Origin of the sequence: Microbacterium sp. NPDC089698, assembly GCF_044749045.1 — a bacterium.
Taxonomy (GTDB): domain Bacteria; phylum Actinomycetota; class Actinomycetes; order Actinomycetales; family Microbacteriaceae; genus Microbacterium.
On record NZ_JBIVHE010000005.1, the window covers coordinates 167,721 to 223,599 of the forward strand.

A 55,879-nucleotide genomic window follows, 5' to 3' on the forward strand; every position below is an offset into this window, starting at 1 on the left:
GCGGACCGCCGCGAGCGAGGCCGGAGGCAGATCGAGCGGGGTCGTGGCGTCGTAGGGCTCTTCCGAGAACACGGACATCGGTTCCTCCTCACGGCCGGCGTCATCTCTCGCCGCATCCATCCCCAGCCTAGGTCGGGCGCCTCCTCGCCGACAGGGGGAGGAGGCGCCCGCTCTGCGGCAGGCGGTCAGCGATCGAGGCCGCGTCGCTGGAGCAGCGGGGCGATCTCCGCGTCGCGTCCGCGGAAGTCTCGGTAGGCCTCGAGCGGATCCTTGGATCCGCCCACGCCGAGAAGACGCCGGCGGAATCGCTCGCCGTTGGAACGCTGGGCGCCACCGTTCTCACGGAACCACTCGACGGTGTCGGCGTCGAGGACCTCGCTCCAGATGTACGAGTAGTAGCCGGCGCTGTAGCCGCCGGAGAACACGTGCGCGAAGTAGGCCGAGGAGTATCGCGGGGGCACGGCGGGGTCATCCAGTCCGATGTCCGCGAGGGCCGCCGCCTCGAACGCGGCGACGTCGTCGATCGACTCTCCCGCCGGCAGCGCGTGCAGGGCCTGGTCGAGCCATGCCGCCGCGAGGTACTCGCTGGTCTCGAAGCCCTGGTTGAAGGTCTCCGTCGCCTGCAGGCGTTCGACGAGCCCCGCGGGAAGCGGCTCGCCGGACTCGTGATGGCGGGCGTATGCGCCGACGATCTCAGGCCAGAGCATCCACATCTCGTTGACCTGGCTCGGGAACTCGACGAAGTCGCGGAACACTTTGGTGCCGGAGAAGTGCGGATACGTGACGTCGGAGAACAGCCCGTGCAGCGCATGCCCGAACTCGTGGAACAGCGTGTTCACCTCATCCATCGTGAGCAGCGTCGCCTCCCCGTCGGCGGGCTTGGACACGTTCAGGTTGTTCGCGACGACCGGGAGCGTGCCGCGCAGAGCGGACTGGCTCACGATCGGGTTCATCCACGCCCCGCCCCGCTTACTGTCGCGGGTGTACAGATCCAGCACGTACAGGCCGAGCGCGGATCCGTCCTCCTGGAACACCTCGAAGGTCCTCGCGCCGTGGTGGTAGACGGGAAGGTCGGACCGCTCCGTGAAGGAGAGGCCGTACAGCAGGCCTGCCGCCGCGAACACGCCGTCGTGCAGCACGCGCTCCGCCTCGAACCACGGGCGCAGCGCCGCCGTGTCGATGTCGTACTGGGCGGTGCGCAGCTTCTCCGTGTAGAAGGCCCAGTCGTGCGCCTCCAGCGGGAACGGCGCCGGCTCGGTGTCGTCGATGAGCTGCTGCAGAGCCGCGCGTTCGGCGGCGGCGTTGCGCGCGGCCGGCGCCGCGAGCTCGCGCAGCATGCGCTCCACGGCCTCGGGCGTGCCGGCGGTCTCATCAGCCGTCACCGCGGCGGCGTGGGATCCGTAGCCGAGCAGCGCCGCGCGTTCGGCGCGGAGGCCCGCGATCTCGGCGAGGACGCCGCGATTGTCGTGCTCGCCGCCGCGCGCCCCTCGAGAGCGCGAGGCCTCCATGATGCGACGGCGGCTCTCCCGGACGGTGAGCGCTGCGAGCGCGGGGTGCCCGGTGAACAGGGGGAGTGCGAGCAGGTGCTTGCCCTCGAGACCGCGCTCGGCGGCGGCGCGCGCGGCGGAGGACAGCTCCCCCGCGCTCAGGCCGTCGAGGTCGGCCGCGTCGTCGAACACGACGGCCAGCTCGTTCGTGTCGGCCAGCAGGTTCTTCTCGAACACGGTGCTGAGCGAGGAGATCCGCTGGTTGAGCTCGGTGAGTCGCGCCTTGGCGGCCTCGTCGAGCGCCGCGCCGGCGAGGGTCATCTCACGATGCCAGCGCTCGACGAGGCGTCGCTGCTCCGGATCCAGGGGCAGAGCCTCGATCTGCTCGTGGAGCAGCGAGATCCGCCGATACAGCGCCGAGTCGAGCAGGATCGCGTCCTGGTGCGCGGCCATCAGCGGCGCGAGCTCCTCATCGATGCTCTGGATCTCGGCCGTCGCGTCGGCGGAGGCCACGGTGTAGAACGCATGCGAGGCGCGGTCGAGCAGCTCTCCGCTGCGCTCCAGGGCGACCATGGTGTTCTCGAACGTCGGCATCGAGCGCACCATCGTGATCCGGCGGATCTCCGCGAGCTGCTCCTCGAACCCCCGCCGGAACGCGGGGAGGTAGTGCTCCGCGCGGATGCGGCCGTAGTCCGGCAGCGCATAGGGGAGGGCGGAGGGCGTGAGCAGCGGGTTCGTCTCGACCGTCATCCTCCGAGCCTAGAAGATCGCCTCGTTCCGAGGGAGTGCGGCGGCGGGCCGCCTCAGCCGGTCAGCTCCGCCATGACGCGGCGCAGCGCATCGGACACGAGACGCACGGAGCGCCGGCGCAGGTTCTCCGGCCGGGCGAGCACATCGATCATCCGGTTGGTGCTGACGTACTGCAGCGGGCGGCGCACGACGGCGTCCGTGCCCGGCGAGGTGTACCGGGGGAGCACGCCGATCACGTCGCCCGTCGCGATCACCGACGCGGCGACGCCGTAGTCGTTGATCCGGTGCACGATCTCGGCCGGCCGGTTCGTGATGGCGGAGATCGTGCGCAGCACGTCATCGGGGGAGTAGCCGGCGCGGCTCGTCACCCAGCGCTCGCCCACCACATCGGCCGGGCGCAGCGATGCACGCTGCGCGAGCGGGTGCTCGGGGGAGAGCGCCACGTCCAGAGGCTCGGCGGCGAGGGTGAGCACGCGGATCCCGGTCTTCGGCCACGGCGGGCTGTGCTCCATGCGATGCGCGAGCACGAGGTCGTAGCGCGCGGTGAGGGCGGGGAAGTCGCTCTGCGCGACGTCCTCGTCGGTGAAGCGGATCGCGGGCACGTCGGGTCCGGATCCGAGCGCGCGGATGAGCGGGCCGAAGAGCGCCTGCGCCGCGCTGAGGAACCCGCTGACCGTGACGACACCGCCCTCGGTCGCCTCGAACTCGTCCACCGCGGAGCGCGCGGCGGCCATCGCATCGAGCGCGGCCGCGCCGGCCTCGGCGAGCGCTTCGCCGGCCGGGGTCAGCACGAGCGTGCGCCCCTGCTTTCGCGTCAGCGGAGCCCGCACGCCGCGCTGCAGCGCGGCGAGCTGCTGGGAGACGGCGGACGGCGTGACGCGCAGGGCCTCCGCGACGGCGGTCACGCTGCCGAGCGCGCCGAGCTCGCGGAGGATCTGAAGCTGCTGCAACTGCATATGTCCAGTCAAGCATGTAGCGATGCTTAAAGCTCGCTCCAGACAGTGGGGATTGATCTACAGGGTTCTTCGCGGTGGGATCGAAGCATGAAGGCTCTCTACAAGGACGGCCCGCACGCGGGCCTCGAGCTCGTCGACCGGCCGGACCCCGTGGCCGGACCCGACGAGGTGGTCATCCGCGTGCTGCGCACCGGCATCTGCGGCACCGACCTGCACATCCAGCGCTGGGACGACTGGGCCGCCTCCGCGGTGAAGGCGCCGCTCATCCCCGGCCACGAGTTCTACGGCGAGGTCGTCGAGGTCGGACCGCTCGTGCACGACATCTCGGTCGGCGACCGGGTCTCCGGCGAGGGGCACATCGTGTGCGGCATGTGCCGCAACTGCCGTGCCGGCCGTCGGCAGATGTGCATCCGCACGATCGGTCTCGGCGTGCAGCGCGACGGCGCCTACGCGGAGTACCTCACCCTTCCCGCGACGAACGTCTGGGTGCATCACGCGGACGTGACGCCCGAGCTCGGCGCGATCTTCGACCCGCTCGGCAACGCCGTGCACACGGCGCTCGCGTTCCCGCTCGTCGGAGAGGACGTGCTCGTCACCGGCTGCGGCCCGATCGGACTCATGGCGATCGCGATCGCCCGCCACGTGGGCGCCCGCTTCATCACCGCGACCGACGTGAGCGCGCCGCGGCTGGAACTCGCCCGCGAGATGGGTGCCGACGCGGTCGTCGACGTCTCCCGCGAGGACATCGCGGATGCGCAGCGCGCGCTGGGCATGCGGGAAGGCTTCGACATCGGCTTCGAGATGAGCGGGGCGCCGAGCGCGCTGCCCGCGATGATCGACAACATGAACCACGGCGGGCGGATCGCGATGCTCGGCCTGCCGACCGGTCCGTTCAGCGTGGACTGGGGCAAGATCGTCACGCACATGCTCACCGTGAAGGGCATCTACGGCCGCGAGATGTTCGAGACCTGGAACGCGATGGGGGCCATGCTGCAGACCAGCCCGGTGCTGCGCGACTCCATCACCCGCATCATCGCCGAGGTGCTCCCCGCGCGAGACTGGGAGAAGGGCTTCGCGGCCGCCGCGTCCGCGGGCACGGGCAAGATCATCCTCGACTGGACCGAACTGTAGGAGACCACGATGTACGGATCATTCCAGCAGCACCTCGCCGATGAGCTCACCGCGATCGACGAGGCGGGACTCACCAAGCATGAGCGCGGGATCCGCGGTCCTCAGCGCGCCGAGATCGTCGCGGACGGCGCCGAGGTGCTGAACTTCTGCGCGAACAACTACCTGGGCCTCGCCGACGACGAGCGCCTCGTGGCGGCGGCCAAGGGCGCCCTCGACGAGTGGGGCTACGGCCTGGCGAGCGTGCGATTCATCTGCGGGACGCAGGAGCAGCACCTCGAGCTCGAGCGGCGGCTGTCGTCGTTCCTCGGCACGGATGACGCGATCCTGTTCTCGTCGTGCTTCGACGCGAACGGCGGCGTCTTCGAGACGCTGTTCTCGGCCGAGGACGCGATCATCTCGGACGAGCTCAACCACGCGTCGATCATCGACGGGATCCGGCTGTCCAAGGCGCGCCGGCTGCGCTACCGCAACCGCGACATGGCGGACCTCGAGGAGCAGCTGGAGGCCGCGGCCGACGCCCGCTTCCGGGTGATCGTGACGGATGGCGTGTTCTCGATGGACGGCTACATCGCCCCGCTCGCGGACATCTGCGACCTCGCGGAGCGCTACGACGCCCTCGTCTTCGTGGACGACTCGCACGCGGTCGGCTTCATCGGCGAGCACGGTCGTGGCACGCCGGAGCTGTGCGGCGTCGAAGGTCGCGTGGACATCTACACCGGGACGTTCGGCAAGGCGCTCGGCGGCGCGAGCGGCGGTTACGTCGCCGGCCATCGCGACATCGTCGCGCTGCTGCGCCAGCGCGCCCGTCCGTACCTGTTCTCCAACACGCTCGCGCCCTCGATCGTGGCGGGCACCCTGCGCGCGCTCGACCTCGTCGAGGGATCCGGATCCCTGCGCGCGCAGCTGCAGGAGAACGCCGCGCTGTTCCGCCGTCTCATGACGGAGGAGGGGTTCGACCTGCTCCCGGGCGAGCACGCGATCGTACCCGTCATGTTCGGCGACGCCGCACTGACCGCACGGGTCGCCGCGGAGATGCAGAAGCAGGGCGTGTACGTGACCGCGTTCAGCTTCCCGGTGGTGCCGCGCGGTCTCGCGCGCATCCGCGTGCAGCTCTCCGCCGCGCACACCCCCGAGCAGGTCGAGCGCTGCGTCGCGGCGTTCGTCGCCGCACGCGCGGCCGCCTGACCGGATTCCTCGACGCCCCCTCGCAGCATCGGCGCCCCCTCTGAGCGCCGTCCCTGCGAGGGGGCGTCGGTGCGCAGAGGGGGCGCCGACGACAAGATCTCCGCGCGTTCCTGGGCAACCGAGAGGATTGCGCGCCAGACTCTGCTCATGACGCACTCTGCAGAGGTGAGCTGGACCCTGGACGGCATCGAGATGTTCGGCACGATCACGGCACCGGACGGGGACGGACCGTTCCCCGCGGTCGTCCTGGTCGCGGGCAGCGGTCCGACCGACCGCGACTGGAACTCCCCGATGCTGCCGGGGACGAACGGATCCGGCCGGCTGCTCGCCGAGTTCTTCGCCGAGCACGGCTTCGCTGCGCTGCGCTACGACAAGCGGGCGTCGGGTCCGCACGTCGTGGAGAACCTGCCGCGCCTCGCGGGGACGTTCAGCATGGCGTCGCACCTCGCCGAGCTCGCCGCCGCGCTCGACACGCTCGTCGCCGATGCCCGCATCGATCGGAGCCGGGTGATCGGCCTCGGGAACAGCGAGGGCTGCGTGCACGTGCTGCACTACGCACTCGCCCAGGCGGCGGGGGCCATGTCGGTGCCGCTGTGCGGGCTGGTCCTGGCCGCCCCTCCCGGACGGAGCGTCGGTGCGGTGCTGGACATGCAGCTGAGCGCGCAGCTGGCGGCGGTACCCGGGGGAGAGGGGATCCTGGCTCTCGTGCGAGAGGCGACGGCGCGCTTCTCGGCGGGCGGGGCGATGGATCCGGACGGCTCCATCCCCGACGCCGTCGCGAACGTCCTGCGCAGCTTCGACAGCCCGGTGAACCTCCCGTTCGCGCGGGAGCTGTGGAATGAGAGCGCCGCCGACGGCATCGGTGGCGTCGGCATCCCCACGCTCGTGCTCATCGGGGAGAAGGACCTGCAGATCGACGCCACCGCGGACGGGGATCCGCTCCAGGCGGCGGCCGCCGACAATCCGCTCGTGACGTTCGCCTTTCCGGCGGACGCGAACCACGTGCTCAAGCACGAACCCCGTCCGCGCGCCGAGATCGTGCCGGGGACGAACTACAACGAGGACGGGACGCAGCTGGACACGGTCGCGGTGGAGACGATTCTGTCCTGGGCGCAGCGCGTGATTGCGCGCTGACGATCCTCGCGACGCCCCCTCGCAGCACCGGCGCCCCCTCTGAGCAGCGCTCCTGTGAGGGGGCGTCGGTGCGCAGAGGGGGCGCCGACGCAAGAAAGTTGCAAAGAAGTGCTTGCAAAGACTTACTTGCAAAGGTATCTTTGCATGCATGACGGAAAACGAAGCGGCACGGGAGCACGCGCAGCCCGAGGAGCGCACGCTCGACGCGGGCGCCCTGAAGGCGCTCGCACACCCGCTGCGTGTGCGGATCCTGGATCTGCTCGCGGAGCGCGGCCCTCAGACGGCGAGCTCGCTCGCGGCGCTGATCGGCGAGAGCTCCGGCGTCACCAGCTATCACCTGCGAGCGCTCGCCGCGCGTGACCTCATCCACGAGGTCGCCGGACGCGGCACGGCGCGGGAGCGGTGGTGGGAGCGCCCGCGCGGGCGTATGTCGTTCTCGGGGCCGAACGACACGATGACGCCGTCCGGCAGGGCCGCCGCGCAGATCGTGGAGGACGAGTTCTTCCGCAACCGGCACCAGCGGCTCATGGACCACCTGCACCGGCCCCAGGCCGAGGTGCCTCAGGAGTGGCGCGACGCGGCGCACCACATGACGACGATGCTCGACATGACCGCGCCGCAGCTGCAGGAGCTCGCGCGGCAGATCGACGAACTCGTCGAGGCCGCCGTGCTGCGCTATCGCGACCAGACCGGACCCGATGTGCGCCGCGTCACGATCCGCGCCGACCTGTTCGACCTTCCCGACGGCCGCCCGCAGGGCGCCGCGGAACACCGCACCACCGAGACCGAGGAGCTGTCATGACCGCCGCAACGCTGCACATCGCCGCACCCACGTTCGCCGAGCGCACGGGGCTCCGCATCGCCGACGCGATCACCGGGCACGTGCGCCGGCGCATGGAGCGTCGCGCGGAACGTCGCGCTCTCGCCATCGACCTGCTGCGTGAGCAGCAGGCGCGCAAGACCATGGATCCGTTCGTCCTCGAGCAGGCTCTGCAGATGATCGGATCCCGGTCGCGCTGAGGCCGCCGCGGGGTTCGTCCCGCGCCGCCCCGAGCGGGCGCCCCGGCCCTTCAATCCTCGAAGGGACGGACCACGACCTCGCCCGAAGCGGTGCGCGAGACCTCCCAGCCGGTGTCGAGCTCGGCGATCGGCCGGCCCTCCAGCCAGGTGAGCGTCCACGTGCCGCGGAGCAGGTTCAGCGCTCCGGTCTGCAGGCTCAGCGTGCCGCCGGCCACGCTCCGCGCCTCCGCGTCGGCGATGCCGGGGCGCAGGGCCGCGGGAACCGATGCGGGCGGTTCGGATCCGGCGGCCCAGCGCGTCCCGAGCTGCATCATGCCTCCACGGCCGGCGCCAGCTCGATCGCCGTGACGACGAGCTCCTCAGCCTCGACGAAGGAGAGCTCCGCGATCCGGCCCACGGCGCGGAGATCGTCGGCCGCGGCCTGGAGCGCCGCGATGTCGGCGGCGGGGGCGGCGATCGTCGCGGACGAGACGGGGGTCTTCTGCGAGGCCTTCGCCTCGGTCTTCGCCCGGCGGATGCCGATCAGCGCCTTGCTCGCGGTCGCGAGGATCGCCGGGTCGCCGTCGATGCCGCGTGCCTGGGGCCACGCCGCGGTGTGCACGGAGCCGTCCTCGAACCAGCTCCACGCCTCCTCGGTCGCGAAGGACACGATCGGGGCCAGCAGGCGCAGCAGGGTCGAGAGCGCGAGGCGCAGCGCGAGCGCCGCCGAGGCCTGCCCCACATCCGTGCGGTCGTAGGCGCGCTCCTTGACGAGCTCGAGGTAGTCGTCGCAGAACGTCCAGAAGAACGCCTCGGTGATCTCGAGCGCGCGGGCCTGGTCGTAGTTCTCGAACGCCGCCGTCGCGTCGCGCACCACGCCGTCCAGGGTGGCGAGCATCGAGGCGTCGAGCGCGTGCGTGATCTCCGCTCCCTCCGGGGCGGGGAACGAGAGCACGAACTTCGCGGCGTTGAGGATCTTGATCGCGAGGCGACGGCCGATCTTCACCTGCGTCGGGTTCTGCGGGTCGAACGCGGCATCGGCGCCCAGACGGCTGGAGGCCGACCAGTACCGCACCGCGTCGGATCCATGCGTGTCGAGGATGTCGGCCGGGGTGACCACGTTGCCCTTGGACTTGGACATCTTCTTGCGGTCGGGGTCGACGATGAAGCCGCTGATCGCGGCGTTGCGCCACGGAGTGCGGCCGTCCTCGAGCGTGGAGCGCAGCATGGTCGAGAACAGCCAGGTGCGGATGATGTCCTGACCCTGCGGGCGCAGGTCCATCGGCGACACCACCTCCCGCAGCTCGGCGTCGCGCTCCCAGCCGCCCGCGAGCTGCGGGGTGAGCGAGGAGGTCGCCCAGGTGTCCAGGATGTCGGCCTCGGCGTCGAAGCCTCCCGGCACGCCGCGCTGCTCGGCGGTGTAGCCGGCCGGCACATCGCTCGTCGGATCGATCGGCAGACTCGCGTGATCGGGGGTCAGCACGCGGTCGTAGTCGCGCTCGCCGTTCTCGTCGAGCGCGTACCAGAGCGGGATCGGCACGCCGAAGAAGCGCTGCCGGGAGACCAACCAGTCGCCCGTCAGGCCGCCCACCCAGTTCTCGTAGCGCACGCGCATGAACTCGGGGTGCCAGTCCAGCTCGGTGCCGTGGGCGAGCAGCTGGTCGCGGAGGTCCGCGTCGCGGGCGCCGTTGCGGATGTACCACTGGCGGGTCGACACGATCTCGAGCGGGCGGTCGCCCTTCTCGAAGAACTTCACGGCGTGGTTGAACGGCTTGCCGACCGCGGTCATCGCTCCGGTCTCCTGGAGCTTCTCGACGAGCGCCTTGCGTGCGGAGAAGACGGTCTTGCCGGCGATGTTCTCGACGTACCAGGCGGCGGCGTCCGCATCGCCCACGGATGCGGGGGCGTCGGGCAGGAATCGGCCGTCGAGGCCGATCGTGGTCATGTTCGGCAGGTCGCGGCCGTCGGTCGTGCGCAGTTCGCGCCACCACACGATGTCGGTCACGTCGCCGAAGGTGCAGACCATCGCCGCTCCCGTGCCCTTGTCGGGCTGGGCGAGGTGGTGGCCGTGGATCTCGATGTCGGCGTCGAAGAAGGGCGTGCGCACCTTCGTGCCGATGAGGTGCTTGTGCGGGCCCTCAGGGTGGGTCACGATCGCGACGCACGCGGGGAGCAGCTCCGGGCGGGTCGTCTCGATCGTGATGTGGCCCGATCCGTCCGCGAATGGGAAGTCGATGGTGTGGTACGAGGCCTGCTGGTCGCGGTCCTCGAGCTCGGCCTGCGCGATCGCGGATCGGAAGTCCACGTCCCAGAGCGTCGGCGCGAGGGACTGGTAGGCCTCGCCGCGCTCGATGTTGCGCAGGAACGCGAGCTGGCTCTGGCGGATGGACTCGTTCGAGATCGTGCGGTAGGTCTGGGTCCAGTCGACGCTCAGGCCGAGCTGGCGGAACAGCGCCTCGAAGTGCTTCTCGTCCTCCTCGGTGAGCTTCTCGCACAGCTCGATGAAGTTGCGGCGGCTGATGGGAAGCTGGTCGGCCGCGCGGGAGGACTTGTTGTCTCCGCCCTCGAACGGGGGAGTGAAGTCGGGGTCGTAGCCCAGGGACGGGTCGCAGCGCACGCCGTAGTAGTTCTGCACGCGGCGCTCGGTCGGCAGGCCGTTGTCGTCCCAGCCCATCGGATAGAACACGTTCTTGCCGCGCATGCGCTCGAAGCGCGCCTTGATGTCGGTGTGCGTGTAGGAGAACACGTGGCCGATGTGCAGGCTGCCGCTCGCGGTGGGCGGAGGGGTGTCGATCGAGTACACGCCGTCGCGGCCGGTCTGGGCGGCGCGGAGGCGGTCGAAGAGGAACGTGCCGTCGGTCGACCAGCGCTCACCCCATTTCGCTTCGAGGCCTTCCAGCGCCGGCTTGTCGGGAATCGGGTTCGCCTGTGACATGGGTGTCTCCTCGTGCGATGTGTGCGGCACCGTGTGAGCGTGCCTGAGTGTGGGGGTGTGGCGACAGTCTACCGGGCGGCCCTGCGCGCGCGGTGACCGATAGATCCACCCCGTACACAAACCGGTAGCCTGGAGTCTCCCGTACCCCGCACCCCTCACAGCACTCGAGGATCCCTCATGCCTTCTCCGCTTCGGCGTCGATTCCTGCCCCTCACCGCGCTCGCCGCGGCCGCCGCGCTCGCGCTCAGCGCCTGTTCCGCCACGACCGGATCCGGATCGGCCTCCGGCGACGCGAACGGCGAGATCGTCTGGGGCGTGGACGGCAGTCTGCTGTCCGCCGGGAAGATGGATCCGCAGACGAGCCAGCTCGACGTGACCGCGATGGTGCAGCGCGCCGTGCTCGACTCGCTCGTGTTCCAGAAGGCGGACGGCTCCTTCGTACCGTGGCTCGCGAAGAAGTGGGAGGTCTCCGCGGACGGCACGGCCTACACGTTCCACCTGCGCGACGACGTCACGTTCACCGACGGGGAGACCTTCGACGCTGCTGCCGTGAAGGCGAACTTCGACCGGATCGCGGATCCTGCGACCAAGTCCGCGCAGGCGGCGAGCATGCTCGGCGGCGAGCTGTACAAGGGGACGGAGGTGATCGACCCGACCACGGTCAAGGTCTCCTTCTCGCAGCCCTATGCGCCGTTCCTGCAGGCGGCGAGCACCGCTCAGCTCGGTTTCTACGCGCCCAAGGTGCTCGCCGAGCACTCCGCCGATCTGGCCGCAGGCGGCAAGGACGTCACCGTGGGCACCGGCCCGTTCCAGCTCTCGTCATACACGCCGGATCAGGAGATCGTGTACACCCGCAATGCGAAGTACGCGTGGGCGCCGGAGGGGGAGAAGGCGCCGGCCTTCAAGACCCTCCGCGTGCAGATCCTCCCGGAGGCGTCGGTGCGCAGCGGCTCGGTGTCGTCGGGTGAGATCGATCTCGCCTCGCAGCTGCCGCCGAACCTCGTCTCGCAGGTCAAGGGCTCGGCGACCGTGAAGTCCGTGCAGGTGCCGGGGCTGCCCTACTCGCTGTTCCTGAACGAGAAGAACGGGGTGTTCGCCGACCAGAAGGTGCGCGAGGCGTTCACGCGTGCGATCGACGTCGACACCGCCGTGGACAAGATCTTCTTCGGCCAGTTCCCGCGCGCGTGGAGCATCCTCGGCCCGACCACACCCGGCTACGACAAGAGCCTGGAGAAGAGCTGGCCCTTCGACAAGGAGCTCGCGAACAAGCTCCTCGGCGAGGCCGGGTGGACCCAGCGCGGAGCCGACGGCATCCGCACCAAGGGCGGACAGCGGCTCACCGCGGACTGGATCGCGTGGACTCCGGTCTCCGACGACCACGCCGCGCTCGCGAACGCGATCCAGTCGGATCTCAAGGCCGTCGGCTTCGAGGTCACACGCGAGACGCTCGAGCCCGGCGCGTACAACGCGAAGTACGGTCCCAAGACCTTCGACATCACCGACTGGGACTTCTCCGGCGTCGACCCCGACCTGCTGCGCAGCCACCTCTCGACGGATGGCTTCCAGAACGCGTCCTCGGTGAGCGACCCGAAGCTCGACCAGCTCCTGAAGGACGGCATCGCCACGACCGACGCGGCGAAGCGCGCCGACGTCTACGCGCAGATCCAGCAGTGGAACGCGAAGGACGACGCGATCGTCCCGCTCTACGTCACCTCGGCCATCACCGCGGTGGGCGACAAGGTGTCCGGCCTCGGCTTCGACATCTACGGGCGACCGCTCTTCTTCGGCACCAGCGTGAAGTGAGCGCGGTTCGCGGTATCGTCCGCTCGTGATGGATCCTTCCGGGCAGTCGCGAGAGATCGCCTCGCCGCGAGCCGGCGCGCTCCTGCGCCGGCTCGGCGGCGCGGCGCTCTCGGTCGTGCTCGTGCTCTGGGGAGCGGCGACGCTGTCCTTCCTCGCGTTCCGCGTGCTGCCCGGCGACCCTGTGAGCGTCATGCTCGGCCCGCAGGCGCAGGTGAGCGAGGCCGTCAAGGACGGGATCAGGGCGGAGCTGGGACTGGACCGCCCGATGTGGCAGCAGTACCTGTCGATGCTGGGGGATCTGCTACGCGGGGATCTCGGCATGTCGTACCAGCTGCGGATGCCGGTGAGCGAGGTGATCGGCCGCCAGCTCGGAGCCACGCTGCAGCTCACGGCAGCGGCTCTCGCGATCGCCGTGCTGCTCGCGCTCGCCGGAGTGCTGATCGCGCGCCGGCCGTTCGCCCGCGGGATCCTCGCGGCGGGCGAGCTGATCGTGCTGTCGTCGCCGGTGTTCTGGATCGGGCTGCTGCTGCTCACGGTGTTCGCCTTCGGTCTGGGCTGGTTCCCCGTGGCGGGCGCGCGGACCGGAGCCGCCCTCGTGCTGCCCGCGGTCACGCTCGCGCTTCCCGTCGCCGCGCTGCTCGGACAGGTGCTGCGCGACGGGGTCGAGGCCGCCGAGCGCCAGCCCTGGGCGCTGACCGTGCGCGCGCGCGGCGCGGATCACGCCAGGCTGACGCTGCGGCACACGCTGCGGCATGGCTCGATCGGGGCGCTGACCCTGAGCGCCTACCTCGTGGGGTCGCTGCTCGGCGGGGCCGTGCTCGTGGAGACGGTGTTCGCGCGGCCCGGACTCGGCCGGGTGACGCTCGCGGCGATCACGGGCCGCGATCTACCGGTGGTCACCGGGATCATCCTGTTCAGCGCCCTCGTGTTCGTGATCGTGAACACGCTCGTGGAACTCGCGGCGCCGTTCCTGGATCCGCGGCTGCGGGCCTCGGCCGTCGTCGTCGCGGCCGTCGCCCCCGCCCGCCCGGAGGCAGGACGATGAGGCTGCTGCGCCGGATACTGCTCGCGCTCGCCGTGCTCGTACTGGCGGCGGTGGTGCTCGCCGCGCTCGTGCCTGGGCTCCTCGCGCCGGCGGATCCGCTGCAGACCCACGTGCGCGACGCGCTCCTGCCGCCCGGCCCGGGACACCCGTTCGGCACCGATCAGAGCGGGCGCGACGTGTACGCCAGAGTGGTGCACGGCGCGGGGCGCTCGCTCGGCATCGGCGTCCTGGCCACGGGGCTCGCGCTCGTGGTGGGCCTCGTCGTCGGCTCGCTCGCGGGGGCGTCGCCGCGGCCGGTCGACGCGGTGCTGATGCGCACGAACGACGTGCTCATGGCGTTCCCCGAGTTCCTGCTCGCGCTCGTGGTGGTGGCGATCCTCGGGCCCGGCGCCGCCAATGTCGCGATCGGCGTGACGCTCGCCGCGATCCCCGTGTACGTGCGGCTCGCCCGCGCTCAGACGCAGGTGCTGCGGCGAGCCGAGCATGTCGAGGCGGCGCGCATCCTCGGCGTCGGAGCGTTCACGGCCTTCCGACGGCACGTCGCGCCGGGCGTGCTCGGCGCGCTCAGCGTGCTCGCGACGATCGGGCTCGGATCGAGCATCCTGGCCGCCGCCGGCCTCAGCTTCCTCGGTCTCGGGCCGACCGAGCCGTCGCCGGAGTGGGGGCTCATGCTCGCGGGCGGACGCAACGTGCTGGGCCAGGCGTGGTGGATCGCGGTCTTCCCCGGGCTCGCGATCACGCTGACCGTGCTCGCGGCGACGTTCCTCGGCCGCGCTCTGCGCGCCCGCGCCGAGGGGAGGCGCGCATGAGCGCCGCGGTGTCCCGGAACAGTGCGCCGCCCCTTCCTGGGCCCGAGTCCCGGCCTGTTCCCGAGCCCGCGCTTCTGGTGGAGGGGCTGCGGATCGGCATCGACGGGCGCGTCCTCGTCGACGACGTCGCGTTCGCGGTCGCGCCGGGGGAGTGCGTCGCGCTCGTCGGAGAGTCCGGGGCGGGGAAGTCCCTCACCGTCCGCGCCCTGCTCGGGCTGCTTCCGGAGCGAGCGGACGCCTCGGCGGACGCGCTCGTGGTGGACGGCGTCGACGCGAGGCGGGCGTCCGAGCGCGAGTGGCGCGGACTGCGCGGTGCGCGCATCGCCCTCGTCTCGCAGGACGCCCTCGTGTCCCTGGATCCGCTGCGCCGTATCGGCGCCGAGGTCGCCGAACCGCTCGAGATCCACGGATCCCTCGACCGCTCGGCACGCGCGGATCGCGTACGCGAGCTGCTCGTCGACGTCGCGATGCCGGATCCGGAGCGACGCGCCAGGCAGCGCTCGCACGAGCTGAGCGGAGGATTGCGACAGCGAGCGCTCATCGCGAGCGCCCTCGCCGCGGATCCCGCGGTGCTGATCGCGGACGAGCCGACCACAGCGCTCGACGCGACGGTGCAGGCCAGGGTGCTGGCGCTGCTGCGCCGGATCACCGACGACGGCACCGCGGTCGTGTTCGTCAGCCATGACATGGCGGCGGTGCGACGGATCGCGGACCGGGTCGTGGTGCTGCGGGACGGCCGCGTGGTCGAGCACGGCCCCGCCGCCCAGGTGCTCGCGGCACCGCGGGAGCAGTACACGCGGGAGCTGGTGCGGGCATCGACGCGGACTCCCCGCATCCCGCCGGCCGGCGCCGCACCCGTGATCGCCACGGTGGCCGGAATCGGGAAGAGCTTCGGCCGTCCCGTGCTGCGCGACGCGTCTTTCACGCTGCGCAGAGGACGCACCCTCGGCGTCGTGGGGGAGTCCGGATCCGGGAAGACCACGCTCGCCCGGATCCTTCTCGGCGTCGAGCGCGCCGACAGGGGCACGGTCGCGTGGGCCGACGGCGTGCGGCCGCGGGTCCAGCTCGTGCACCAGAACCCGCTGGGCGCGTTCGATCCGCGCTGGACGATCGGCCGCTCGCTGCGGGAGGCCCTCGCGGCCGGGGGCGTTCCACGCGGGCTTCGTGCGGCGCGCGTCGCCGCGCTGCTGGGCGAAGTCGGACTGGATCCGGCGCTGGCCGCGCGCCGGCCCGCCGCGCTCTCCGGCGGACAGCGTCAGCGGGCGGCGATCGCACGCGCGCTCGCCGCGGACCCCGAGGTGCTCGTGCTGGACGAGCCGGTGTCGGCGCTGGATGCGACCGTGCGCGCGCGGATCCTCTCGCTGCTGGAGCGCCTGCAGCGCGAGCGCGGGCTGACCATGCTCCTCGTCTCGCACGACCTCGGCGTGATCGCGTCGGTCGCGGACGACCTGCTCGTGATGCAGGACGGGGAGATCGCCGAACAGGGCCCGGCCGCGCAGGTCCTCGACGCTCCGCAGCACCCCTTCACGCGCGAACTGCTCGCCGCCTCGGATCCCCCTACCTCCGAGTCGTCCCCGTGAGCGCACGCTATGGGGTCCGCTGACGGGGACGACTCGAAGGTAGGCGGGCGGTGCGAGGGGGCGCGAGTAGCATTCCGGCATGCGGCGCTCCGGGAGCGGTGACCATCGGTACGAACTGGTCGTCCGCAGCGACGACGCGGTCGTCGCGCGGGAGCGGATCCGGCTCGTGGACGACGTCGTCCACGGTCCGTGCGGCGACGCGACGGTGATGACGGTCACCCGCCTCGTGCTGCAGTCCGACGGTCGGCTCACCTCCGCCATCCGCCCGACCGGTCCCTGATCACGCGCTCGAGACGCGCGGCAGCTCTCCACCTCCGAGTCGTCCCCGTGAGCGCACGCCATAGGGTCCGCTGGCGGGGACGACTCGGAAGTGGAGGGCGGGGAGAGCGGGCGGTGCGTCAGTCCTGGACGTCGATGCCGGCGGCGCGGGCGAAGACCGGAGCCAGCAGCTCGACCTGGCGGGAGGTCAGGGTGGCGCCGCGCAGGGAGGTCACGTCGAGGAACGCCAGGGCATCGAGACCGCGCAGGTCGAGGCCGTCGGCCCGCAGGCCCCTGGTGTCGACCTCGTCCGCGCTGCTGCGCTCGAACCGCACCCGGGTGACCGCGGCCGCGGGGACGTCCACGGTCGCGAGCGTGCAGTCCATGAGCAGCGAATCCTGGATCTTCGCGGCCGCGAGCGAGAGGTAGTCGATCCGGGCGTGCTCGACGATCAGCTCCGCGACGTGGGCGCCGGACAGATCCAGCGTGCCGATCCGGCCGCCGGCGATGCGCAGCCGGCGGATCGTGGCGTCCTTGAGCGACAGCACGGGCGTGCGCGCGTCCACGATCTCCACGTCCAGCAGGGTCGCACCGGCGAGATCCACGCGTTCCGCGGCGCCGGAGAGCGAGCACTGCTCGAACTGCGCGTGCGCGAGATCCTCTGTCAGCGGGATCCGCAGGCCGACGTGGTCGCCGTGGCGGCGGCCCACGCCATCGTCGAGCTCGTCCGGCAGATCCGGCGGGGAGACGCGGGGCGGCTGAGGGCGTTCGGTGCTGCGGGCCATGCCACGACCCTATGGTCGGCCGCCGACAGCGCCTCATCGCCCGATGCCCTACGCGCCCCGGAGCGGACGCGGATCGGGCGGCGTTAGACTGGACGGACGAGCATCGATCCGGCCATCACCGGGGAGCTCTCGGAAGAACGCTTCGACCAGTCCAGCGCACGCACGACCGCCTGAACGACCGGAGCAAGTAGAACCGAGCGGGGCAGGCCCGTCACAGCCGCAGTGAGAGTGGCTCCGTCGCGAGGCGGGGCAATGCAGGGTGGTACCGCGGTCCCGGTTGCTCGACGAGCACAGGATCGTCCCGGCGCGCAGCTCCCGCCCGCCACCGACACTGCGAGACACGATGACCTACCCGCGCACCTCTCCCACCGGATCCTCGTTCGGTCCGGCCGCCGTCACCCCGAGCCCGCGCTTCCCCGAGATCGAACGCGACGTGCTCGCGTTCTGGGAGGCCGACGACACCTTCCGCGCCTCGATCTCGCAGCGCGAGGGCGCGGAGGAGTGGGTCTTCTACGACGGCCCTCCGTTCGCCAACGGCCTGCCGCACTACGGCCACCTCCTCACGGGCTACGCGAAGGACCTGTTCCCGCGCTTCCAGACCATGCTCGGCAAGAAGGTCGACCGCGTGTTCGGGTGGGACACGCACGGTCTGCCCGCCGAGCTCGAGGCGATGAAGCAGCTCGGGATCACCGAGAAGGACGAGATCGAGCAGATGGGCATCGACGTCTTCAACGCGAAGGCGCGCGAGTCCGTGCTCGCCTACACGCACGAGTGGCAGGACTACGTCACCCGCCAGGCCCGCTGGGTCGACTTCGAGCGCGGCTACAAGACCCTCGACCTCGGCTACATGGAGAGCGTGCTCTGGGCCTTCAAGACCCTGCACGACAAGGGCCTCGCCTACGAGGGCTACCGCGTGCTCCCGTACTGCTGGCGTGACGAGACGCCGCTCTCGGCGCACGAGCTGCGCATGGACGACGACGTCTACAAGGAGCGTCAGGATCCGTCCGTCACCGTGAGCTTCCCGCTCGCGGGGGAGAAGGCCGCGGCCCTGGGCGTGGAGGGCGTGCGCGCGCTGGCATGGACCACGACCCCGTGGACCCTGCCGACCAACCTCGCGCTCGCCGTGGGGCCGGAGATCGTCTACGCCGTGCTGCCCGTGGGGCCGAACGGCGCGGCGGAGGGCGCGCAGGGCGACCGCTTCCTGCTCGCGCGGGACCTCCTCGGCGGCTACGCGAAGGACCTCGGCTACGACAGTGCGGAGGACGCGCTCGCCGCGGTCGCCGAAACCGTGACCGGCGCCGAGCTCGGCGGGGTCGGCTACGACCGCCTCTTCGACTACTACGCCGACACCGAGACCTGGGGCACCGAGAACGCCTGGCGGATCCTCGTCGACGACTACGTCACGACGAGCGACGGCACCGGCATCGTGCACCAGGCGCCCGCCTACGGTGAGGACGACCAGCGCGTCGCCGGAGCCGCCGGGATCCCCACGATCCTCTCGCTCGACGAGGGCGGGCGCTTCCTGCCGAACGTGACCGACGTCGCGGGCGAGCTGTGGATGGACGCGAACACCCCGCTCGTGCGTCTGCTCCGCGGGAACGGACGCCTGCTGCGCCTGCAGAGCTACCTGCACTCGTACCCGCACTGCTGGCGCTGCCGCAACCCGCTCATCTACAAGGCGGTCTCCAGCTGGTTCGTGCGCGTCACGGACTTCAAGGACGACATGCTCGCGAACAACGAGCAGATCACCTGGGTGCCGGAGAACGTCAAGCACGGCCAGTTCGGAAAGTGGCTCGAGGGCGCGCGCGACTGGTCGATCAGCCGCAACCGGTACTGGGGATCCCCGATCCCGATCTGGAAGAGCGACGACCCCGAACACCCCCGAGTGGACGCCTATGGATCCCTCGCCGACATGGAGCGGGACTTCGGCCGCCTTCCACGCAACGCGGAGGGCGAGGTGGATCTGCACCGCCCGTTCATCGACGAGCTCACCCGCCCGAACCCCGATGACCCCACCGGCAAGAGCACGATGCGCCGCATCGAGGACGTCTTCGACGTGTGGTTCGACTCCGGATCGATGCCGTTCGCACAGGTGCACTACCCGTTCGAGAACCAGGAGTGGTTCGACTCGCACTCGCCGGCCGACTTCATCGTCGAGTACATCGGGCAGACCCGCGGCTGGTTCTACCTCATGCACGTGCTGTCGACCGCGCTCTTCGATCGCCCGGCGTTCACCGGTGTGAGCTGCCACGGCATCGTGCTCGGCTCCGACGGCTACAAGATGTCGAAGTCGCTGCGCAACTACCCGGACGTGTCCGAGGTCTTCGACCGGGACGGATCCGACGCGATGCGCTGGTTCCTGATGTCGAGCTCGGTGCTGCGCGGCGGCAACCTGTCGGTCACCGAAGAGGGGATCCGCGCCGGCGTGCGCGAGTTCATCCTGCCGCTGTGGAACTCGTGGTACTTCTTCGCGACCTACGCGAACGCCGCAGGCGGTCCCGACGGGGAGGGCTATCAGGCGCGCTGGCGCACGGACTCGACCGACGTCCTGGACCGGTACATCCTGGCGCGCACAGGCGACCTCGTCCGCGGCGTGCAGGCGGACCTCGAGGGGCTCGACTCGACCACGGCGGCCTCGCGCCTGCGCGACTTCGCCGAGGTGCTCACGAACTGGTACATCCGCCGGTCGCGCGACCGGTTCTGGGTGGGGACGGACGAGAACGACCCGACGACGACCGAGGCCTTCGACACGCTCTACACCGTGCTCGAGACGCTGACCCGCGTCGCAGCCCCCCTCGTGCCGCTCATCGGCGAGCGCGTGTGGCAGGGACTCACCGGCGGGCGCAGCGTCCACCTGACGGACTGGCCCGACGCGGAGCAGTTCCCGCACGCGGATGACGTGCGCGACGCGATGGACGCCGTGCGCGAGCTGTCCAGCGTCGGCAATGCGCTGCGCAAGAAGGAGAAGCTGCGCGTGCGGCTGCCGCTCGCCCGCTTCACCGTGGTGACCCCGCACGCTGCGGCCCTGGCGCCGTTCGAGGACATCCTCCGCGAGGAGCTCAACGTCAAGGCGGTCGAGCTCGTCGCGCAGGGCGAGGCCACCGCGGCCGAGTACGGCATCAGCCACCGCCTCAGCGTCAACGCCCGTGCCGCGGGACCGCGCCTCGGCAAGGAGGTGCAGCGCGTCATCCGCGCCGCGAAGGACGGCTTCTGGACCGAGGAGGGCGGGGTGGTGACGGCCGACGGCATCGCCCTCGAGCCGCACGAGTACGAGCTCGCCCTGGAGACGACCGGCCGGCCGGAGGGCGAGGCGCTCGCCGTCGTCCCGACCGGCGGCTTCGTGCTGCTCGACACCGCGACCACGCTCGAGCTCGAGGCCGAGGGGCTGGCGCGCGACGTGATCCGCGCCGTGCAGGACACCCGCAAGAACGCCGGATTCGACGTGAGCGACCGCATCCGTCTGCAGCTGCGCTTCGAGGACGCCGAGGACGCCGCCGCGGTGCGTGCGGCGTTCGCCGTCGCCGGCGTCGCCGAGGAGACGCTCGCCGTCGAGGCGGGGGTCCTGGATGCGGGAGCCGAGTTCGCCGCGGCCGAGTTCGTGGCGGACATCGACAAGGGCACCTACGCCAACCGCGGCGGTTTCGCCGTCGCCGTGAGCCGGATCGGAGACGCATCGTGACGGATGACAGGGAGCGCGCGGACGCGGTCTACTCCGCGCTCATGGAGCGCGCGGGGGAGCGCTGGGTGCAGCCCCGCAAGGAGCGCACGGCGCGCCTGCTCGAGCTCATGGACGACCCGCAGAAGACCTACCGCGTCGTGCACCTCACGGGCACGAACGGCAAGACGTCGACGGCGCGCATGATCGAGAGCCTGCTGCGCGCGCACGGCCTGCGCACGGGCCTGTTCACGAGCCCGCACCTCGAGCGGTTCACCGAGCGGATCATGATCGACGGCGAACCCATCGCCGATGCCGCCGTGGCCGATGCGTGGGAGGAGATCGAGCCCTTCGTGGGCATCGTGGACGCCGAGCTGGAGGCCGCGGGCGACGCGCCGCTGACCTTCTTCGAGCTGCTCACCGTGCTCGCCTTCGTGGCCTGCGCGGATGCCCCGATCGATGTGCTCGTGCTCGAGGTCGGGATGGGCGGATCCTGGGACTCCACGAACACGGCCGACGGCGACGTCGCGGTGTTCACGCCGATCGACCTCGACCACGCCGACCGCCTCGGCGACACGATCGCGAAGATCGCCGAGGTGAAGGCCGGGATCATCAAGGACGGCGCGGCCGTGGTCTCCTCGCGGCAGACGCCCGAGGCCGAGGCCGTGCTGCGCCGCGTCGCGGACGAGCGCGGTGCGAGCATCGCCTTCGAGGGCCAGGACTTCGCCCTCGTCGAGCAGCGCCTCGCGGTCGGCGGTCAGCAGATCACCGTGCGCGGGCTCGCGGGGCAGTACGCCGAGGAGTACCTGCCGATGTACGGCGAGCACCAGGGCTTCAATGCCGCCCTCGCGATCGCGGCCGTCGAGTCGCTCATCGGAGGAGCGCAGCACGCGATCACGGGCGACGTGCTCGCGGAGGGGCTGACGGGCGCGACCTCGCCCGGCCGTCTGCAGCTGCTCGGCATCGCGCCGACGGTGATCGTCGACGCTGCGCACAATCCGCACGGCGCACGCGCTCTCGCCGCCGCCCTGAAGGACAGCTTCGACTTCGACGAGTGGGGCCTCGTGCTCGGCGTGCTCGGCGACAAGGACGCGACGGGCATCGTCGAGACGCTGCTGCCATCCGTGGAGCACGTTTTCGCGACGGCTCCCGACTCGGAGCGGGCGAGCGACCCCGACGCCCTCGCCGACCTGGTCGAACGCGCCGGCGGCAGGGCCACGGTGCACCCGGCTCTCGCGGAGGCCGCGGACGCGGCGCGAGAATGGGCCGCCTCGGCCGATCGCCGCGCGGTGATCATCGCCGGATCCGTCGTGCTGGCCGGCGAGGCGATCTCGCTCGCCGCCGCGGAGGACTGGAAGAGCGGATGGCGCGCGTGACCGACGAGACCGCATCCGGATCCGCGGCCGCGAAGCCGCGCCGGGCCCGCCCGCCGCGCGGCCTCGCCCAGAAGCTCGGGTCGATCATCCTCGCGTTCGAGGCGATCGTGGTCGGCCTCGCCGGGCTGACCGTCTTCGGCCTGAAGGCGCTCGGCCCCGGCATCGAGCCGTGGTGGGGCATCGTCGGCGGCGCCGTCGTCGGCGTCGCGATGCTCGTCGCGGCAGGGCTGATGGGCAGCAGGACCGGAATCGTGATGGGATGGATCCTGCAGGTCATCGTCCTGCTGTCCGCCATCCTGGTGCCCGCGATCCTGCTGGTCGCGATCGTCTTCGGCGGCATGTGGGCCTACGCGATGATCGTGGGCGGGCGCGCGGACCGCGCCGCCCGGACCGCCGGTGCCGCCATGCCCTCCGCGGACTCCGCGGCCCCCGAATCCTCCACCGACACCCCTGGAAACGACCACAGAGAGTGACTGACATGCCCACTGAAGAGACCCTCGTCCTGGTCAAGCCCGACGGCGTCGCGCGCGGCCTCACCGGCGCGATCCTGGCCCGCATCGAGGCCAAGGGATACGCCCTCGTCGACATCCGCCTCGTCGACCCCGACCGCGACCTCCTCGCCGCGCACTACGCGGAGCACGAGGGCAAGCCGTTCTACGAGCCGCTGCTCGAGTTCATGCTCTCGGGCCCGTCCGTGGCGATCCGCCTGGCCGGAAACCGCGTCATCGAGGGCTTCCGCTCGCTGGCCGGCACGACCGACCCGACGACCGCGGCCCCGGGCACGATCCGCGGCGACTTCGGCCGCGACTGGGGCCTGAAGGTGCAGCAGAACCTGGTGCACGGCTCCGACTCGCCCGAGTCCGCCGCGCGTGAGCTCGGCATCTGGTTCGGCTGATCACGCCACGAGAACGCCCCCATCCGGCATCGGCCGGGTGGGGGCGTTCTTCGTCGACGGGGTTCAGCGGAACAGGCGGATGACCTCGCCGATCAGGTCCACACCGGCGGACTGCGCCAGCAGGATGACGATGACGAATGCGACGATCGACGCGAGCGGAACCCAGATGCCGAGCCGCTTCGCCCGCTCCTGCGCGCTGCGGCTGATCGGGAAGGTCCCGTTGGCGAAGAGCTGGAGCACGGTCGCCAGGAACGTCGGGATCACCACGATGTACGTCAGTCCGCACCACGGGCACAGCGTGTGCAGCGAGAAGAAGCTCTGCCCGATCAGCCAGCAGATGAACACGAACGCGGCCGTGATGCCGAGGCCGAAGACCGCCCAGAACCAGCGCGGGAAGCGGGCCCCGGCGAGGATCGCCACGCCGACCACGAGCGGCGCCATCCAGCCGGTCAGACCGATGAGCGGGTTCGGGAAGCCGAACACCGAGCCCTGCCAGGAATCGAGGTTCGCGCCGCACTGCACGAAGGCGCTGATGTCGCACCCCAGGGCGGCCTTGGGATTCGACGCGGTGGCGAACTTGTCGAGGGTGAGCTGGAAGGCGGCCCACCACCCCACGACGCTCGCGATGATGAGCCAGATGGCGTAGCCGACGGGACGGGTGCGCTGTGCGGACATGCCGCGATTATGGCAGTCGCGCTTCTGTGCGACGTGCATGCAGGCGCGTCGGTTCGCGTCGAGTCGGGCATCTTGCGCCGATGGTGCGATAATGGACGGGTCGAACCACCATGACGGCGGTCGACGGATACAGACTTCGGGGGCCCCGGCCCCCAGCGATCAGAGCACATGCCGATCGCAGACCGATTGAGTTCGCGGCGCCGAGTGCGCCGCACGAGAGAATTCACGACGGCCGGGCCGTCGTGCAGGGAGTACGCCAGAGATGGCCGACGAGAACAATGACAACGCCCCTACCCTCGATCTCGACGCGCTGCAGGCGCCGGTAGCTCCCGAGCCCGCAGAGCCGGCGCCCGCGCCGACGGACGAGGACTCCGCTCCCGCCGAGGACGAGGTCGCCGTCGAGGCGTCCGCCGACGACGCGAGCGATGCGGGATCCGCCGAGGACACGGAGGCCGCCGAGGCGCCCGCCGACGCCGAGAGCGCCGCGGAGCCCGCTGCCGAGGACGAGGCCGCCGCGGCCGCGGAGCCCGAGGCCGTGGTCGAGCCCGAGACGGTCGTCGAGACCGCGGCGGAGCCTGGGGCCGCCCCGGCATCCGAGCCCGCCCCTGCGGCGGAGCCCGAGCCGGCCACCGCGATCAGCCTCGGCCTGCTGCCGGAGATCTTCGTCTCGCGCGTCTCCACGCAGCTGCACTTCCACGCTCCCGCGTTCGTGCCGCTTCCCGCTCGCACGCGCGACAGCGGCCACGACGGCGAGGACAACCGCCGCACCCGCACCCGCGGTGGCGACGGCGAGCAGCCGCGTCAGCGCCAGCGCGTCGTGGAGTACATCACCGAGCCGAAGGCGATCAAGGGATCCACCCGGCTCGAGGCCAAGAAGCAGCGCCGACGCGACGGACGGGACGCCGGCCGCCGTCGCCCCGTGGTGACCGAGGCCGAGTTCCTCGCCCGCCGCGAAGCGGTCGATCGCGAGATGATCGTGCGTTCCAAGAACGGCCGCACCCAGATCGCCGTGCTCGAGGACAACGTGCTCGTCGAGCACTACGTCGCCCGCAACCAGGACGCCTCGCTCATCGGCAACGTCTACCTCGGCCGCGTCCAGAACGTGCTGCCCAGCATGGAGGCCGCGTTCGTCGACATCGGCCGCGGCCGCAACGCCGTGCTGTACTCGGGCGAGGTGGACTGGGACGGCGTTGAGACGGGCAACCAGCCCCGCCGCATCGAGCTCGCCCTCAAGGCGGGCGACCGCGTGCTCGTGCAGGTCACGAAGGACCCGGTGGGCCACAAGGGCGCCCGCCTGACCAGCCAGATCTCGCTTCCGGGCCGCTACCTCGTGTACGTGCCCAACGGATCCATGAACGGCATCTCGCGCAAGCTGCCCGACACCGAGCGCGCGCGCCTCAAGCGCATCCTCAAGGAGGTGCTCCCCGAGTCCAGCGGCGTGATCGTGCGCACGGCGGCCGAGGGTGCGACCGAGGAGCAGCTGACCAACGACGTGCAGCGCCTCACCGCGCAGTGGAGCTACATCCAGAAGCAGGTCGAGACCCAGCAGGCGCCCGCCCTGCTGCACGCCGAGCCCGACCTTCTCGTCAAGATCGTGCGCGACGTCTTCAACGAGGACTTCACGCGGATGCGCATCCAGGGCGCCGACGCCGGCCGCACCATCCGCTCCTACCTGGAGAGCGTCGCCCCCGATCTGCTGGACCGGGTCGAGGCGTACGAGGACGACCGCGATCCGTTCGACGCCTACCGCGTGACGGAGCAGATCGAGAAGGCGCTGGACCGCAAGGTCTGGCTGCCGTCGGGCGGATCCCTCGTGATCGACCGCACCGAGGCCATGACGGTCGTCGACGTCAACACCGGCAAGTTCGTCGGCTCGGGCGGAAACCTCGAGGAGACCGTCACCAAGAACAACCTCGAGGCCGCGGAGGAGATCGTCCGCCAGCTGCGCCTGCGCGACATCGGCGGCATCATCGTCGTCGACTTCATCGACATGGTGCTCGAGTCCAACCGCGACCTCGTCCTGCGCCGCCTCGTCGAGTGCCTGAGCCGCGACCGCACCAAGCACCAGGTCGCCGAGGTCACCTCGCTCGGCCTCGTGCAGATGACCCGCAAGAAGCTGGGTCTCGGCCTGCTGGAGACCTTCAGCGAGCCCTGCGAGGTGTGCGCGGGCCGTGGCGTCATCGTGCACCACGACCCCGTCGTCAAGCACCGCGCGGCCGCGCCGCAGCAGAGCTCCAACCGCCGTCAGCGCGGCGGGAACGGCGCCGCGAACGCCGGCGCTCCGGCTCCGGCACCCGCCGCGGCGCCCGCGAACGGGGGCACGCACGGCATCCCCGAGGGTGCGAAGTCCGCCCTCGCCCAGATCGCCGCCTCCAGCCGTGCGGCGGAGACGCCGGCGGGCGAGGCCCCGATCGAGCCGGCGGCAGAGGCTCCGGCCGAGCGCGCAGGACAGGAGCGCGCCAAGAAGCCGCGCAAGAAGCGCGGCTCCGACCGCAGCAAGGCGCCCAAGACGGAGGCGGAGCAGCTGCTCGACTCCGTGCTGGACGCGCTGCCCGAGCCGAAGGCGCCGGGACAGGGCCGCAACCGCCGACGGGTGACCACCGCGGCGCTCTCCGCGGGCACCGCCGTCGTACACACGACCGAGGCGGCGCCGCAGGCGGACCAGGGCTGACCGGCCCGCAGGACCATTCAGGAGGGCTCGGCGCTACGGCGCCGGGTCCTCCTCGTCGTTCCCCGCAGGGACCTCGCCGTGGTGCGCGCGCAGGTAGCGCTCGACGCGCCGGTCCGGCGCGAGCCAGATCACGGCCACGATCACGAACGGCACGAGACCCAGCCACGGAGCCACGAACGACAGCGCGAGGCCCGAGAGATACAGCACGAGGGACGCGATGCCCTTCACGTCGCGCCCGAACGCCTCGTGGAACCGATCGCCGTCGGGCCCGCGGGCGATCATCCGCTGCAGGATCGTGTAGGCGATCGCGGCGCCGAGCAGATTCAGCCCGTAGACGATCGTCGGCACCTGGGCGACGCGGGTCTCGGTCAGCCAGGCGGTCGTGAACGGGTAGAGCGACAGCCAGAACAGCAGGTGCAGGTTGGCCCAGAGCACGGTGCCGTTCACGGCGGGGCGCAGCTGGAACAGGTGATGGTGGTTGCTCCAGTAGATCCCGACGTAGACGAAGCTGAGCAGATAGGTGAGCAGCCCGAGGCCCGAGGTGTGCACGAGGTCGGTCCAGGTCGTCCCCTTCGGCACGGCGAGACCGAGCACCATGACCGTGATGATGATCGCGAGGACGCCGTCGCTGAAGGCCTCCAGGCGGCTCGAGGTCATCGCGGGATCCTCGTGTCGTGTTCGTGGCCTCCGGTGCGATCCCGGGCCGGCACGCGCAGGCCGGACGCGATCAGCCGGCGCGTGAGCTCCTTGCCGCCCACGTGCTCCGCGCCTCCCGCGACGAGCCGCTCCAGCGCGTCCTCCGGGACGTCGTAGTGGTCCAGGTCGAACGCCCGGCGGGGGATGTCGTGCAGGGCGGCGAAGGCGTGCAGCTCGGCGACGCTGGCGTCGCTGACCAGGTGCGCCCAGAAGCGGCCGTGCGCGGGCCAGATCGCGTCGTCCACGAGGATCGCCATTCCGCGATCCTAGACGCGGGGAGGGGAGCCGGGGCCGATCCGGCACGCGATCGGATCCGGGATCCCGCCACGGCGGCGTCGCTTTGCGAGGGGGCGGCGCATCCGGTAAAGTAGCTCCTTGGTGCACCGCGCCGGACGCCCCACTCGGCCGCCGCGGGATCATGCAACTCGCGCCCGCCACTGCGGATCCCTCTGCTGTGGCGCGATGCAAGCACAGTCTTCCCGTGAGATTACGGAGCGGTCCCGCTCCCCAACGAAACAGGTATGAAGTGGTTTACGCAGTAGTGCGCGCCGGTGGACGCCAGGAGAAGGTCGAGGTCGGCACGATCGTTCAGCTCGACCGCCTGAAGGCGGCCCAGGGCGACAAGGTCGAGCTCGCCGCGGTGCTCCTCGTCGACGGTGACAAGATCACCACCGACGCCGACAAGCTCGCGAAGGTCAAGGTCACCGCCGAGGTCGTCAGCCACCTCCGCGGCCCGAAGATCGTCATCCAGAAGTTCAAGAACAAGACCGGTTACAAGAAGCGCCAGGGGCACCGTCAGGACCTCACGCGCGTCAAGATCACCGGCATCAAGTAAGCACGAAGAGGAGCTGAGAAATGGCACACAAAAAGGGTGCGAGCTCGACCCGCAACGGTCGTGACTCCAACGCACAGCGACTCGGCGTGAAGCGCTTCGGCGGCCAGACCGTCAGCGCCGGCGAGATCCTCGTCCGCCAGCGCGGCACGCACTTCCACCCCGGCGTGAACGTCGGCCGTGGCGGCGACGACACGCTGTTCGCCCTCGCCGCCGGTGCGGTCGAGTTCGGCGCGAAGGGCGGCCGCAAGGTCGTCAACATCGTCGCGGCTGCCGAGTAAGGCTTCCACAGACTCAGCCACCGGCTGAGCGCTGTTCGGAACGGGGCGGGCTTCGGCTCGCCCCGTTTCCCCATTTCCGGGCACGTCCGTTCCGCCCCCAATCCAGGAGGATCCGCATGGTCACGTTCGTCGACAGGGTGACGCTGCACCTGCGCGCGGGCAAGGGCGGCAACGGCTGCGTGTCGGTGCACCGCGAGAAGTTCAAGCCCCTCGGCGGCCCGGACGGCGGCAAGGGGGGCGACGGCGGCGACATCGTTCTCGTCGCCGACCCGCAGACCGGCACCCTGCTCTCGTACCACCACTCGCCGCACCGCACGTCGCAGAACGGCGGCTTCGGAATGGGCGACCACCGCGCCGGCTACGACGGCGAGGACCTCGAGCTGCCGGTTCCCGTCGGAACGGTGGTCAAGACCCCCGGCGGCGACGTCCTGGCCGACATGATCACCCCGGGCGAGCGCTTCGTGGTCGCCGCGGGCGGCCATGGCGGGCTCGGCAACGCGGCGCTCGCGACGCCGAAGCGCAAGGCCCCCGGGTTCGCGCTGCTGGGCACGCCCGGCTACGAGGGCGACGTGGTGCTCGAGCTCAAGACCGTCGCCGACGTGGCGCTGGTCGGCTACCCGTCCGCCGGCAAGTCGAGCCTGATCGCGGCGGTCTCCGCCGCACGGCCGAAGATCGCGGACTACCCGTTCACCACGCTGCATCCGAACCTCGGCGTCGTCCAGGCCGGCGAGTCGCGCTACACCGTGGCCGACGTGCCCGGCCTCATCGAGGGCGCGAGCGAGGGCCGCGGTCTCGGTCTGCAGTTCCTGCGACACGTGGAGCGCTGCTCCGCCCTGCTGCACGTGCTCGACTGCGCCACGCTCGAGCCCGGTCGCGACCCGCTCAGCGACCTCGACGTGATCCTCGCCGAGCTCGCCGCCTATGAGGTTCCGGAGGGGCAGATCCCGCTGCTGGAGCGTCCGCAGGTGGTCGCGCTCAACAAGATCGACGTGCCGGAGGCCCGCGAGCTCGCCGACTTCGTGCGTCCCGAGCTCGAGGAGCGCGGCTTCCGCGTGTTCGAGATCTCCACCGTGTCGCATGAGGGGCTGCGTCCGCTCACCTTCGCGCTCGGCGAGATCGTCGATGCGCACCGCGCCGAGCTGGCCGCGGCTGCGGCTGCGCCCAAGGAGCGCGTCGTCATCCGGCCGCGCGGCTCGAAGCGCGAGTTCGAGATCCGCGTCGAGGGCGGCAGCTACGGCAACGTGTACCGGATCCTCGGCGACAAGCCGGTGCGCTGGGTGCAGCAGACCGACTTCCAGAACGAGGAGGCGGTGGGCTACCTCGCCGACCGGCTCGAGAAGCTCGGTGTCGAGGACGAGCTGTTCCGCCTCGGCGCCGTGCGCGGCTCCACCGTCGTGATCGGCCCCGGCGAGAGCATCGTGTTCGACTGGGAGCCGCAGATGTCGTCCGCGGCCGAGCTCATCACCTCGCCGCGCGGTCTGGACTCGCGCTTCGACCCGAACACCCGCCGCACCACGAACGAGCGCCGCGAGCAGTATCACGAGCGCATGGACGCGAAGGCGGCCGCCCGCGCCGAGCTCGAGGAGCAGCGTCTCGCCCGGGGCGCCGCAGCGGGAGAGGACACCGGCAGCGAGGACGCCGGGTGACGGCGCTGACCCGGGCGGATCTGCTGACCGCGGCGCGGATCGTCGTCAAGGTCGGATCCTCCTCGATCAGCGGTGAGGCGGCATGGCGGATCCCGCTGCTCGTGGAGGCGCTCGCGGCGGCGCATGCGCGCGGCACCGAGATCGTCCTGGTGTCCTCCGGTGCGATCGCCACCGGCATCCCGTTCCTGCAGCTCGACGCCCGGCCCACCGACCTCGCCACCCAGCAGGCCGCAGCGGCCGTGGGGCAGAACGTGCTGATCTACCGCTACCAGGAGGCCCTGCGTCCGCACGGCATCGTGGCGGGGCAGGTGCTGCTGACGACGGGCGACCTGGAGCACCCGACCTCGCGCAGCAACGCGCGCCGCGCCATGGAGCGCCTGCTCGGCCTGCGCGTGCTGCCGATCGTGAACGAGAACGACACGGTCGCGACGCAGGAGATCCGCTTCGGCGACAACGACCGGCTCGGCGCGCTCGTGGCGCAGCTGACCGGCGCGGATGCGCTCGTGCTGCTCAGCGACGTGGAGTCGCTCTACACGCGGCCGCCGTCCGATCCTGCCGCCGAACCGCTCGACGTCGTGGCGGCGGGCGCTGACCTCTCCGGCCTCGAGTTCGGCGCGACCGTCGTGAACGGCGTCGGCACGGGGGGAGCGGCGACCAAGGTCTCCGCCGCCCGTCTGGCCGCGGCGAGCGGTATCGGCGTGCTGGTGACCAGCGCGGATCTGGTCGCCGAGGCGCTCTCCGGCGCCGAGATCGGCACCTGGTTCGAGCCCGCGGTCTGATTCCGTCATCCGGGCCTCCTGGTCGCGGCGCGTGGGTACACTGACCGCATGTCCACCGTGATCGCCGACTTCGCCGTGCCCGCAGACGCCTCCGTGCAGGACGCGCCGGATTCTCCTGAGACGCGGATGCGCGCCGCCAAGGAGGCGTCCCGTGAGATCGCACGGCTCACAAGCGCCGGCAAGGTCGCCGCGCTGCACGCGATCGCCGACGCGCTCACGGCCTCGTCGGCCGACATCATCGCCGCCAACGCGCGCGACCTCGCGCGCGGCGTGGAGGACGGCATCGGGGACGGGCTCCTCGACCGGCTCCGCCTGGACGAGAAGCGGATCGGCGCACTCGCGGCGGCGGTGCGCGAGGTCGCCACCCTGCCGGATCCCGTCGGCCGCGTCGTCGGCGGGCACCGCATGCCGAACGGCGTCGCGCTGGAGCAGGTGCGGGTGCCCTTCGGTGTGGTCGGCGCGATCTACGAGGCGCGACCCAACGTCACGGTCGACATCGCCGCGCTCGCGCTGCGTTCGGGCAACGCGGCCGTGCTGCGCGGCGGGAGCGCCGCCAAGGAGAGCAACACGGTCCTCGTGCGCGTCATGCGCGACGCCCTCTCCGGAGCCGGGGTGACCGCGGAGGCGATCCAGACCGTGGACGACTTCGGTCGCGCCGGCGCCACGGCGATGATGCACGCCCGCGGCCTGATCGACGTGCTCGTGCCGCGCGGCAGCGCGGGACTCATCGAGACGGTGGTGACCGAGTCCACCGTCCCCGTGATCGAGACGGGCGCCGGCGTGGTGCACATCGTGCTGGACGAGACGGCTCCGCTGGACTGGGCGCGCGACATCGTCGTGAACGCCAAGGTGCAGCGCCCTAGCGTGTGCAACGCCGTGGAGACCGTCCTGGTGCTCCGCGCGGCCGCCGACCGGCTCGTGCCCGAGGTCGCAGAGGCGCTGATCGCGCAGGGCGTCACGATCCACGGCGACGAGGACGTCCGGCGGCTCGTGCCCGCGGCCGTGCCGACGACCCAGGAGGACTGGGCGACCGAGCATATGAGCCTCGACCTTTCGATGCGCGTGGTGGACGACCTCGACGGTGCGCTCGCGCACATCCGGCAGTTCAGCACGGGGCACACCGAGTCGATCATCAGCACCGACACCCTCTCGATCGAGCGCTTCCTCGCCGAGGTCGACTCGGCCGTCGTGATGGCGAATGCGTCGACGCGCTTCACGGACGGCGGCGAGTTCGGCTTCGGCGCCGAGGTGGGCATCTCCACGCAGAAGCTGCACGCCAGGGGCCCGATGGGACTCGCCGAACTGACCAGCACCAAGTGGCTCGCGCGCGGGGCGGGGCAGACGCGCGGCTGAGCGCTAGACTGGGGAGCTGAGATCCACCCTGATCACTCTGGAGAATCGATGAACCTCGTCGCGCAGCTCGTGCAGACCGCCGCAGAGACCGCCGAGCACCACGGCAACGTGGCGCTGGAGACCCTTCCGTTCGGTCTGATCGCCGCCGGCGTGTTCGCGCTGCTCGGTCTGGTCGCGCTCTCCTATCGCAACGTCGCCAACCGTCACGACCGCAAGGCGCAGGCGTGGGCGGCGGAGCACGGTCACGAAGGACACGGGGCCGGCCACGGTCACTGAGTCGATCCGATGACGACCACTCCGGCGCCGCGGATCGGCGTGATGGGCGGAACGTTCGACCCCATCCACCACGGTCACCTCGTCGCGGCCAGCGAAGTGGCGCACTCGTTCGGACTGGACGAGGTCGTGTTCGTGCCCACGGGGCAGCCGTGGCAGAAGAGCGATGTGTCGGACAGCGAGCACCGCTATCTGATGACGGTCATCGCGACAGCCTCGAACCCGTCGTTCACCGTGAGCCGCGTGGACATCGATCGTGAGGGCCCGACCTACACGATCGACACGCTGCGGGATCTCAAGGCTCAGCGCCCCGATGCGGAGTTCTTCTTCATCACGGGCGCAGACGCCGTGGCGCAGATTCTCAGCTGGAGGGATCATGATGAACTGTGGGATCTGGCCCACTTCGTCGCGGTTTCCCGACCAGGTCACGTGCTGAGCACGGACGGTCTGCCCAGCGACGACGTCAGCCAACTCGAAGTCCCCGCCCTCGCGATCTCGTCGACCGATTGCCGATCGCGCGTCCGCGAGGGGGATCCGGTCTGGTACCTCGTGCCGGACGGTGTGGTCCAGTACATCGCGAAGCATCATCTTTATCGGAGCACGTCATGAGCACATCGGATCAGCACGCGCACATTGCTGATCAGTCAGCCGGCGGCAGCCAGTTGACCCGCAAGCAGCTGCGAGAAGCACGCCTCACCGGATCGACCCCGATCGTCACTCCGGAGGAGGCCGAGGCGGCACGCCGGCAGGGCATCGCCGCCGCGAACGCCCAGCCCCACGCGGTCGTGCCCGTGGCGGAGCCCGTCGCCGAGGCTCCTGTCGCCGAGCCCGCTGCGGCCGTTCCCACGCAGGCCGACGTCGACCCCCAGGACTCCGTCGAGGGCGAGGAACGGCTCACCCGGCGCCAGAAGCGCGAGCAGGAGCGGGTCCGCACCGGCGCGCTGCCGGTGTCCGATCCGTCCGTCCAGGACACTCCGAGTGCGCCTGCGCCCGCCGTCGCCGAGTCCGTTCCGGCGCCCGCCGCGCCCGCGTCGGCGCCGACTGTGCCTTCGGCACCGGAGGCGTCCGAGATGATCACGGACGTGCCGCGGCCCAGCTACCCCAGCCGCCGCCGCTCCTACGAGTCCGCCGCCCCGGTGCCTGCCCCCGTGTCCGAGGAGCAGGACGGCGTCGACGACGCCGAGCAGGGCGTCGCCCCGGTGTCGGTCTCCTCGGTCATGCGCGCCGAGGAGGAGACCGGACGCACGTGGCACGCGGATCCCGTCTCCGCCGCGCCCAAGGCCGTCGACCCCGCACCCGCGCGCCCGGCCGACTCGGCCGCCGCCCCGCTTCTTCCCTCCGTCCCCGCGACGGGCCCGACGCCCGCTCCGGATGCCGGCCCGGTGAGCCTGCCCTTCTCGTCGGAGCAGTCGGCGCTCTGGTCGGCACCGGCCGCCTCCGCCTCCGAGGACCCGCAGACCCCCGCCGCCCCGACGCCGGCCGCACCCGCCGGGATCGCGCCGCGTCCTGCCGCGCAGACCGCGCCCCCCGTCGGTTCCGCGTCCACGGTCAACGCCGGCTTCGGCGAGCGGGTGCTCGCCGAGCAGGCGCGCACCCCGCAGGTCGACTCCTTCGACGCGCTGATCGGCGACTCCACCGGGTCGCACCACGCTGCGCCGAACGCGCTGATCTTCCAGCAGGCGCCCGCCGCGCTGTCGCTGTCGGGTCCCGTCGCCTCGACCGGCGAGATCCTCGTCACCGGCAGCTACGACCTTCCCTCGGGTCTCGGCTCTCGCGGCCACGCCGACGGCATGGCCGACGGCAAGGAGGTCGACGCGGTGCTCGTCGACGGCGAGCTCGCTCCCGCGTCCTCGCCGACCCCGATCGCCGCGAGCGCGGCGATCGGCACGATCAAGCCTGCGGGTGAGGTCATCCGCCCGCCCGAGCCCGAGAAGGGCAACAAGCTCATGCTCGCTCTGACCATCACCGCCGGCGCTCTCGCCGTCGCCCTGGTCGGCGCGCTCATCGTCGCCATCACCACAGGAGCGTTCTCTTCATGATGCAGTCGCCGTCCGCCGCAGACATGCTGCAGATCGCCGCCGACGCGGCCCGGTCCAAGGGCGGGGAGGACCTGCTCGCGCTGAACGTGTCGGAGCCGCTGCCGCTCGTCGACATCTTCCTCCTCGTCACCGGCAACAGCGAGCGCAACGTCGCCGCGATCGCCGACGAGGTCGAAGACAAGATGATCGAAGCGGGCCACAAGCGCGTGCGCCGCGAGGGTCGCAGCGAGGCGCGCTGGGTGCTGCTCGACTTCGGCGACCTCATCGTGCACGTCTTCCACGAGGAGGAGCGCACCTACTACGGCCTCGAGCGCCTCTGGAAGGACTGCCCGGTGGTGCCGATCGCCGAGCCCGCTCCTCTCGTCGTGCCCGCCGAGCGGGACTGATCCGGCGAGGATCCGCGAACCGCGGGTAGGGTCGAGCCGTGGGACGGATCACGACGCTGCGGCCGGTCACCCGGATCGCCCTGGGGGAGGGCGTGCATCGTCGCGCCGACACGCTCGCGGTCGAGGAGCCGCTCGAGATCCGGGTCGGCGGAGCTCCGCTCGCGGTCACGATGCGCACGCCGGGCCATGACGTCGAGCTTGCGATCGGATTCCTCGTCTCGGAGGGCGTGATCTCCGAGAGATCCGACTTCCGTGCCGCGATCCACTGCGGAGGCCCCGGCACCGGAGGCATCGAGAACACCTACAACGTGCTGGACACCTCCCTCGCACCCGGAGTGAGGCTTCCCGCCGCGGATGAGGCGCGCCGCTTCTACACGACCAGCTCCTGCGGCGTGTGCGGCAAAGCCAGTATCGACGCCGTGCGGACGGTGTCGCATCATGACGTGGCGCAGGACGACGTCCGGGTCGAAGCCGGATGGATCGCGGAGCTGCCGGACCGGCTCCGTGCCGGACAGGCGGCGTTCGACAAGACCGGCGGACTGCACGCCGCCGCGCTCTTCGACGCCGTGAGCGGCGAGCTGCTCGTCATCAGGGAGGACGTGGGCAGGCACAACGCGGTGGACAAGGTGGTCGGCTGGGCCCTGCAGGAGGGGCGGCTCCCGCTGCGCTCCACCGTGCTGCAGGTGTCGGGACGGGCGAGCTTCGAGCTCGTGCAGAAGGCCGCGATGGCGGGGATCCCGATCCTGTCGGCCGTCTCCGCGCCGTCCTCGCTGGCGGCGGAGCTCGCCGAGCAGACTGGGCTCACGCTGCTCGGCTTCGTGCGAGGACGATCCATGAACGTGTACGCGCACGCGCAGCGTGTGCTGATCGACGCGGCGACGCCGGGCGAGGAGCCCGCGCGGGAAGGACGGGCAGGGCGATGAGCGACGACGTGGACGCGCGCGGAGGAACCGCCTTCGGACTCATGCCGGACGAGCCCCGGCAGGGCGGCTACGGGCCGCGCACGAGCGCCGCCTGGTCGCGGAAGCCCTACCGCCACCCGGCCGCAGGCTGGGGAGCGGCGAAGTCGGTCGGGCAGGTGCTGCTGCGCGAGCGCGAGCCGATCGCGGGCTCCGGCGCGATGCTCATCATGAACCACGGCGTCTCCGGATATGACTGCCCCGGCTGCGCCTGGCCGGACGATCCGGGCAATCTGCGCCTGGACATCTGCGAGAACGGGATCAAGCACGTCACATGGGAGATGACGCACAAGCGCGTCGACCGGCAGTTCTTCGCGGCGCACACGGTCGCCGAGCTGTCCGAGTGGACCGATTTCGACCTCGAGGACCAGGGGCGCCTCACCGAGCCGATGAGCTATGACGCCGCGAGCGACCGGTACGTGCCGATCTCCTGGGACGACGCGTTCGCCCTCATCGGCGACGAGCTGCGCGGTCTCTCGAGCCCGGACGAGGCCAGCTTCTACACCTCGGGCCGGCTGAGCAACGAGGCGACGTTCCTGTATCAGCTCATGGTGCGCGAGTACGGCACCAACAACCTCCCGGACTGCTCGAACATGTGCCACGAGGCCTCGGGCCGTGCGCTGAAGGCCTCGCTCGCCACAGGCAAGGGCACGGCGGATCTGCGCGACTGGGAGGAGTGCGACGCGCTCTTCGTCCTCGGCGTGAACGCGGCGTCGAACGCCCCGCGCATGCTGACGGCGCTGTCGGACGCCGTCCGTCGCGGCGCCCAGGTCGTGCACGTGAACCCGCTCGTCGAGGTCGGCGCGACGCGCACGATCGTGCCGCACGAGTTCGTCGACATGGCCCTGTTCAAGAGCACCGCGACGAGCACGATGAACCTGCAGGTGCGACTCGGCGGCGATCTCGCGCTCATCCGGGGGATGGCCAAGGTCGTCTTCGAGGCGGCGGAGGCGGACCCCGCCGTCCTCGATTCCGCCTTCCTCCGCGCCTACACGAACGGACTCGAGGACTACCGCGCGCTCGTCGACGCCACGCCGTGGGCCGAGCTCGTGCGTCAGTCCGGACTGAGCGAGGAGCGGATCCGCGACGCCGCGGCGGTCTACCTCGGCTCGGAGCGGACCGTCATCAGCTGGTGCCTCGGCGTGAGCCAGCACGAGCACGGTGTGGACACCGTGCGCGAGATCGTGAACCTGCTGCTGCTGCGCGGCAACGTCGGGCGTCCGGGGACCGGGCCCTCTCCCGTGCGCGGGCACAGCAACGTGCAGGGCAACCGCACGTGCGGCATCGACCACCGGCCCCCCGCCTGGACGGACCGGCTCGCCGAGGTGTGCCGCATCGACCCGCCGCGCCATCCGGGCCTGGACACCGTGAAGACGATCCGCGGCATGCACGACGGCACGGTCAAGGTCTTCGTCGGCATGGGCGGCAACTTCGTGCTCGCCGCGCCCGACACCCCGTACACCGCCGAGGGGCTCAGCCGCTGCCGGCTGACCGTGCAGGTGAGCACGAAGCTCAACCGCAGCCACCTCGTCCACGGCGAGAAGGCACTGATCCTGCCGTGCCTCGGACGCACCGAGCGCGACCAGCAGGCGGCCGGTCCCCAGGGCGTCACGGTCGAGGACGCGATGAGCATGGTGCACCTCTCGGTGGGGCGCAAGCGGCCGGCCTCGGCCTACCTGCGCTCTGAGCCCGCGATCATCGCCGGGATCGCGAAGGCCGTACTGCCGGACTCCGGGACCCCGTGGGACGACTACGTCGCCGACTACGACCGGATCAGGGACGTCATGGCGCAGGTCCTCCCCGGCTTCGAGGGCTTCAACGCACGGATCCGCAACAGGCACGGCTTCCGCATCCCGCAGCCCGCGCGCGAGCGCGTATTCGAGACCGAGTCGGGGCAGGCGGAGTTCTCGCACGCGCCGCTGCCCGATGTGATCCCGGCCTCCGCCGAGACGCTGGTGCTGCAGACCATGCGTTCGCACGACCAGTGGAACACGACGATCTACTCCAGCAACGACCGCTATCGCGGCGTGAAGAACCTGCGCGAGCTGATCTTCCTGAACGAGGACGACATGCGCGCACGGGGGATCGCGGAGGGGGATCCGGTCGACATCCGGTCCACCTCGAAGGACGGATCCACCCGCCTCGTGCGCGCGTTCCGTGCGGTGCCCTACGACATCCCGCAGGGCTGCGCAGCCGGGTACATGCCGGAGCTGAACGTGCTGATCGGGCACGCCGACTTCAGCGCGCAGAGCGATCAGCCGCTCATGAAGAGCATTCAGGTCACCGTCACCCGTTCCGCGGCGCGCGCCGCCTGAGCGCCGCGGAGCCGCTCAGAGGTCGCGGGCGAACAGGTCGTCCCAGGTCTCGCGGCGGATCACGGCCCTGGCTGCGCTGTCGCGCACGAACACCACGGGCGGGCGGCGGTAGCCGTTGTAGTTGTTCGCCATCGTGTGCGTGTAGGCGCCCGTCGCCGGGACGGCGAGGAGATCGCCGACGCGGACCTCGGGCAGGCGCAGGGGATCGATGAGCACGTCGCCCGACTCGCAGTGCCGGCCGACCACGACGACCTCCTCCACGGCGTCCTCGTTCAGGCGCTCGGCGAGCGCGGCCTCGTAGCGCTGCTGGAACAGCGCGACCTCGAGGTTGTCGCCCATCCCGCCGTCGACCGCGACGAACGTGCGGGCGTCGCGCTTCACCGTGGTCACCGTGTACAGGGTCAGCGCGGAGGCGTTCACCATGCTGCGACCCGGCTCGATGATGATCTCGGCCTCGGCGGGGAGGTGCTCGGCCGCTGCGGCGAGCAGCGCCTCGATGTACTCGTCGACGGAGGCGGGGTGCTCGTCGTAGGTGTAGCGCGCTCCCAGTCCGCCGCCGAGGTCGTAGACGGGGAACGTCCCGAGCGCGGCGAGGGGCGCGACCGCTGCGGCGAGCTCGGCCGGATCCATGATCTGCGATCCGACGTGCGCGTGCACGCCGCGCATCCGCAGCCGCGGGCTCGCCTCGATCCGGGCGATCAGGGCCTTCGCCGCGGCGGCGGTGAGCCCGAACTTGGATCCCACCTGACCGGTCTGCACGTGCGGGTGCGTCGAGGACTCCACCTCGGGGATCACGCGCACGAGCACGTCCTGGGTGCGGCCCTCCGGCACCAGCTGCTCCAGTCGGTCCACGTCGTCGGCGTTGTCGACGACGACCAGCCCGACGCCGGCCTCCACCGCGATCCGCAGCTCCTCGGTCGTCTTCGCGTTGCCGTGCATGACCAGCAGGGCGGGGTCGACGCCCGCGCGCAGCGCGCTGAGGATCTCGCCGCCGCCCGCGACATCCAGTCCGATGCCCTCCTCGACCATGACCCGCTGCACCGCGGTGGCCGGGAACGCCTTGGAGGCGAACACCACGCGGGCGTTCGGGCGGCGCGAGGTCAGGGCGGTGCGGTACTCCTGCGCACGGGCGCGGAGCGCGGCCTCGTCGACGATGATCGCCGGGGTTCCGAACTCCCGGGCGAGGTCGTCGACGCGGCATCCGCCGATCCGCAAGGTGCCATCGGCGTCGATGCCGGCGCCGGCGGGGAGGAGGTCGAGCAGGGGGTGCGGCATGGGTTCGGTCCTTCGTTCGGGGGGAAGTCTACGCAGGGACCGCGGCTCGGGTGCCGCGGTCCCTGCGCTGCGGCCGTCGGGAACGCCGCGCTCGTCGATCAGTCGAGATCGGGGACGGCGGCCCCGCGGGGCACGACGACGACCGGGACGGGGGAGTGTCGCACGACCTTCGCCGCGTGCGAGCCCAGGAACACCCGGGCGATCGGTCCGAGAGTGCTGGATCCCACCACGAGCACCTCGTCGGGACGCCAGGCGACCTGCGCCATCGCGGAGTCCCAGCTGTCGCCCACGCCGATCTCGGTGGCCGCGATCCGCGGCGCCTCCTCGAGGTGCGACACCCGGGCGAGCAGCTCGCCGGCCTGACGCTCGATGTCCTCGGTCCACTGCCGCGCGATGCGCTTCTCGGCGTCGAGTCCGGCGCCCGAGGTGCCGGACTCCGGGGGCACGACCGCGAACGAGGCGATGCGCAGCTCGGCGCCGACTCCTGCGGCCACTCCGGCAGCGCCGAGCACGAGATCCCCGGAGGAGTCCGTCCCGCGGAACGCGGCCGTCACCCGGCCGACCTCGGCGCCTTCGGCGGCGCGGAATCCGCGCGGCGCGATCGCGACGGGAACCGGCGAGGCGTGCAGCAGTGCATCGCTTTCCGACCCGAGGGCGATCCGGCCCACGGGGGCGGCGGACGACGAGCCGATCACGATGAGCGCGGCGTCGCGGTCGACCGCGAGCTCTGCGAGCCCGCGCCGCGCGGAGGACGCCTCATGCACGAGGTACTCCGCGCGGACCGTGCCGCCCAGGACCGCGGCGGCGTGGTCGAGCACGAGGTTCGCGGTGTCGCGCGTGTAGCCCCGCCACTCCGCATCGGCGCTCCCTGCGGCCATCGGCCAGGTCTGCGGCAGCACCGTGGCGACCACGAGGTCGGTGTCGGCCGAGCGGGCCAGCATCGCCGCGAGGTGCAGCACCGCCGTGGAGCGGTGGGCCGGATCCAGCCCGACGACGAGGCTCATCCCCGGTCCGCCTCGCGACGGGCCGCGGCCGCCTCGCGCACCGCTCCGGTGCTCGGCTGCGCGACGTTGGTCGTGAACGGCGCCTCGGCCTCGATCACGGGGTGGCCGACCTGCAGCGCGGAGTGGCGCCGGCCGTAGAACCAGTAGAAGACGAGGAAGACGGCGGTCCAGGCCAGGAACACCAGGATCGTGACGAGGCGCAGCTGGGTGATGATCGCGATGCAGCCGAGGATCGACAGGATCGGGATCGTCCAGCCCAGGGGGAGGCGGAAGCCGCGCTCCAGCTCGGGCTCGCGCACACGGAGGATGATCACGCCGAGCGACACCACCAGGAACGCCACGAGCGTGCCGATGCTCGTCATCTCGGCCAGGAAGTCGATCGGGACGACCGCGGCGAGGACGCCGGTGGCGATCATGACGATGACCGTGTTGGGGATCGGCGTCATCGTGCGCGGGTTCACCTTCGCGAACACCCGCGGGATCATCCCGTCGCGGGACATCGCGAACAGGATGCGCGTCTGCCCGTACAGGCACACCAGCGTCACGGAGAAGATCGAGATGATCGCGCCGATCGCGACGACCGTGCCGGGCCAGGTGGATCCGATGATGTTCTGCAGGATGGCGGCGAGGCCGGCGTCCTGGTTCTTGAACTTCTCCGGAGCCTGCGCGCCGAGCGCTGCGAGGCACGTCAGCACGTAGAGGGTGATGATGATCCCGAGCGCGAACATGATCGCGAGCGGCAGGTTGCGCTTGGGGTTCTTCGCCTCGTCGCCCGCGGTCGAGACCGCGTCCAGACCGACGAAGGAGAAGAAGATGATGCCGGCTCCGCCGACCACGCCGGCGAGCCCGGCGGGGGCGAAGTTGTGGAAGTGGTCGGTGTTCCAGCCGGTGAACGCGACCGCGCAGAAGAACAGCACGACCGAGATCTTGACGACGACCATGATGCTGTTCACGAGGGTGGACTCGCGGGCGCCGCGCATGAGCAGCAGCGCGCAGAGCACGATCACGATCACGGCGGGGATGTTCACGATCCCGCCCTGCTCGGGAGCCTGCGACAGCTCGACCGGAATCTGCCAGCCGAGCAGGTTCTGCAGCAGCTGGTTGACGTACTGGGACCAGCCCACCGCGACCGCCGCGGTCGAGACGCCGTACTCGAGCAGCAGGCAGGCGCCGACCGCCATCGCGGTGCCCTCGCCGAGGGTCGCGTACGCATAGGAGTAGGTGGATCCGGATACGGGCACCGCGCCGGCCATCTCCGCGTAGCAGAGTGCGGTGAGCCCGGCCACGACGCCGCCGATCACGAAGGACCAGATCACGGCGGGGCCGGCGATCGGCACCGCCTGGGACAGGATGAAGAAGATGCCGGTGCCGAGCGTCCCGCCGACGCCGATCATGGTCAGCGAGAACAGGCCGATGCTCCTCTTCAGGTGCACCTCCCCGGTCGCGACCGGCGCAGTGGGTTTCCGGCGCAGCAGCTGCTGGGCGATGGTGGGCATGGACCAATCTCCTTCGAATGGTGGGGCCGACCCGCGACGCGGTGCGCCGCGGGATCCTTGTTCAGTCTTCTCTCGTCACCCGGAAGCGCGATACCTGTGCGTCCACGGCGCCGCGGACGTATCCGCTGGGCGACTCGGCCACCGCCTGCAGGAACGCGACGGTCTCCGCCGTGATCTGCTCGCCGGGGATGACGTTCGGGATGCCGGGGGGATAGGCGGCGAGGGTGTCCGCAGAGATGCGGCCGACCGCCTCCGCGGCGGGCACGAGCTCGGTGGCGGAGAAGAACGCATCGCGCGGCAGGATCCGCAGCGGGCCGGACGGCGGGAGCGCCGGGAACGCGGCCGCATCGCCCGACGTGCGCTCCGCATGGGCGTCCGCCGATTCGACGGCGGTGACGAGGGCGCGGAGCGCGGACGCGAGGTCGGGAACCGTCCCGGCGCCGATGAGCGCGACGAGGGAGGTCGCGGTGGACATCTCGAAGTAGATGCCGTCCCGCTCGATGAGACGCTGGCGAAGCCAGTGTCCGCTGACGCCGGTGGCGGAGACGTCGATCGGGACCCGCAGCGGGTCGACGGCGACGATGTCGTCGAACGCGTCGAAGCCGTCGCTGAGCACGGCGAAGCGCGGGTCTTCGCGCAGCGCGTCCCGGAACGCCTGGGCAGCGGCGATCGAGTTCCCGATGTGATGCGCGCCGGTCATCAGCGAGTGGCGCGCGATGTCCAGAGAGGCCTGCAGCAGTGCCGAGGACGAGGTCGAGGCGGTGAGCGTGACCGCGCGCTCGACCAGCGGCTCCAGGCGGTCGGCGAACGGACCGTCGCCGAGATGCAGCATCGCCGACTGGGTCAGGGATCCGGCGAGCTTGTGCGTGCTCGAGACCACGAGGTCGGCGCCGAGACGCGTGGGCGACTCCGGCAGGTCGGGGTGGAATCCGAAGTGCGGACCCCAGGCGCCGTCGACGATGAGGGGTGCGCCGTGCGCGTGGGCGACCCGGGCGAGGCCGGCGATGTCGGCGACGGCGCCGAAGTAGCTGGGCGAGACGATGTACACCGCACTCGCGGCATGCCCGTCGCGCGCTGCGGAGGTCATGGCCTCGTCGAGCGCCTCGGGGGAGACGCCGTGCGCGATCCCGTGCCGCGCGTCCACCGAGGGCAGCACGAACGAGGGGGTGAGCCCTGCGGTGAGCACTCCGTCGCTGAAGCTGGAGTGGGCGCTGCGCTGGGAGAGGATCCCGGGGCCGAGCCCTCGCACCGCGAGGGCGGCGACGCGGTTGGCCTGGGAGGCGCCTCCGGTGAGGAACCAGGTGCGGCGCGCGCCCCAGGCGTCGGCGGCAAGGTCGAGAGCCTGGGAGAGCGGCGAGTCTTCGCCGAGATCGATGCCCTCGAGGAGCATGGGGACGTCGAGCTGCAGGACGCGCTCGCCGAGGAACTCCGCGAGAGGCGCGCTGATTCCGCGGCCGGCGCCGCCGTGTCCCGGGACCATCAGCTGGATCGGCGCCCGCGCCGCGTGCCACTCCAGAGCGTCGGCGTAGGGCGTCTCGCGGTGGCGGGGATCCACCGTCGACGAACCGGAAGGCGCGGAGGGGGAGGGATCGAGGGTGAGGGGCTCGGGGAACGGCATTGGTCCATCGTGCGGCCTTTCGGGCGAGCGAGGAATCCCGGAAATTCTCCTGCCCCACATATCCTGTATGTGGCGGCACGTCATGAATCTGCATTTGCTGACATAGGAGGTTGGTGTCGATGCTCGATCTGCGTCAGCTGGAAGCGCTCCGCGCGGTGCACGCCGAGGGATCGGTGACCGCGGCCGCGCGCCGGCTCGGCTGGGGGCAGCCGACCGTCGACTACCACCTCAAGAATCTCGAGCGCCTCGTCGGATCGCCGGTGCTGATCCGCTCCTCGCGCGGCAGCCGCCTGACCCCGGTCGGGTCCCTGCTGCTGGAGAGGGCGCAGGAGATCCTGACCCTGGGGGAGCGGGCGGTCCGCGATGCCAGGGAGCTGACCTCGATGGGGCGGGTGCGACTGCGCTTCGGGACGTTCCCGACCGCGGCCGCGAAGATCCTGCCCTCGGTCGTGACCCGTGTCGACGATCTCGGGATCGAGGTCGACGCGATGCTCGAGGAGGTGCCGACGCTCGTGGACCGGATCAACCGGGGAGGCCTGGACGCCGCGCTCGTCTACACCGTGCCGGGATACGAGCTGCCGTTCCGCACGCACGTCGTCACGAGGGAGGTGCACCGCGATCCGCTCCTGCTGGCTCTGCCGGTCGGGCATCCGCTCGCGACGCCGCGACCGATCGACGTGCCGACGCTGCTCACGCTGTGGCAGGAGCGCTGGCTCTTCGCCGCGGCGGGGAACGATCCGATGGACACGATCGTGATCGACGCGTTCGCCGCCCGTGGGCATGCGCTTGATGTCGCGATCCGCACCGACGACTTCCAGGTGATGCTCGGGATGATCGCGGCCCGCCTCGCGGTGGGCCTGCTGCCGAGTCTCGCCGTCGGCGGCTCCCATCCCGGGATCGTGCTGCGTCCGATCGCGGATCCGTCCTTCGTGCGCTCCATCCTCGTGGCGACCTCGTCGGAGGGGTCGACGCGCGGCCCCTCCACGGCGGTGCGTCAGCTGCTGCTCGCGATCCGCGACGCCTTCGGTGCGCTGCCCTCCGCCTGACCGCGAGGAGGGCGTGACACGCCCGGCGGGCCGCATCAGGGGTCTCGATTGGCGCGGCGAGACGGCCATGTTGTAGGCTGAATGAGTTGTCGCGGGAAGCCGCGAACAGCGTCTGGGCCTGTGGCGCAGCTGGTAGCGCACCTGCATGGCATGCAGGGGGTCAGGGGTTCGAGTCCCCTCAGGTCCACCAGAACACGAAGGCCCCGAGCATTTGCTCGGGGCCTTCGTCGTGTGACGGGCCCTTGCGGCGATGCCTGAAGCAACTCGCCTCAGGGGACCCCAGGGCGTGAGTCTCCGGTGTTCGTCCGGGCGGCGCCGTGGAGGGCTTCGCCGATCGGTGTGAGTCGGTAGAGGACGGACCGCCCGGCCCGCTCGCGCGTGATCAGACCCGCGTCGCGGAGCACGCCCAGATGGCCGCTGATCCCGCTGAGCGAGACGCCGGTGAGAACCCCGAGCTGCGTCGTCGAGGCCGGCTCCGACAAGAGGGACATGATCTGCGCCCGCGTGGGGCCGAGCAGCCGCGACAGGCTCTCGAGGGGCTCGGCCGCGCCTTCGCTGAGGGTGCCTATGCCGCGGGCGGGATAGGTGATGCTGGGCTGCCAGGGGGCGTCCGTGGTCAGCGCCACACCGGGGGCGACGAAGACGGACGGGATGAACAGCAGGCCGCGGCCGTCGAGCCGGATCCGGGAATCAGGGAATCGCGACACTGCGATCTCGCCGTTGTTCCAGGTCAGCCTTTTGTGGATGCCCGCGAGGGCCGCACCCCAGCCGTCCCGGGACAGTCGCTCGGCCCGAAAGCGGACATCGCGCTGCAGCACGGTGAAGATCCGCGGCCATTCGGGTTCGACGACCGCATGCCAGACCGCGAGCACCGCGTCCGCCACCCGTGCGGGAAGTGCGGGATCGGCGAGCACCTCGGAGAGCTCCGCGGTCGGGGAGCGGTGAGCCCGCAGCAGCTCCAACTCCGTGCGAACCGTCGAGGGGGACGCCGCGGCGATCGCGGCGGCGTCCTGGAAGATCGATTGCGCCATGCTCTCGGGTGGCGGGGCCGCGAAGTCGGCACCGCTCCCGGGCCCGTGAAGATAGGACAGAAGGCGGACCTCAGTCGTGCTCGCGATGGGCTCGAACGACGACCGCAGCCGGCTCAGCAGGGCGGTGTCCGGACCCGGCCCCCGCGTCAGGCGCGTGAGGAGTCGCGCGGTTTCGCCCACGGGGGATACCGCGAACCGGGAGGCGAGCACGTCGTCCGGGCCGGTTTCGATGACAAGCACTCCGTTGACCTTTCGTCTCCACGCGAAACAATACCGGCACTTCCACGCCGGATCCACGGTAGGTGGATGACACTCGCCTCCCTCGCGCGGACCACCTACCGGTCGGTCTTCGCCTCCGCCGGCTATCCGGCGCTCTTCGTCTCCGCCTCGTTCTCGATACTCGGTCTCTCCTTCCAGATCCTCGTCTTCTCGGTCACGGTCTTCGCAACAACCGGCTCACCGGCCGCGGCATCTCTGGCGTTCGCCGCGGGCTTCCTGCCCCAGGTCCTGGGCGGGATCCTCCTGCCCTCCCTCGCCGATCGGATCCCGCCCAAAGCCCTCTTGATCGCGGGCGCGCTGATGCGAAGCCTGGTCGCCCTGATCCTCGCCGTGGGCGGCCTCGGCATCGTGGGCTCCGTCTGCGTGATCGCCGCAGCGGCGCTCGTGTCACCGCTCTTCAGCGCCGCCGAATCCGGCCTGGTCGCGCGGATCCTCGACGGAGACCGCTACGTGCTGGGACGGTCCCTGTTCGTCATCACCGGCATGATCGTGCAGCTGCTGGGCATCGCCCTGGGGGGGGTCGCGCTTCAGTTCCTGACGGCGCAGCAGGCTTTCCTGATCCTCTCGGCTCTGCACGTCGCCGGCGCGCTCGTCTGTCTGGCCGGGGTTCCTCGGCTCGGCGCCGCAGCCGCGGAACCCGGACGGTGGCGGATCGGTGACACGCTGCGCGGCTACCGGGCGCTCTTGTCGGTGCCGCTCATCCGCGCTCTGCTCCTGTTGTGGTGGGTGCCGTTGTCGCTCCTCGTCGGTGCGGAGTCCCTCGTCGTCGCGTACGCGGGGCAAGCCGGCGCGGGCGCGGCCACGACGGCGGTCCTCATCGGCGCCATCCCCCTCGGTGCGCTCATCGGAGAGGTCCTCGTCGGTCGTCTCTGCCCGCCCGCTGCACGCGAGCGTCTCGTCTTCCCGCTCCTCGCCCTGCTCGGCGTCGGCCTCGTCGCGTTCGCCTTCGGGCCGCCCCCGCTGGTGGCGGCACTCGTGCTGAGCGTCGCGAGCATCGGTCTCGCCTTCGCGCTCGGGCGCCAGGACGTGTTCCGGGCGGCATTGCCGGCGGACCGGGTCGGCGTGGGGTTCGGCCTGCTCGGCGTCGGCATGATGACAGGCCAGGGAGTGGGCCCCGTGGTGGCCGGGCCGCTCGCGAGCATCGTCGGTGTCGGCCCGACGATCGCCATCTGCGGCGCCCTCATCCTCGTCGCCGGCGCACTGTGCTTCGGGCCGGTACAACGGATCCGGTGGCGAGCGGCGGAGCGCCCGTGATCAGACGTCGGTGAGGTGCACTCGTTCGCCCTGCTGACCGTAGATGACGATGATCTCGGCAGGGATGTCGTCTCGGGCGTTGGCGATCCAGTGCGGGGTGAGGGTGTCGAACTCCGCGGCCTCTCCGGCGCCGAGGATGGTGCGCTGTCCGGCGAGGGAGAGGTGCACGATGCCGCTGAGGACGTAGAACCATTCGCGTCCGGGGTGCGTGTTGTCGTGCGGGGGCCGCGACGAGGACAGCGGCGGGTAGATCACCTTGAACGCCTGGAGGCCGCCGGCGTGGACGCCCAGCGGGATGTAGGTGAGCCCGTGTCGTCGCACCGGTCGCAGGTGGACGCGCGGATCCCCGACGCGGGGTGCGGCGACCAGCTCGTCGAGCGGCACGGCGTAGACGCGTGCGAGGGGGAGCAGTTGTTCCAGGGTCGGGCGGATGTGGCCGCGCTCGAGGCGGCTGATCGTGCTCGGGGTCAATCCGGTTCGTTCGGACAGCTCGGCCAGGGTCAGGTTGCGGGCGGTGCGGAAGCCGCGCAGCCGTGCGCCGACACCGTCGATCACCTCGTCGTCGTCCACACGTCCTCCGACCGGATTTGCGATTCTGCAAGATGGATCGCAATTCTGCCATGCGACGGCAACCATGAGTCCCATGACGATCCAGATCAGCGGCTCTCCGAACAGCACCCCGAGGTCGCGACCGCAGAGATCCGCGTTCGCGGCGGGCAAGGGATGAGGAACATGGTGCCTCCTCCCCATGCGGTGGATTCGGGGGTCGGGATCCTCGAGGACCTGGAACGACGCCTCGACAAGTACCGGGACCTGCTTCTCCACAGTCTGGACGGACTCGCGGAGGAGGAGGCGGCGACGCCGCTCATCGCGGGCCGGCCGTCGCTGCTCGGCGTCGTCCGGCACACCGGCTTCGTGCAGGGAGTCTGGCTCTGCGAGGCCGTCACCGGACGAACCCGGCAGGAGATCGGCATCCCGGTCTCCACCGCGAACTTCTGGAAGACCCGCAGGACGGACACCATTCGATCCGTCATCGCGGAGCGGCGCCGCATCGATGAACTCGCCCGCCTGCACATCCGTGGTCGCGGACCCGAGTCCGTCGTGACGGGACGCGGTCCGCGCACCGTGCGGAGTCTGCTCACACATGTGCTGAGCGAGCTGGCCTGGAACACGGGGCAGTCCGACATCCTCCGTGCCGCGATCCTCGCTCGGCGACGTGGATGAGGGCGCTGAGCGACAACGACGAAGCCATCACCGCCGCTCTCGGAATCGGTCGCCCTTGATAGGCTGGTGCCTTTGGGAACGGCGCGTTCCACAGCCGTGAGGGAGCGATCGTGACCGGAAGCAGGGCAGAGGGCGCTTATCTGCGCGCTCTCGCGGCGTTCAAGACGCCGACGCTCGATCTGCTGCACGGTCGGTATGCGCCCTTCGTGATCGCGGCCCTGAGCCAGATGTTCTCCGCCGACCGGCCGACGGTCGCCGTCGCCGACGCGCACGTCGAAGTCGGAGAGATGCTGGATCAGCTCCGCGCGATCGGCTACGAGGACGACGAGCGTCGGCTGCCCGCCACGACCGGCCGTGAGCTGTGCCGGTACTGGGTCAAGGTCGGCTGGCTCGGTCAGCAGATCGACGCCGAGAGCGAGGTCTACCGGCTGACCGCGCACGCCGTGCGCGCGCTCGAGATCGCCGACCTCACCGGCGGCGGCGCGCGCGTCTCCAACTCCCGGGTGCGTACCCTGCTCGAAGCCGTGGAGCGCCTCGCGGGGAACGCGGACGGCGATCCGGCCCGACGCCTGCGGCGGCTGCGCGCGGAACGGGACGCGCTGGACGCGCAGATCACGGCGCTCGAGAGCGGCGCCGCCGACCCTGTGCCGGATGACGAGCTGCGGGAAGAGGCCGAGAACGTGCTGCACCTCTCGCGGGGGCTGCCGGCGGACTTCACGCGCGTCGCGGAATCGATCAAGGCCATGCAGCGCGACGTGATCCGCGACCTCCGCCGCGATGAGCGCCCCACCGGGGAGGTTCTGCGCGAGTACCTGCTCCGCGGCCAGCAGGTCATGCAGTCCACACGCGAGGGACAGGCGTTCGCGGGCGCGCTGCGACTCATCGGCGACCCGGAGCGGATCGACGAGCTCACGGATCAGCTGCACGGCCTCCTCGCACGCCCCTTCGCGCAGCTGCTCGACGGCACGCAGCGCGCCGAGCTCGACATGATCGGGCGCCGCATGGAACTGGGCGTGCAGGAGGTGCTGACGGCCCAGCGCCGCGCCTCGCACGTCATCGCGGGTCAGGTGCGCACGCACGACCCCGCGCGCGACCGCCAGGTCGACGAGCTGCTGCGCGACGTCATCGCGGGGATGCAGGCCTGGACGCAGACGCGGACCCCCGAGACTCCCGTGGATCCGCTCCGCCGCCTGCCGGTCGCGAGCATCGGCCACCTCCGCCAGTCGCTGGGGGACATCCGCCCGCCCGGCTCGCCGGCCGCACTGATCACGCAGGGACAGGACGTCGAGTTCGTCGACGCCGACACCCGCGCCTGGGGCGGTCCGCACTACGCGGAACTCGAGGCGCACGTTGCCGGACTCGGCGACACGTTCGACCTCGGCGAGGCCTTCCAGGCCATCACGGAGCGGAGCACCCGCCGCCCGGTCGATCTTCTCGGCCTGCTCGAGATCGCCCACCGCAACGGCCTGGCCGAGGCGGACGGGGTCTCGGTCGTGGAGACCGTCCGTCCCGACGGCACCGCGCGCCGATTCGCGTTCGGATCCGTGACCGCGCAGGCGAGGAAGGAAGAGGAACGATGACCTCCGATGCCACCGAGACGCCCTACGTCGCAGAGACCCCCGAGACGGCGGAGAGCTCCGCTGTCGAGGAGGGGGCGGGGTTCATCCAGCCTGTCGCGATGGAGGATGACCTCGCTGAGCTGTTCCCGGGCGACCGCGGGGTGCTCGATCCCGAGGTGCGCCGCACACTCGCGCTGATCCTGCACCGGCGCTTCCTGCTCGCCGACCGCAACCGCCCCGAATGGCGCACCCTCCTCGACCATCAGACCGTGATCGAGTCGCGCCTCAACGACCTGTACATCCGGCTGATCGTCGACCACGAGCACGGCCTCGCGTACAAGCAGCAGATCCGCATCGACGAGCTCGACATCCCGATCCTGCTGCGTGACACGCCGTACACGCGCTCGGAGACGCTCGTGCTGGTGCACCTGCGCACCGTCTACGAGCGTGAGAACGTCGCCGGCGAGGCTGCGCCCCGCATCGACATCGAGGACGTCGAGCAGACCGTGCTCAGCTACTTCACCGACGCCGACGGCGACATCTCGCGGCGCCAGAAAGCCGTCCGCGACGCGATGCGCAAGCTCTCGAACGACGGGATCATCAGCGAGGAGACCACCGGCCGCTACCGGATCGGTCCTCTCGTCGAGGTCGTGCTGAGCGCGGAGAAGCTCACCGAGCTGCGCGACTGGCTGCGCGACACCGCCGCCGAACGCCGCGCCGGTGCCGGTGGCGTCGCGCTCGACGACGCCACCGCCGAGGAAGCCCTGGAGGACGCCCTGTCATGACGATGGTCGACACTCTCTTCGGGCTCATCCCCGAAGCCTCCCGCGGCCAGCAGTGGGTCGCCGAGGACCTGCAGCTCGTGAACTGGGGCGGCTACGACGGCGGTCCGCACCGCGTGCGGTTCTCTCCCGCCGCGACTCTGCTCTGCGGCGGATCGGGATCCGGCAAGTCCACGCTCATGGACGCCTACATCGCGCTCATGATGCCGCACACGACGCCGTTCAACGGCGCGTCGAACGGCGGCGTCACCGGGCGCCCCCGAGGCGACGAGCAGCGCAACGTGCTCTCCTACGGTCGAGGCAAGCTCGACGAGACCCGCACCGAGGAGGGCACGAAGGTGCAGGTGCTCCGCGGCGACGGCGAGGACACCTGGACCGCGATCGCGATGACGTGGCGCGACCACGACGACTCGCGCTTCACCGCCGTGCGCGCCTGGTACATCCCGGCCGGCGCGCGCGTGCTCGAGGACACGGTGCGCGTGCGCGCCACCGCCAACTCGGCGTTCGACCTCGCCGCGCTCGAGCGCGCGGCCGCGCAGCGCCTCACCGATGCCTCCGTGCGCGCCGCCGGACTGGAGCCCGTGGGCACGGACCGCGAGTTCTCCGCACGGCTGCACTCGGTGCTGGGCATCGGGGCCGCCGGATCCGGATCGAACGCGATGAGCCTGCTCGCCCGCATCCAGGCGGGACAGCAGATCACCACGGTCGACGACCTGTACAAGCGCCTGGTCCTCGAGGAGCCCGAGACGATGCGCACCGCCGATGCGGTGGTCGTGCACTTCGACGAACTCGAGAGCACGAAGCAGCGCATGCTCGTCGCGCGCCAGCAGGTGGCGGCCCTCGAACCGATCCGCGACCTGCGCCGGCGCATCGACACCGCTGCCGGGCGGATGACGCTCATCGACGCGGTCGGCGTGTTCGAGGATCCGACGTCCGTCGCCTCCCTCTGGCGTGCCGAGCGGCGCATGGACCTGCTCCGCACGGTCGAGGATGAGCTCCGCGACCGCACGCGCGTGCTCGACATCCTCGCCCGGGAGAAGCGCGTGCAGGCCGAGGCCGCGGAGGTCGAGCACGAGGGCTTGCGAGATCTGCTGCGCGAGCGCGGCGGCGACCGGCTCGAGACCGCGCAGCGCGAGCTGCGTGGCGTCGAGCGGCGTCTCGAGGAGGCGCAGACGCGTCGGGCGAGGTTCGACGACGACCTGCGCGCGCTCGGCGCCGAGGTGCACAGCAGGGCGGAGTTCGACAAGCTCGTCGGGCGCGCCCGCACGGTGCTCGGCGACGCGGACGCCAAGGGCAGCGCGCGCGAGGCCTGGGCCGACGCCCGTCGCACCAGGGATGGACTGAAGGCGGAACTCGCACAGCGCGAGCGCGCGGCCGAGGAGGCGACGGCGTTCGCGGGCAACATCCCCGGGGACCTGTACCGCTCCCGCGAGCTGCTCGCCGAGGCGGCGGGGCTCGAGCCGCACCAGCTGCCCTTCGTGGGCGAGCTCATCGAGGTCCGCACGGAGTACGAGCCGTGGCGCGAGGCGTTCAACCTCGCCCTCGGCGGCTTCGCCACGACCGTGCTGCTGGATGTCGCCGACCTCGACCGGTTCCGCACCGCGATCGACGGGGTGCGCACTCCGCGCCGACTCACGTACCAGGGCGTGCACACCGGGCTCCGCACGAGCGGCGGGGGAGCGGAGAACCGACTGCCGGGACGTCTCGAGTACGCGGACACTCCTTTCACCGGCTGGCTGCAGGTGCGTCTCGCCGAGCGGTTCGGTTTCGTCTGCGTGAACAGCGCGGCGGAACTCACCGGGCACGAGCAGGCGCTCACGATCACCGGTCAGGTCTCCCGCGGAGACCAGGGCGCGCACGGCGGCCATGGCCGCGGGAACGTGCTCGGCTTCTCGAACCGCGCCCGGCTGCGCGAGCTGGAGGCCGCGGTCGAGGAGCTGCGACCCGTTCTCGAGCGTGCGGAGGGAGCGGTGGCGGCCGCCGAGTCGACCCTGGACCGGTTCGATGCCGAGCGCGCGGCCTTCGCGCGGATCGTGGACGTCGTGTGGGACCAGGTCGACGTCGACGCCCTCGTCGCCGTGCAGGAGCGCTGGCGAGGCGTGGAGTCCGAGGTCGCGGAGAAGAACCCGGACATCGCGGGGATCACCGCGCAGATCGAGAAGGCCAAGGCGCTCGCGGCGCGACTCCGTGAGGAGATCGGCGCGGCCACGGCGGAGCGCCAGCAGGTCGAGCAGCGCTGGGGCGAGATCACCGACGACGTCGACGCCGGGCAGGCGCTGATCGACGAGGCGATCGGATCGGATCGAGCAGTGGGCTCCGAGCAGGCGCAGTACCTCGACGACCGCTTCGCCTCACCCGCGTCGGCCAGCGCCGCGCCATCGATGCTGCTGGAGCGCTTCGACGGTGCGCTGCAGGCCGCCGGCAACCGCCTGAACGAGGATCGGGCGACGGCGTTCGAGGCTCACCGCGAACAGCGCGAGAACATGCGCCGGCTGATGAGCGGATTCCTGGAGCGCTGGGAGAACCCGAACCTGATCGCGGATCCGGATCTGTACGTCGACGACTTCGAGAGCATCCTCGCGGCGCTCGAGACGAGCGGACTCCACCAGCTCGAGAGCGAGTGGCGGGACAGCCTCGTCCACCTCTCGGGGAACGACCTCACGAACCTCGACTCGACGCTGGGACGGGCGCTCCGGGACATCCGGGAGCGGATCGAGCCCATCAACCGGATCATGCAGGACCTGCCGTTCTACGACGACCACCACCGCCTGCAGATCACGACCCGGGAGAGCCAGTCCGAGGCGCGCAAGCGCTTCCGCCGCGACCTGCGCGAGGTGCGGGGGCTCATCGAAGCGGCCTCCAGCGACCAGGAGCGCGAACACGCCTACCGCCGGATGTCGCGACTCATCGGGCATCTGCGACGCTCCGCCCCCGACTTCGCCGACCTCATCGATGTGCGCAACCACGTGCGGGTGAGTGCCGAGCGGGTCACCGCCGACACCAAGCAGCACGTCGCGCTCTACGACCACATCGGCGAGAAGTCCGGCGGCGAGTCGCAGGAGCTCATCGCGTTCATCGTCGGCGCGGCGCTGCGCTACCAGCTCGGCGATGCCGGAGCCGAGCGCCCGCGCTACGCTCCGGTCTTCATGGACGAGGCCCTCATCAAGGCCGACGCGCACTTCACCAAGCGGGCGATCGGCGCGTGGCGCGGTCTCGGCTTCCAGCTCGTGATCGGGGCGCCCAACGACAAGTACAGCGCGATCGAGCCGCACGTCGACGTGGAGTACGACATCCTGAAGGACACCCAGGGTCGATCCTGGGCGAAGCTCAAGGTCGCCCTGCCGGCGGCTCGCTGAGGCGCGACGCGGCGCCCCGCCTTCAGGGGTGATGCGTCACCAGTCGCTGCGGTCGAGGGCGGCCTGCAGGTCGTGCATGGCGCGCGCGTCCTCGCGGGTGGGCACGCCGCCGCGCTGCAGGATGCGGCGGGGCAGCCACGTCGGTATCGTGAGGCGCGCGCGGCGCTGCGGCGACGGCGCGGAGTCCGCAGCGGAGCGCAGGGAAGCGTCGGCGCGGGTCACGGGGATCCGGAAAGGGGCGGGGGTCGTGGCGGTCTCGGTCATGGCTTCAAAGCTACGAGCGAAAGGATCCTGCCACCAGATGGCGGAAAGACTTTCGGCATAAAGATCCAGCCAGTATGATCGGGGCATGCTGCAGAGCGTCACCCTTCCCGTGATCGACGGGCTCGCCGTGTTCGAGTTCGGCCTCCTCAGCGAGGTGTTCGGGCTGGATCGCAGCGTCTACTCGGACGTCCCGGCCTTCGACTTCCGCGTCTGCGGCATCGAGGCAGGGCGTCCCGTGAGCACCGAGGTCGGGGCGCAGGTCGTCCCCGCCCACGGACTCGAGGCGATGGAGCACGCCGACGTGATCGCCGTTCCCGCGGCACGCGTGCGTCCCGCCGAGGAATACCCGGCAGAGCTGCTGGACGCCCTGCGCCGGGCCGCGGATCGCGGTGCGATCCTGCTGAGCGCGTGCTCCGGGGCTTTCATCCTCGGAGCCGCGGGGTTGCTCGACGGGCGGCCGTGCACGACGCACTGGCGGTACGCCGAGGAGCTGCAGCGACGGTACCCGACGGCGCGCATCGACCCGGACGTGCTGTTCGTGGACGACGGCGACCTCATCACGAGCGCCGGGACCGCGGCGGGCATCGACGCCAGCCTGCATCTCGTGCGCCGCGAGCTCGGCAGCGCGATCGCGAACGTGATCGCCCGGAACATGGTCGTGCCGCCGCAGCGCGACGGCGGGCAGCGCCAGTACATCGAGCGTCCGGTGCCGCAGGCGGACTCGGACACGCTGGGCGACGTCCTGGCCTACATGGGCGATCGTCTCGGCGCCACGCATTCCGTCGCCTCGCTCGCGCAGCGCGCGCACATGTCCACCCGCACGTTCGCGCGCAGGTTCGTCGCGGAGACGGGAGTGACGCCGATGCAGTGGATCACGGCGCAGCGCGTGCTGCACGCGCGGCTGGCCCTCGAGACGACGGACGCCTCGATCGAGGAGATCGCCGCGACCTGCGGATTCGGCAGCGCGACGCTGTTCCGGCACCACTTCACGCGCGAGGTCGGGATCGCGCCGAGCGCGTACCGCCGCACCTACGCCTGCGCCGTCCCCGCGGAGGAGATCGCGGAGCGGGAGCTGCTGTCCCTCGGATAGCGGTCCGCGCGGCCGGTCCACTCGGAGCGCGGCGCTAGCGCGTGGACAGGTACAGCACGAGCACGCCGACGATCACCAGCGCCACGGCGAGCATGCCCCACACCGGGGCTCCGTAGACGTCGCGGAGGATCCACGGCGTCCGGTATCCGCGCTCCGCGGCCGTTCGCCTGCGATGTCGCCGTCCGCCGTTCTGCGTCGCCATCGGGCGAGCGTAGGTCGACGGGCTGTGGCCGGGCTATGACTGCGCCCGGTGCCGCCTGAGCGCGGTCAGAGTCGCGGATCGGAGGCGGCCGGCATCCGCTCGCCGGGACCCGGCGTCGGGATGACAGACTGAATATATTGGTCCGACGTCTTCCGGGGAGCGAACATGCACGACGATCGCGGCGATGCGGAGCTGCTCCGCGCGGTGCGAGACGATGACGCCGGGGCCTGGGAGTTCCTGTGGCAACGGCACTACGACTCCGCACTCCGCTACGCCCGGCGCCTGTACTGGTCGCGGGCGGAGGATCTCGTCTCCGAGTCCTTCCTCGCGATCTATCAGCAGCTGAGGATGAGCGACGGCGGACCCACATCGTCCTTCCGCGCCTACTTGAAGACCGTGATCCGGAACACGTCCGCCCGATGGCACGCGGAGGCCGGCCAGGTCCTCGACGACGCGGACGTGGATCAGGTGGATCCGCGCGATGGTCTCCGGCATGTCGAACGCGAGTCCGGTGCGGAGGACGTCCTCGCCGCGTTCGCCGCGCTTCCCGATCGCTGGCAGCGGGTCCTCTGGCTCTCCGACGTGGACCAGGCGGGACGCCCGGCGATCGCCCGCGAGCTGGGCATCAAACCGAACGCCGTGTCGGCGCTGCAGCGACGCGCCCGCGCGGGCATGAAGCACCAATGGCTGCTCCGACAGGTTCCGACGAGG

General features: G+C 71.2%; 51 protein-coding genes and 1 tRNA gene (2 of these 52 only partly in view). 35 read left to right on the plus strand and 17 right to left on the minus strand.

The window, feature by feature from the left end; translation table 11 throughout:
- The 3 genes from ACIPY5_RS14595 to ACIPY5_RS14605 form a co-directional block, all read right to left on the minus strand.
- Positions 1-78, minus strand: the start of a protein-coding gene (locus ACIPY5_RS14595) for a GyrI-like domain-containing protein (protein WP_400971861.1). The gene continues 423 nt to the left of window position 1, outside the view; only the first 78 of its 501 coding nucleotides appear in the window; its start codon is at positions 76-78; the stop codon falls past the left edge of the window.
- A 107-nt stretch (positions 79-185) separates the two neighbouring features.
- Entirely contained in the window at positions 186-2,237 is a 2,052-nt protein-coding gene (locus ACIPY5_RS14600) for a M3 family metallopeptidase (protein ID WP_400971863.1), read from the minus strand.
- 53 nt (positions 2,238-2,290) lie between these two features.
- Positions 2,291-3,193, minus strand: a complete 903-nt coding sequence (locus tag ACIPY5_RS14605) for a LysR family transcriptional regulator (RefSeq protein WP_309337840.1) — start codon at positions 3,191-3,193, stop codon at positions 2,291-2,293.
- A gap of 87 nt (positions 3,194-3,280) precedes the next feature.
- Between ACIPY5_RS14605 and tdh the strand changes: the two genes are divergently transcribed.
- From tdh to ACIPY5_RS14630, 5 genes are all read left to right on the plus strand, one after another.
- Positions 3,281-4,324, plus strand: coding sequence for an L-threonine 3-dehydrogenase (tdh, locus tag ACIPY5_RS14610; RefSeq protein ID WP_309337843.1), 1,044 nt, complete (start codon positions 3,281-3,283; stop codon positions 4,322-4,324).
- A 9-nt stretch (positions 4,325-4,333) separates the two neighbouring features.
- The gene (locus ACIPY5_RS14615; protein ID WP_400971866.1) at positions 4,334-5,509 is read left to right on the plus strand and encodes a glycine C-acetyltransferase; all 1,176 of its coding nucleotides are present in this window, start codon (positions 4,334-4,336) and stop codon (positions 5,507-5,509) included.
- Between the two features lie 147 nt (positions 5,510-5,656).
- Complete coding sequence (locus ACIPY5_RS14620) at positions 5,657-6,643, plus strand: alpha/beta hydrolase (protein WP_400971868.1); 987 nt, start codon at positions 5,657-5,659, stop codon at positions 6,641-6,643.
- Positions 6,644-6,791: 148 nt separating this feature from the next.
- Complete coding sequence (locus ACIPY5_RS14625; RefSeq protein WP_400971870.1) at positions 6,792-7,445, plus strand: helix-turn-helix domain-containing protein; 654 nt, start codon at positions 6,792-6,794, stop codon at positions 7,443-7,445.
- A complete protein-coding gene (locus ACIPY5_RS14630; protein WP_400971872.1) occupies positions 7,442-7,663 on the plus strand; it encodes a hypothetical protein in 222 nt (73 codons plus the stop codon). The genes ACIPY5_RS14625 and ACIPY5_RS14630 overlap by 4 nt, the downstream gene beginning before the upstream one ends.
- Positions 7,664-7,713: 50 nt before the next feature.
- Here the strand turns inward: ACIPY5_RS14630 and ACIPY5_RS14635 are convergent, their stop codons facing one another.
- Together ACIPY5_RS14635 and valS are read right to left on the minus strand one after the other, a co-directional pair.
- On the minus strand, positions 7,714-7,977 hold the full coding sequence (locus tag ACIPY5_RS14635; protein WP_396652928.1) for a hypothetical protein: 264 nt from the start codon (positions 7,975-7,977) through the stop codon (positions 7,714-7,716).
- Positions 7,974-10,577 (minus strand): valine--tRNA ligase, encoded by a 2,604-nt coding sequence (valS, locus tag ACIPY5_RS14640; protein ID WP_400971874.1) that lies wholly within the window; start codon positions 10,575-10,577, stop codon positions 7,974-7,976. Before valS ends, ACIPY5_RS14635 begins: the two co-directional genes overlap by 4 nt.
- Positions 10,578-10,754: 177 nt before the next feature.
- On the opposite strand from valS, the gene ACIPY5_RS14645 reads away from it, so the two are divergent.
- The 5 genes from ACIPY5_RS14645 (at position 10,755) to ACIPY5_RS14665 (ending at position 16,094) form a co-directional block, all read left to right on the plus strand.
- Positions 10,755-12,380 carry an ABC transporter substrate-binding protein gene (locus tag ACIPY5_RS14645; protein WP_400971876.1) on the plus strand — a complete coding sequence of 542 codons (1,626 nt, stop codon included), beginning with the start codon at positions 10,755-10,757 and terminating at the stop codon, positions 12,378-12,380.
- A gap of 28 nt (positions 12,381-12,408) precedes the next feature.
- A complete protein-coding gene (locus tag ACIPY5_RS14650) occupies positions 12,409-13,425 on the plus strand; it encodes an ABC transporter permease (RefSeq protein ID WP_400972151.1) in 1,017 nt (338 codons plus the stop codon).
- Positions 13,422-14,234, plus strand: a complete 813-nt coding sequence (locus ACIPY5_RS14655; protein ID WP_400971878.1) for an ABC transporter permease — start codon at positions 13,422-13,424, stop codon at positions 14,232-14,234. Before ACIPY5_RS14650 ends, ACIPY5_RS14655 begins: the two co-directional genes overlap by 4 nt.
- Positions 14,231-15,814 carry an ATP-binding cassette domain-containing protein gene (locus ACIPY5_RS14660; protein WP_400971880.1) on the plus strand — a complete coding sequence of 528 codons (1,584 nt, stop codon included), beginning with the start codon at positions 14,231-14,233 and terminating at the stop codon, positions 15,812-15,814. The genes ACIPY5_RS14655 and ACIPY5_RS14660 overlap by 4 nt, the downstream gene beginning before the upstream one ends.
- 79 nt (positions 15,815-15,893) lie before the next feature.
- Positions 15,894-16,094, plus strand: coding sequence for a hypothetical protein (locus tag ACIPY5_RS14665; protein ID WP_400971883.1), 201 nt, complete (start codon positions 15,894-15,896; stop codon positions 16,092-16,094).
- Between the two features lie 118 nt (positions 16,095-16,212).
- Here ACIPY5_RS14665 and ACIPY5_RS14670 read toward each other — a convergent pair whose 3' ends face one another.
- Positions 16,213-16,857, minus strand: a complete 645-nt coding sequence (locus ACIPY5_RS14670; protein ID WP_400971885.1) for a pentapeptide repeat-containing protein — start codon at positions 16,855-16,857, stop codon at positions 16,213-16,215.
- Between the two features lie 343 nt (positions 16,858-17,200).
- On the opposite strand from ACIPY5_RS14670, the gene ileS reads away from it, so the two are divergent.
- Genes ileS through ndk form a run of 4 tightly spaced genes read left to right on the plus strand, consistent with a single transcriptional unit; the run spans position 17,201 to position 22,783 of the window.
- Complete coding sequence (gene ileS, locus ACIPY5_RS14675) at positions 17,201-20,536, plus strand: isoleucine--tRNA ligase (RefSeq protein WP_400971887.1); 3,336 nt, start codon at positions 17,201-17,203, stop codon at positions 20,534-20,536.
- 41 nt (positions 20,537-20,577) lie between these two features.
- Positions 20,578-21,888: a bifunctional folylpolyglutamate synthase/dihydrofolate synthase gene (locus ACIPY5_RS14680; protein WP_400972153.1), complete on the plus strand. Its 1,311-nt coding sequence runs from the start codon at positions 20,578-20,580 to the stop codon at positions 21,886-21,888.
- The gene (locus ACIPY5_RS14685; RefSeq protein WP_309342442.1) at positions 21,876-22,361 is read left to right on the plus strand and encodes a DUF4233 domain-containing protein; all 486 of its coding nucleotides are present in this window, start codon (positions 21,876-21,878) and stop codon (positions 22,359-22,361) included. The genes ACIPY5_RS14680 and ACIPY5_RS14685 overlap by 13 nt, the downstream gene beginning before the upstream one ends.
- Positions 22,362-22,366: 5 nt before the next feature.
- A complete protein-coding gene (gene ndk, locus ACIPY5_RS14690; protein ID WP_045272553.1) occupies positions 22,367-22,783 on the plus strand; it encodes a nucleoside-diphosphate kinase in 417 nt (138 codons plus the stop codon).
- 63 nt (positions 22,784-22,846) lie between these two features.
- On the opposite strand, the gene ACIPY5_RS14695 is transcribed toward ndk, so the two are convergent.
- The gene (locus ACIPY5_RS14695) at positions 22,847-23,458 is read right to left on the minus strand and encodes a vitamin K epoxide reductase family protein (RefSeq protein ID WP_400971890.1); all 612 of its coding nucleotides are present in this window, start codon (positions 23,456-23,458) and stop codon (positions 22,847-22,849) included.
- A 262-nt stretch (positions 23,459-23,720) separates the two neighbouring features.
- Here ACIPY5_RS14695 and ACIPY5_RS14700 point away from each other — a divergent pair, with 262 nt between their 5' ends.
- Entirely contained in the window at positions 23,721-26,129 is a 2,409-nt protein-coding gene (locus ACIPY5_RS14700) for an Rne/Rng family ribonuclease (protein WP_400971892.1), read from the plus strand.
- 33 nt (positions 26,130-26,162) lie between these two features.
- Here ACIPY5_RS14700 and ACIPY5_RS14705 read toward each other — a convergent pair whose 3' ends face one another.
- Positions 26,163-26,786, minus strand: a complete 624-nt coding sequence (locus tag ACIPY5_RS14705; RefSeq protein ID WP_309341175.1) for a TMEM175 family protein — start codon at positions 26,784-26,786, stop codon at positions 26,163-26,165.
- Complete coding sequence (locus ACIPY5_RS14710) at positions 26,783-27,082, minus strand: DUF4031 domain-containing protein (protein ID WP_309341172.1); 300 nt, start codon at positions 27,080-27,082, stop codon at positions 26,783-26,785. The genes ACIPY5_RS14705 and ACIPY5_RS14710 overlap by 4 nt, the downstream gene beginning before the upstream one ends.
- A gap of 269 nt (positions 27,083-27,351) precedes the next feature.
- Between ACIPY5_RS14710 and rplU the strand changes: the two genes are divergently transcribed.
- The 11 genes from rplU (at position 27,352) to ACIPY5_RS14765 (ending at position 37,688) form a co-directional block, all read left to right on the plus strand.
- Positions 27,352-27,660 carry a 50S ribosomal protein L21 gene (rplU, locus tag ACIPY5_RS14715; RefSeq protein ID WP_233309240.1) on the plus strand — a complete coding sequence of 103 codons (309 nt, stop codon included), beginning with the start codon at positions 27,352-27,354 and terminating at the stop codon, positions 27,658-27,660.
- Between the two features lie 20 nt (positions 27,661-27,680).
- Complete coding sequence (rpmA, locus tag ACIPY5_RS14720) at positions 27,681-27,938, plus strand: 50S ribosomal protein L27 (RefSeq protein WP_159575753.1); 258 nt, start codon at positions 27,681-27,683, stop codon at positions 27,936-27,938.
- A 116-nt stretch (positions 27,939-28,054) separates the two neighbouring features.
- Complete coding sequence (obgE, locus tag ACIPY5_RS14725) at positions 28,055-29,584, plus strand: GTPase ObgE (protein ID WP_400971896.1); 1,530 nt, start codon at positions 28,055-28,057, stop codon at positions 29,582-29,584.
- Positions 29,581-30,363 (plus strand): glutamate 5-kinase, encoded by a 783-nt coding sequence (gene proB, locus ACIPY5_RS14730; protein WP_400971898.1) that lies wholly within the window; start codon positions 29,581-29,583, stop codon positions 30,361-30,363. The genes obgE and proB overlap by 4 nt, the downstream gene beginning before the upstream one ends.
- A gap of 126 nt (positions 30,364-30,489) precedes the next feature.
- Positions 30,490-31,716, plus strand: coding sequence for a glutamate-5-semialdehyde dehydrogenase (locus ACIPY5_RS14735; RefSeq protein ID WP_400972155.1), 1,227 nt, complete (start codon positions 30,490-30,492; stop codon positions 31,714-31,716).
- A gap of 48 nt (positions 31,717-31,764) precedes the next feature.
- Positions 31,765-31,992, plus strand: coding sequence for a hypothetical protein (locus tag ACIPY5_RS14740; protein WP_309341168.1), 228 nt, complete (start codon positions 31,765-31,767; stop codon positions 31,990-31,992).
- Positions 31,993-32,001: 9 nt separating this feature from the next.
- Complete coding sequence (gene nadD, locus ACIPY5_RS14745) at positions 32,002-32,598, plus strand: nicotinate-nucleotide adenylyltransferase (protein ID WP_400971900.1); 597 nt, start codon at positions 32,002-32,004, stop codon at positions 32,596-32,598.
- Positions 32,595-34,028, plus strand: coding sequence for a hypothetical protein (locus tag ACIPY5_RS14750; protein WP_400971902.1), 1,434 nt, complete (start codon positions 32,595-32,597; stop codon positions 34,026-34,028). The genes nadD and ACIPY5_RS14750 overlap by 4 nt, the downstream gene beginning before the upstream one ends.
- Positions 34,025-34,414: a ribosome silencing factor gene (rsfS, locus tag ACIPY5_RS14755; protein ID WP_309341160.1), complete on the plus strand. Its 390-nt coding sequence runs from the start codon at positions 34,025-34,027 to the stop codon at positions 34,412-34,414. Before ACIPY5_RS14750 ends, rsfS begins: the two co-directional genes overlap by 4 nt.
- Before the next feature lie 38 nt (positions 34,415-34,452).
- Positions 34,453-35,337, plus strand: a complete 885-nt coding sequence (gene fdhD, locus ACIPY5_RS14760) for a formate dehydrogenase accessory sulfurtransferase FdhD (protein WP_400971905.1) — start codon at positions 34,453-34,455, stop codon at positions 35,335-35,337.
- Positions 35,334-37,688, plus strand: coding sequence for an FdhF/YdeP family oxidoreductase (locus tag ACIPY5_RS14765; protein ID WP_400971907.1), 2,355 nt, complete (start codon positions 35,334-35,336; stop codon positions 37,686-37,688). Before fdhD ends, ACIPY5_RS14765 begins: the two co-directional genes overlap by 4 nt.
- A gap of 15 nt (positions 37,689-37,703) precedes the next feature.
- On the opposite strand, the gene lysA is transcribed toward ACIPY5_RS14765, so the two are convergent.
- From lysA to ACIPY5_RS14785, 4 genes are all read right to left on the minus strand, one after another.
- Complete coding sequence (gene lysA, locus ACIPY5_RS14770) at positions 37,704-38,963, minus strand: diaminopimelate decarboxylase (RefSeq protein ID WP_400971909.1); 1,260 nt, start codon at positions 38,961-38,963, stop codon at positions 37,704-37,706.
- A 98-nt stretch (positions 38,964-39,061) separates the two neighbouring features.
- The gene (locus ACIPY5_RS14775) at positions 39,062-39,967 is read right to left on the minus strand and encodes a universal stress protein (RefSeq protein WP_400971911.1); all 906 of its coding nucleotides are present in this window, start codon (positions 39,965-39,967) and stop codon (positions 39,062-39,064) included.
- Positions 39,964-41,463 (minus strand): amino acid permease, encoded by a 1,500-nt coding sequence (locus ACIPY5_RS14780; protein WP_400971912.1) that lies wholly within the window; start codon positions 41,461-41,463, stop codon positions 39,964-39,966. The genes ACIPY5_RS14775 and ACIPY5_RS14780 overlap by 4 nt, the downstream gene beginning before the upstream one ends.
- 61 nt (positions 41,464-41,524) lie before the next feature.
- Positions 41,525-43,081: an aminotransferase class I/II-fold pyridoxal phosphate-dependent enzyme gene (locus ACIPY5_RS14785; protein WP_400971914.1), complete on the minus strand. Its 1,557-nt coding sequence runs from the start codon at positions 43,079-43,081 to the stop codon at positions 41,525-41,527.
- Positions 43,082-43,200: 119 nt separating this feature from the next.
- On the opposite strand from ACIPY5_RS14785, the gene ACIPY5_RS14790 reads away from it, so the two are divergent.
- Positions 43,201-44,127, plus strand: coding sequence for a LysR family transcriptional regulator (locus ACIPY5_RS14790; protein ID WP_400972157.1), 927 nt, complete (start codon positions 43,201-43,203; stop codon positions 44,125-44,127).
- Positions 44,128-44,241: 114 nt separating this feature from the next.
- Positions 44,242-44,317: transfer RNA gene (locus ACIPY5_RS14795), tRNA-Ala, on the plus strand.
- A gap of 79 nt (positions 44,318-44,396) precedes the next feature.
- Here the strand turns inward: ACIPY5_RS14795 and ACIPY5_RS14800 are convergent.
- Complete coding sequence (locus tag ACIPY5_RS14800; protein WP_400971916.1) at positions 44,397-45,158, minus strand: DUF5937 family protein; 762 nt, start codon at positions 45,156-45,158, stop codon at positions 44,397-44,399.
- Positions 45,159-45,464: 306 nt separating this feature from the next.
- Here ACIPY5_RS14800 and ACIPY5_RS14805 point away from each other — a divergent pair, with 306 nt between their 5' ends.
- Positions 45,465-46,691 (plus strand): MFS transporter, encoded by a 1,227-nt coding sequence (locus ACIPY5_RS14805; protein WP_400971918.1) that lies wholly within the window; start codon positions 45,465-45,467, stop codon positions 46,689-46,691.
- On the opposite strand, the gene ACIPY5_RS14810 is transcribed toward ACIPY5_RS14805, so the two are convergent.
- A complete protein-coding gene (locus tag ACIPY5_RS14810) occupies positions 46,692-47,261 on the minus strand; it encodes a helix-turn-helix domain-containing protein (protein ID WP_400971920.1) in 570 nt (189 codons plus the stop codon).
- Positions 47,262-47,423: 162 nt separating this feature from the next.
- On the opposite strand from ACIPY5_RS14810, the gene ACIPY5_RS14815 reads away from it, so the two are divergent.
- The 4 genes from ACIPY5_RS14815 to ACIPY5_RS14830 all read left to right on the plus strand — a co-directional run bounded on the left by ACIPY5_RS14815 (position 47,424) and on the right by ACIPY5_RS14830 (position 53,612).
- Positions 47,424-47,915 carry a DUF664 domain-containing protein gene (locus ACIPY5_RS14815; RefSeq protein ID WP_400971922.1) on the plus strand — a complete coding sequence of 164 codons (492 nt, stop codon included), beginning with the start codon at positions 47,424-47,426 and terminating at the stop codon, positions 47,913-47,915.
- Positions 47,916-48,025: 110 nt separating this feature from the next.
- Complete coding sequence (locus ACIPY5_RS14820) at positions 48,026-49,495, plus strand: DUF3375 domain-containing protein (RefSeq protein WP_400971924.1); 1,470 nt, start codon at positions 48,026-48,028, stop codon at positions 49,493-49,495.
- A complete protein-coding gene (locus ACIPY5_RS14825) occupies positions 49,492-50,259 on the plus strand; it encodes a DUF4194 domain-containing protein (protein ID WP_400971926.1) in 768 nt (255 codons plus the stop codon). Before ACIPY5_RS14820 ends, ACIPY5_RS14825 begins: the two co-directional genes overlap by 4 nt.
- Positions 50,256-53,612 (plus strand): ATP-binding protein, encoded by a 3,357-nt coding sequence (locus tag ACIPY5_RS14830; protein ID WP_400971928.1) that lies wholly within the window; start codon positions 50,256-50,258, stop codon positions 53,610-53,612. The genes ACIPY5_RS14825 and ACIPY5_RS14830 overlap by 4 nt, the downstream gene beginning before the upstream one ends.
- Positions 53,613-53,648: 36 nt before the next feature.
- Here ACIPY5_RS14830 and ACIPY5_RS14835 read toward each other — a convergent pair whose 3' ends face one another.
- Positions 53,649-53,876 (minus strand): hypothetical protein, encoded by a 228-nt coding sequence (locus ACIPY5_RS14835; protein WP_400971930.1) that lies wholly within the window; start codon positions 53,874-53,876, stop codon positions 53,649-53,651.
- 85 nt (positions 53,877-53,961) lie between these two features.
- On the opposite strand from ACIPY5_RS14835, the gene ACIPY5_RS14840 reads away from it, so the two are divergent.
- Positions 53,962-54,966: a helix-turn-helix domain-containing protein gene (locus ACIPY5_RS14840; RefSeq protein WP_400971932.1), complete on the plus strand. Its 1,005-nt coding sequence runs from the start codon at positions 53,962-53,964 to the stop codon at positions 54,964-54,966.
- A 34-nt stretch (positions 54,967-55,000) separates the two neighbouring features.
- Here ACIPY5_RS14840 and ACIPY5_RS14845 read toward each other — a convergent pair whose 3' ends face one another.
- Positions 55,001-55,168, minus strand: a complete 168-nt coding sequence (locus ACIPY5_RS14845; RefSeq protein ID WP_400971934.1) for a hypothetical protein — start codon at positions 55,166-55,168, stop codon at positions 55,001-55,003.
- A gap of 165 nt (positions 55,169-55,333) precedes the next feature.
- Here ACIPY5_RS14845 and ACIPY5_RS14850 point away from each other — a divergent pair, with 165 nt between their 5' ends.
- Positions 55,334-55,879: the 5' portion of a sigma-70 family RNA polymerase sigma factor gene (locus tag ACIPY5_RS14850; protein ID WP_400971936.1), read on the plus strand. Its footprint extends 939 nt past the window's final position; the window shows 546 of its 1,485 coding nt (coding positions 1-546); it begins with the start codon at positions 55,334-55,336; its stop codon lies off the right edge, out of view.

Bases quoted from the DNA above. Each gene is read 5' to 3' on its own strand.
- obgE (WP_400971896.1), top strand. From the start codon at position 28,055: ATGGTCACGTTCGTCGACAGGGTGACGCTGCACCTGCGCGCGGGCAAG.
- ACIPY5_RS14670 (WP_400971885.1), bottom strand. From the start codon at position 16,857: ATGGCCCGCAGCACCGAACGCCCTCAGCCGCCCCGCGTCTCCCCGCCG.
- valS (WP_400971874.1), bottom strand. From the start codon at position 10,577: ATGTCACAGGCGAACCCGATTCCCGACAAGCCGGCGCTGGAAGGCCTC.
- nadD (WP_400971900.1), top strand. From the start codon at position 32,002: ATGACGACCACTCCGGCGCCGCGGATCGGCGTGATGGGCGGAACGTTC.
- ACIPY5_RS14830 (WP_400971928.1), top strand. From the start codon at position 50,256: ATGACGATGGTCGACACTCTCTTCGGGCTCATCCCCGAAGCCTCCCGC.
- ACIPY5_RS14605 (WP_309337840.1), bottom strand. From the start codon at position 3,193: ATGCAGTTGCAGCAGCTTCAGATCCTCCGCGAGCTCGGCGCGCTCGGC.
- ACIPY5_RS14805 (WP_400971918.1), top strand. From the start codon at position 45,465: ATGACACTCGCCTCCCTCGCGCGGACCACCTACCGGTCGGTCTTCGCC.
- ACIPY5_RS14665 (WP_400971883.1), top strand. From the start codon at position 15,894: ATGCGGCGCTCCGGGAGCGGTGACCATCGGTACGAACTGGTCGTCCGC.
- ACIPY5_RS14845 (WP_400971934.1), bottom strand. From the start codon at position 55,168: ATGGCGACGCAGAACGGCGGACGGCGACATCGCAGGCGAACGGCCGCG.
- ileS (WP_400971887.1), top strand. From the start codon at position 17,201: ATGACCTACCCGCGCACCTCTCCCACCGGATCCTCGTTCGGTCCGGCC.
- ACIPY5_RS14655 (WP_400971878.1), top strand. From the start codon at position 13,422: ATGAGGCTGCTGCGCCGGATACTGCTCGCGCTCGCCGTGCTCGTACTG.
- rsfS (WP_309341160.1), top strand. From the start codon at position 34,025: ATGATGCAGTCGCCGTCCGCCGCAGACATGCTGCAGATCGCCGCCGAC.
- lysA (WP_400971909.1), bottom strand. From the start codon at position 38,963: ATGCCGCACCCCCTGCTCGACCTCCTCCCCGCCGGCGCCGGCATCGAC.
- ACIPY5_RS14735 (WP_400972155.1), top strand. From the start codon at position 30,490: ATGCGCGCCGCCAAGGAGGCGTCCCGTGAGATCGCACGGCTCACAAGC.
- ACIPY5_RS14625 (WP_400971870.1), top strand. From the start codon at position 6,792: ATGACGGAAAACGAAGCGGCACGGGAGCACGCGCAGCCCGAGGAGCGC.
- ACIPY5_RS14710 (WP_309341172.1), bottom strand. From the start codon at position 27,082: ATGGCGATCCTCGTGGACGACGCGATCTGGCCCGCGCACGGCCGCTTC.
- ACIPY5_RS14695 (WP_400971890.1), bottom strand. From the start codon at position 23,458: ATGTCCGCACAGCGCACCCGTCCCGTCGGCTACGCCATCTGGCTCATC.
- rpmA (WP_159575753.1), top strand. From the start codon at position 27,681: ATGGCACACAAAAAGGGTGCGAGCTCGACCCGCAACGGTCGTGACTCC.
- ACIPY5_RS14630 (WP_400971872.1), top strand. From the start codon at position 7,442: ATGACCGCCGCAACGCTGCACATCGCCGCACCCACGTTCGCCGAGCGC.
- ACIPY5_RS14790 (WP_400972157.1), top strand. From the start codon at position 43,201: ATGCTCGATCTGCGTCAGCTGGAAGCGCTCCGCGCGGTGCACGCCGAG.
- ACIPY5_RS14775 (WP_400971911.1), bottom strand. From the start codon at position 39,967: ATGAGCCTCGTCGTCGGGCTGGATCCGGCCCACCGCTCCACGGCGGTG.
- ACIPY5_RS14750 (WP_400971902.1), top strand. From the start codon at position 32,595: ATGAGCACATCGGATCAGCACGCGCACATTGCTGATCAGTCAGCCGGC.
- ACIPY5_RS14600 (WP_400971863.1), bottom strand. From the start codon at position 2,237: ATGACGGTCGAGACGAACCCGCTGCTCACGCCCTCCGCCCTCCCCTAT.
- ACIPY5_RS14660 (WP_400971880.1), top strand. From the start codon at position 14,231: ATGAGCGCCGCGGTGTCCCGGAACAGTGCGCCGCCCCTTCCTGGGCCC.
- ndk (WP_045272553.1), top strand. From the start codon at position 22,367: ATGCCCACTGAAGAGACCCTCGTCCTGGTCAAGCCCGACGGCGTCGCG.
- ACIPY5_RS14780 (WP_400971912.1), bottom strand. From the start codon at position 41,463: ATGCCCACCATCGCCCAGCAGCTGCTGCGCCGGAAACCCACTGCGCCG.
- ACIPY5_RS14700 (WP_400971892.1), top strand. From the start codon at position 23,721: ATGGCCGACGAGAACAATGACAACGCCCCTACCCTCGATCTCGACGCG.
- tdh (WP_309337843.1), top strand. From the start codon at position 3,281: ATGAAGGCTCTCTACAAGGACGGCCCGCACGCGGGCCTCGAGCTCGTC.
- ACIPY5_RS14685 (WP_309342442.1), top strand. From the start codon at position 21,876: ATGGCGCGCGTGACCGACGAGACCGCATCCGGATCCGCGGCCGCGAAG.
- ACIPY5_RS14815 (WP_400971922.1), top strand. From the start codon at position 47,424: ATGGTGCCTCCTCCCCATGCGGTGGATTCGGGGGTCGGGATCCTCGAG.
- ACIPY5_RS14635 (WP_396652928.1), bottom strand. From the start codon at position 7,977: ATGATGCAGCTCGGGACGCGCTGGGCCGCCGGATCCGAACCGCCCGCA.
- ACIPY5_RS14645 (WP_400971876.1), top strand. From the start codon at position 10,755: ATGCCTTCTCCGCTTCGGCGTCGATTCCTGCCCCTCACCGCGCTCGCC.
- ACIPY5_RS14705 (WP_309341175.1), bottom strand. From the start codon at position 26,786: ATGACCTCGAGCCGCCTGGAGGCCTTCAGCGACGGCGTCCTCGCGATC.
- ACIPY5_RS14620 (WP_400971868.1), top strand. From the start codon at position 5,657: ATGACGCACTCTGCAGAGGTGAGCTGGACCCTGGACGGCATCGAGATG.
- ACIPY5_RS14785 (WP_400971914.1), bottom strand. From the start codon at position 43,081: ATGCCGTTCCCCGAGCCCCTCACCCTCGATCCCTCCCCCTCCGCGCCT.
- ACIPY5_RS14765 (WP_400971907.1), top strand. From the start codon at position 35,334: ATGAGCGACGACGTGGACGCGCGCGGAGGAACCGCCTTCGGACTCATG.
- ACIPY5_RS14615 (WP_400971866.1), top strand. From the start codon at position 4,334: ATGTACGGATCATTCCAGCAGCACCTCGCCGATGAGCTCACCGCGATC.
- ACIPY5_RS14800 (WP_400971916.1), bottom strand. From the start codon at position 45,158: ATGGCGCAATCGATCTTCCAGGACGCCGCCGCGATCGCCGCGGCGTCC.
- ACIPY5_RS14825 (WP_400971926.1), top strand. From the start codon at position 49,492: ATGACCTCCGATGCCACCGAGACGCCCTACGTCGCAGAGACCCCCGAG.
- ACIPY5_RS14840 (WP_400971932.1), top strand. From the start codon at position 53,962: ATGCTGCAGAGCGTCACCCTTCCCGTGATCGACGGGCTCGCCGTGTTC.
- ACIPY5_RS14680 (WP_400972153.1), top strand. From the start codon at position 20,578: ATGGAGCGCGCGGGGGAGCGCTGGGTGCAGCCCCGCAAGGAGCGCACG.
- ACIPY5_RS14740 (WP_309341168.1), top strand. From the start codon at position 31,765: ATGAACCTCGTCGCGCAGCTCGTGCAGACCGCCGCAGAGACCGCCGAG.
- ACIPY5_RS14835 (WP_400971930.1), bottom strand. From the start codon at position 53,876: ATGACCGAGACCGCCACGACCCCCGCCCCTTTCCGGATCCCCGTGACC.
- ACIPY5_RS14650 (WP_400972151.1), top strand. From the start codon at position 12,409: ATGGATCCTTCCGGGCAGTCGCGAGAGATCGCCTCGCCGCGAGCCGGC.